Origin of the sequence: Micromonospora parva, from assembly GCF_000718515.1 — a bacterium.
Taxonomy (GTDB): Bacteria; Actinomycetota; Actinomycetes; order Mycobacteriales; family Micromonosporaceae; genus Micromonospora; species Micromonospora parva.
This window is the reverse complement of sequence record NZ_JNZS01000013.1, coordinates 115,344-171,656: the sequence shown is the minus strand read 5'-3', so window position 1 is coordinate 171,656 and position 56,313 is coordinate 115,344. Positions and strand designations below refer to the sequence as shown.

At 71.1% G+C, this 56,313-nt stretch carries 56 protein-coding genes and 1 tRNA gene (2 of these 57 running past the window's edge); 22 read left to right on the top strand and 35 right to left on the bottom strand.

The window, feature by feature from the left end; all coding sequences use genetic code 11:
• Positions 1–1,228, bottom strand: partial view of an MDR family MFS transporter gene (locus IF22_RS0120245; RefSeq protein ID WP_030334276.1) — the 5' portion only. The gene continues 449 nt to the left of window position 1, outside the view; only the first 1,228 of its 1,677 coding nucleotides appear in the window; it begins with the start codon at positions 1,226–1,228; its stop codon lies off the left edge, out of view.
• Positions 1,229–1,357: 129 nt separating this feature from the next.
• Positions 1,358–1,900, bottom strand: coding sequence for a type 1 glutamine amidotransferase domain-containing protein (locus IF22_RS0120240; RefSeq protein WP_030334275.1), 543 nt, complete (start codon positions 1,898–1,900; stop codon positions 1,358–1,360).
• A gap of 179 nt (positions 1,901–2,079) precedes the next feature.
• Here IF22_RS0120240 and rfaE2 point away from each other — a divergent pair, with 179 nt between their 5' ends.
• Both rfaE2 and IF22_RS0120230 read left to right on the top strand, forming a co-directional pair.
• The gene (rfaE2, locus tag IF22_RS0120235) at positions 2,080–3,915 is read left to right on the top strand and encodes a D-glycero-beta-D-manno-heptose 1-phosphate adenylyltransferase (RefSeq protein WP_030334273.1); all 1,836 of its coding nucleotides are present in this window, start codon (positions 2,080–2,082) and stop codon (positions 3,913–3,915) included.
• Positions 3,912–4,790, top strand: coding sequence for a glycosyltransferase family A protein (locus IF22_RS0120230; RefSeq protein ID WP_030334271.1), 879 nt, complete (start codon positions 3,912–3,914; stop codon positions 4,788–4,790). Before rfaE2 ends, IF22_RS0120230 begins: the two co-directional genes overlap by 4 nt.
• Before the next feature lies 1 nt (position 4,791).
• On the opposite strand, the gene IF22_RS0120225 is transcribed toward IF22_RS0120230, so the two are convergent.
• Genes IF22_RS0120225 through IF22_RS0120215 form a run of 3 tightly spaced genes read right to left on the bottom strand, consistent with a single transcriptional unit; the run spans position 4,792 to position 6,961 of the window.
• On the bottom strand, positions 4,792–5,898 hold the full coding sequence (locus IF22_RS0120225) for a glycosyltransferase family 9 protein (RefSeq protein ID WP_030334269.1): 1,107 nt from the start codon (positions 5,896–5,898) through the stop codon (positions 4,792–4,794).
• A gap of 8 nt (positions 5,899–5,906) precedes the next feature.
• Positions 5,907–6,458: an Hsp20/alpha crystallin family protein gene (locus IF22_RS0120220; protein WP_030334267.1), complete on the bottom strand. Its 552-nt coding sequence runs from the start codon at positions 6,456–6,458 to the stop codon at positions 5,907–5,909.
• Positions 6,458–6,961: a DUF2231 domain-containing protein gene (locus tag IF22_RS0120215; protein ID WP_030334266.1), complete on the bottom strand. Its 504-nt coding sequence runs from the start codon at positions 6,959–6,961 to the stop codon at positions 6,458–6,460. The genes IF22_RS0120220 and IF22_RS0120215 overlap by 1 nt, the downstream gene beginning before the upstream one ends.
• 154 nt (positions 6,962–7,115) lie before the next feature.
• Here IF22_RS0120215 and IF22_RS0120210 point away from each other — a divergent pair, with 154 nt between their 5' ends.
• Entirely contained in the window at positions 7,116–7,733 is a 618-nt protein-coding gene (locus IF22_RS0120210) for a pyridoxamine 5'-phosphate oxidase family protein (RefSeq protein WP_030334264.1), read from the top strand.
• Positions 7,734–7,746: 13 nt separating this feature from the next.
• Here the strand turns inward: IF22_RS0120210 and IF22_RS33860 are convergent, their stop codons facing one another.
• The 3 genes from IF22_RS33860 to IF22_RS0120195 form a co-directional block, all read right to left on the bottom strand.
• On the bottom strand, positions 7,747–8,358 hold the full coding sequence (locus IF22_RS33860) for a hypothetical protein (RefSeq protein WP_156057695.1): 612 nt from the start codon (positions 8,356–8,358) through the stop codon (positions 7,747–7,749).
• 97 nt (positions 8,359–8,455) lie between these two features.
• The gene (locus IF22_RS0120200) at positions 8,456–9,010 is read right to left on the bottom strand and encodes a DUF4240 domain-containing protein (RefSeq protein WP_030334261.1); all 555 of its coding nucleotides are present in this window, start codon (positions 9,008–9,010) and stop codon (positions 8,456–8,458) included.
• Between the two features lie 31 nt (positions 9,011–9,041).
• A complete protein-coding gene (locus tag IF22_RS0120195; protein ID WP_030334260.1) occupies positions 9,042–9,449 on the bottom strand; it encodes a VOC family protein in 408 nt (135 codons plus the stop codon).
• A 67-nt stretch (positions 9,450–9,516) separates the two neighbouring features.
• Here IF22_RS0120195 and IF22_RS0120190 point away from each other — a divergent pair, with 67 nt between their 5' ends.
• The 6 genes from IF22_RS0120190 to IF22_RS0120165 all read left to right on the top strand — a co-directional run bounded on the left by IF22_RS0120190 (position 9,517) and on the right by IF22_RS0120165 (position 15,246).
• Positions 9,517–10,161 carry a class I SAM-dependent DNA methyltransferase gene (locus tag IF22_RS0120190; protein WP_036411936.1) on the top strand — a complete coding sequence of 215 codons (645 nt, stop codon included), beginning with the start codon at positions 9,517–9,519 and terminating at the stop codon, positions 10,159–10,161.
• 87 nt (positions 10,162–10,248) lie between these two features.
• Entirely contained in the window at positions 10,249–11,124 is an 876-nt protein-coding gene (locus IF22_RS0120185) for a patatin-like phospholipase family protein (RefSeq protein WP_030334257.1), read from the top strand.
• 717 nt (positions 11,125–11,841) lie between these two features.
• Positions 11,842–13,053: a hypothetical protein gene (locus IF22_RS35975; protein ID WP_245233680.1), complete on the top strand. Its 1,212-nt coding sequence runs from the start codon at positions 11,842–11,844 to the stop codon at positions 13,051–13,053.
• The gene (locus tag IF22_RS35970) at positions 13,008–13,358 is read left to right on the top strand and encodes a hypothetical protein (protein WP_245233679.1); all 351 of its coding nucleotides are present in this window, start codon (positions 13,008–13,010) and stop codon (positions 13,356–13,358) included. Before IF22_RS35975 ends, IF22_RS35970 begins: the two co-directional genes overlap by 46 nt.
• 2 nt (positions 13,359–13,360) lie before the next feature.
• A complete protein-coding gene (locus IF22_RS0120170; protein WP_051708648.1) occupies positions 13,361–13,972 on the top strand; it encodes a tetratricopeptide repeat protein in 612 nt (203 codons plus the stop codon).
• Between the two features lie 8 nt (positions 13,973–13,980).
• Entirely contained in the window at positions 13,981–15,246 is a 1,266-nt protein-coding gene (locus IF22_RS0120165; protein ID WP_030334255.1) for a glycosyltransferase, read from the top strand.
• A gap of 152 nt (positions 15,247–15,398) precedes the next feature.
• Here IF22_RS0120165 and IF22_RS0120155 read toward each other — a convergent pair whose 3' ends face one another.
• Positions 15,399–15,833, bottom strand: a complete 435-nt coding sequence (locus tag IF22_RS0120155; RefSeq protein WP_051708647.1) for a DUF6228 family protein — start codon at positions 15,831–15,833, stop codon at positions 15,399–15,401.
• Positions 15,834–16,894: 1,061 nt separating this feature from the next.
• A tRNA-Thr gene (locus IF22_RS0120145) sits at positions 16,895–16,968 on the bottom strand.
• 114 nt (positions 16,969–17,082) lie between these two features.
• Here IF22_RS0120145 and IF22_RS0120140 point away from each other — a divergent pair.
• A complete protein-coding gene (locus IF22_RS0120140; RefSeq protein WP_051708659.1) occupies positions 17,083–18,855 on the top strand; it encodes a metallophosphoesterase family protein in 1,773 nt (590 codons plus the stop codon).
• 148 nt (positions 18,856–19,003) lie between these two features.
• On the opposite strand, the gene IF22_RS0120135 is transcribed toward IF22_RS0120140, so the two are convergent.
• From IF22_RS0120135 to tmk, 6 genes are all read right to left on the bottom strand, one after another.
• Complete coding sequence (locus tag IF22_RS0120135; protein ID WP_030334252.1) at positions 19,004–19,843, bottom strand: PSP1 domain-containing protein; 840 nt, start codon at positions 19,841–19,843, stop codon at positions 19,004–19,006.
• Positions 19,844–20,140: 297 nt separating this feature from the next.
• On the bottom strand, positions 20,141–20,821 hold the full coding sequence (locus tag IF22_RS0120130) for a hypothetical protein (protein WP_030334251.1): 681 nt from the start codon (positions 20,819–20,821) through the stop codon (positions 20,141–20,143).
• A complete protein-coding gene (locus IF22_RS0120125) occupies positions 20,821–21,126 on the bottom strand; it encodes a hypothetical protein (protein ID WP_030334249.1) in 306 nt (101 codons plus the stop codon). Before IF22_RS0120125 ends, IF22_RS0120130 begins: the two co-directional genes overlap by 1 nt.
• A 1-nt stretch (position 21,127) precedes the next feature.
• Entirely contained in the window at positions 21,128–21,457 is a 330-nt protein-coding gene (locus IF22_RS0120120) for a YbaB/EbfC family nucleoid-associated protein (RefSeq protein ID WP_007454690.1), read from the bottom strand.
• 121 nt (positions 21,458–21,578) lie between these two features.
• Positions 21,579–22,859 (bottom strand): DNA polymerase III subunit delta', encoded by a 1,281-nt coding sequence (locus IF22_RS0120115; protein WP_030334247.1) that lies wholly within the window; start codon positions 22,857–22,859, stop codon positions 21,579–21,581.
• On the bottom strand, positions 22,859–24,958 hold the full coding sequence (tmk, locus tag IF22_RS0120110; RefSeq protein WP_081883918.1) for a dTMP kinase: 2,100 nt from the start codon (positions 24,956–24,958) through the stop codon (positions 22,859–22,861). The genes IF22_RS0120115 and tmk overlap by 1 nt, the downstream gene beginning before the upstream one ends.
• 308 nt (positions 24,959–25,266) lie before the next feature.
• Between tmk and IF22_RS0120105 the strand changes: the two genes are divergently transcribed.
• Positions 25,267–26,475, top strand: coding sequence for an amino acid deaminase/aldolase (locus IF22_RS0120105; protein WP_030334243.1), 1,209 nt, complete (start codon positions 25,267–25,269; stop codon positions 26,473–26,475).
• Between the two features lie 50 nt (positions 26,476–26,525).
• On the opposite strand, the gene IF22_RS33210 is transcribed toward IF22_RS0120105, so the two are convergent.
• Entirely contained in the window at positions 26,526–27,131 is a 606-nt protein-coding gene (locus tag IF22_RS33210; RefSeq protein ID WP_051708646.1) for a TetR/AcrR family transcriptional regulator, read from the bottom strand.
• A 226-nt stretch (positions 27,132–27,357) separates the two neighbouring features.
• Between IF22_RS33210 and IF22_RS0120095 the strand changes: the two genes are divergently transcribed.
• Positions 27,358–28,674, top strand: a complete 1,317-nt coding sequence (locus IF22_RS0120095) for a D-arabinono-1,4-lactone oxidase (protein ID WP_030334238.1) — start codon at positions 27,358–27,360, stop codon at positions 28,672–28,674.
• Positions 28,675–28,793: 119 nt separating this feature from the next.
• Here the strand turns inward: IF22_RS0120095 and topA are convergent, their stop codons facing one another.
• The 6 genes from topA to IF22_RS0120065 all read right to left on the bottom strand — a co-directional run bounded on the left by topA (position 28,794) and on the right by IF22_RS0120065 (position 36,782).
• On the bottom strand, positions 28,794–31,631 hold the full coding sequence (topA, locus tag IF22_RS0120090; protein ID WP_030334236.1) for a type I DNA topoisomerase: 2,838 nt from the start codon (positions 31,629–31,631) through the stop codon (positions 28,794–28,796).
• Between the two features lie 349 nt (positions 31,632–31,980).
• Positions 31,981–32,733, bottom strand: coding sequence for a hypothetical protein (locus IF22_RS0120085; RefSeq protein WP_030334233.1), 753 nt, complete (start codon positions 32,731–32,733; stop codon positions 31,981–31,983).
• Positions 32,724–33,263: a nucleoside/nucleotide kinase family protein gene (locus IF22_RS0120080; RefSeq protein ID WP_030334232.1), complete on the bottom strand. Its 540-nt coding sequence runs from the start codon at positions 33,261–33,263 to the stop codon at positions 32,724–32,726. The genes IF22_RS0120085 and IF22_RS0120080 overlap by 10 nt, the downstream gene beginning before the upstream one ends.
• 51 nt (positions 33,264–33,314) lie before the next feature.
• On the bottom strand, positions 33,315–35,675 hold the full coding sequence (locus IF22_RS0120075; RefSeq protein WP_030334230.1) for a sodium-translocating pyrophosphatase: 2,361 nt from the start codon (positions 35,673–35,675) through the stop codon (positions 33,315–33,317).
• A 316-nt stretch (positions 35,676–35,991) separates the two neighbouring features.
• Positions 35,992–36,429 carry an ATP-binding protein gene (locus IF22_RS0120070; protein ID WP_030334228.1) on the bottom strand — a complete coding sequence of 146 codons (438 nt, stop codon included), beginning with the start codon at positions 36,427–36,429 and terminating at the stop codon, positions 35,992–35,994.
• Positions 36,426–36,782 (bottom strand): STAS domain-containing protein, encoded by a 357-nt coding sequence (locus tag IF22_RS0120065; protein ID WP_030334225.1) that lies wholly within the window; start codon positions 36,780–36,782, stop codon positions 36,426–36,428. The genes IF22_RS0120070 and IF22_RS0120065 overlap by 4 nt, the downstream gene beginning before the upstream one ends.
• Positions 36,783–36,970: 188 nt before the next feature.
• Between IF22_RS0120065 and IF22_RS0120055 the strand changes: the two genes are divergently transcribed.
• The 3 genes from IF22_RS0120055 to IF22_RS0120045 all read left to right on the top strand — a co-directional run bounded on the left by IF22_RS0120055 (position 36,971) and on the right by IF22_RS0120045 (position 40,458).
• Entirely contained in the window at positions 36,971–39,406 is a 2,436-nt protein-coding gene (locus IF22_RS0120055; protein ID WP_051708658.1) for a DEAD/DEAH box helicase, read from the top strand.
• Between the two features lie 99 nt (positions 39,407–39,505).
• Positions 39,506–39,715 (top strand): hypothetical protein, encoded by a 210-nt coding sequence (locus tag IF22_RS0120050; RefSeq protein WP_030334221.1) that lies wholly within the window; start codon positions 39,506–39,508, stop codon positions 39,713–39,715.
• A gap of 164 nt (positions 39,716–39,879) precedes the next feature.
• The gene (locus IF22_RS0120045) at positions 39,880–40,458 is read left to right on the top strand and encodes an LURP-one-related family protein (protein WP_030334219.1); all 579 of its coding nucleotides are present in this window, start codon (positions 39,880–39,882) and stop codon (positions 40,456–40,458) included.
• Between the two features lie 564 nt (positions 40,459–41,022).
• Here the strand turns inward: IF22_RS0120045 and IF22_RS0120040 are convergent.
• The 11 genes from IF22_RS0120040 to IF22_RS0119990 all read right to left on the bottom strand — a co-directional run bounded on the left by IF22_RS0120040 (position 41,023) and on the right by IF22_RS0119990 (position 50,165).
• On the bottom strand, positions 41,023–41,442 hold the full coding sequence (locus tag IF22_RS0120040; protein WP_280940607.1) for an Rv3654c family TadE-like protein: 420 nt from the start codon (positions 41,440–41,442) through the stop codon (positions 41,023–41,025).
• A complete protein-coding gene (locus IF22_RS0120035) occupies positions 41,442–41,837 on the bottom strand; it encodes a TadE family type IV pilus minor pilin (RefSeq protein WP_051708657.1) in 396 nt (131 codons plus the stop codon). The genes IF22_RS0120040 and IF22_RS0120035 overlap by 1 nt, the downstream gene beginning before the upstream one ends.
• Positions 41,838–41,884: 47 nt before the next feature.
• Positions 41,885–42,052, bottom strand: a complete 168-nt coding sequence (locus IF22_RS34525; protein WP_081883916.1) for a DUF4244 domain-containing protein — start codon at positions 42,050–42,052, stop codon at positions 41,885–41,887.
• A gap of 23 nt (positions 42,053–42,075) precedes the next feature.
• Positions 42,076–42,657: a type II secretion system F family protein gene (locus tag IF22_RS0120025; RefSeq protein WP_051708656.1), complete on the bottom strand. Its 582-nt coding sequence runs from the start codon at positions 42,655–42,657 to the stop codon at positions 42,076–42,078.
• 194 nt (positions 42,658–42,851) lie between these two features.
• Positions 42,852–44,147 carry a hypothetical protein gene (locus IF22_RS36325; RefSeq protein WP_036411923.1) on the bottom strand — a complete coding sequence of 432 codons (1,296 nt, stop codon included), beginning with the start codon at positions 44,145–44,147 and terminating at the stop codon, positions 42,852–42,854.
• A complete protein-coding gene (locus tag IF22_RS0120015) occupies positions 44,144–45,355 on the bottom strand; it encodes a TadA family conjugal transfer-associated ATPase (RefSeq protein ID WP_030334209.1) in 1,212 nt (403 codons plus the stop codon). Before IF22_RS0120015 ends, IF22_RS36325 begins: the two co-directional genes overlap by 4 nt.
• Entirely contained in the window at positions 45,352–46,455 is a 1,104-nt protein-coding gene (ssd, locus tag IF22_RS0120010; RefSeq protein ID WP_030334207.1) for a septum site-determining protein Ssd, read from the bottom strand. Before ssd ends, IF22_RS0120015 begins: the two co-directional genes overlap by 4 nt.
• A gap of 220 nt (positions 46,456–46,675) precedes the next feature.
• Positions 46,676–47,683 (bottom strand): CU044_5270 family protein, encoded by a 1,008-nt coding sequence (locus IF22_RS0120005; protein ID WP_030334205.1) that lies wholly within the window; start codon positions 47,681–47,683, stop codon positions 46,676–46,678.
• Entirely contained in the window at positions 47,683–48,237 is a 555-nt protein-coding gene (locus IF22_RS0120000) for an RNA polymerase sigma factor (protein WP_245233678.1), read from the bottom strand. Before IF22_RS0120000 ends, IF22_RS0120005 begins: the two co-directional genes overlap by 1 nt.
• Positions 48,238–48,345: 108 nt before the next feature.
• The gene (locus tag IF22_RS0119995) at positions 48,346–49,536 is read right to left on the bottom strand and encodes a serine hydrolase domain-containing protein (protein WP_030334201.1); all 1,191 of its coding nucleotides are present in this window, start codon (positions 49,534–49,536) and stop codon (positions 48,346–48,348) included.
• A gap of 158 nt (positions 49,537–49,694) precedes the next feature.
• Positions 49,695–50,165, bottom strand: a complete 471-nt coding sequence (locus tag IF22_RS0119990) for a hypothetical protein (RefSeq protein ID WP_030334199.1) — start codon at positions 50,163–50,165, stop codon at positions 49,695–49,697.
• Positions 50,166–50,501: 336 nt separating this feature from the next.
• On the opposite strand from IF22_RS0119990, the gene IF22_RS0119985 reads away from it, so the two are divergent.
• From IF22_RS0119985 to IF22_RS0119960, 6 genes are all read left to right on the top strand, one after another.
• On the top strand, positions 50,502–51,074 hold the full coding sequence (locus IF22_RS0119985; RefSeq protein WP_030334197.1) for a hypothetical protein: 573 nt from the start codon (positions 50,502–50,504) through the stop codon (positions 51,072–51,074).
• Positions 51,075–51,131: 57 nt separating this feature from the next.
• Positions 51,132–51,524, top strand: coding sequence for a hypothetical protein (locus tag IF22_RS0119980; RefSeq protein ID WP_156057692.1), 393 nt, complete (start codon positions 51,132–51,134; stop codon positions 51,522–51,524).
• A 217-nt stretch (positions 51,525–51,741) separates the two neighbouring features.
• Positions 51,742–52,044, top strand: a complete 303-nt coding sequence (locus IF22_RS0119975; RefSeq protein ID WP_030334194.1) for a hypothetical protein — start codon at positions 51,742–51,744, stop codon at positions 52,042–52,044.
• 430 nt (positions 52,045–52,474) lie between these two features.
• Positions 52,475–52,903 (top strand): DUF4304 domain-containing protein, encoded by a 429-nt coding sequence (locus IF22_RS0119970; protein WP_030334192.1) that lies wholly within the window; start codon positions 52,475–52,477, stop codon positions 52,901–52,903.
• Positions 52,821–53,948, top strand: coding sequence for a tyrosine-type recombinase/integrase (locus tag IF22_RS36180; protein WP_342446909.1), 1,128 nt, complete (start codon positions 52,821–52,823; stop codon positions 53,946–53,948). The genes IF22_RS0119970 and IF22_RS36180 overlap by 83 nt, the downstream gene beginning before the upstream one ends.
• Before the next feature lie 24 nt (positions 53,949–53,972).
• Positions 53,973–54,776, top strand: coding sequence for an HAD family hydrolase (locus IF22_RS0119960; protein WP_030334188.1), 804 nt, complete (start codon positions 53,973–53,975; stop codon positions 54,774–54,776).
• Positions 54,777–54,843: 67 nt separating this feature from the next.
• On the opposite strand, the gene IF22_RS0119955 is transcribed toward IF22_RS0119960, so the two are convergent.
• Positions 54,844–55,590: a Fic family protein gene (locus tag IF22_RS0119955; RefSeq protein WP_030334186.1), complete on the bottom strand. Its 747-nt coding sequence runs from the start codon at positions 55,588–55,590 to the stop codon at positions 54,844–54,846.
• 460 nt (positions 55,591–56,050) lie between these two features.
• Here IF22_RS0119955 and acs point away from each other — a divergent pair, with 460 nt between their 5' ends.
• Positions 56,051–56,313, top strand: the start of a protein-coding gene (gene acs, locus IF22_RS0119950; RefSeq protein WP_030334184.1) for an acetate--CoA ligase. 1,702 nt of this gene lie beyond the right edge of the window; the window shows 263 of its 1,965 coding nt (coding positions 1–263); its start codon is at positions 56,051–56,053; its stop codon lies off the right edge, out of view.

Genomic DNA, 56,313 nt, shown 5'->3' with positions numbered 1-56,313 from the left:
GCGACCGGAAGAACGTCGCCGAGGAGGTGCCCGCCCCCAGGTCGCGTACGGAGACCGCGTTCTGCACCGCCAGGATCAGCGACTGCATGCACAGACCCAACCCGATGCCGATCACCACCATGTACCCGAACGCGACCCAGAGCGAGGTGTTCACCGCCAGCTGGGTGAAGAGGAACATGCCGGCCAGGAGGGTCACCGAACCGGCCACCGGGAACCACTTGTACCGGCCGATCCGGGTCATCGCGCGACCGGTCAGGATCGAGGTGATGATGATGCCGGCCATCATCGGCAGCATCAGCAGACCGCTCTGGGTCGGCGACGCGCCCTTGACGATCTGCAGGTACAGCGGGATGAAGATGATCGAGCCGAACATCACCAGACCGATGATGAGCAGGGCCGAGTTGGCCAGCGCGAAGGTGGCGCTGCGGAACAGCCGCAGCGGCAGGATCGGCTCGGCCACCCGGGCCTCCTGGAGGACGAAGAGCACCCCCAGCACCGCACCGACAACGAAGAGACTGATGATCACGCCAGAGCCCCAGGGGTACTCGTTGCCACCCCAGCTCAGCGCCAGCAGCAGGGAACTCACCCCGGCCACCAGCAGACCGGCGCCGAGCCAGTCGATCGAGTGGTCCCGACGTTCGAACGGGATCAACCGCATCACGTGGTAGCAGACGACGATGGCCAGGATCGCCAACGGCACGTTGATGTAGAAGATCCATCGCCAGTCGGTCTCCGCGAAGTAACCACCCACCAGCGGCCCGGCGACCGACGAGATCCCGAAGACCGCGCCGAACAGACCCTGGTAGCGGCCACGCTCACGGGGTGACACCACATCCGAGATGATGGTGAAGGCCAGCGTCAGCAGACCACCCGCGCCGAGACCCTGGATCCCTCGGGTGACGATCAGCTGGGTCATGTTCTGCGACAGCCCGGCCAGCAACGACCCGACCAGGAACGTGCCGATCGAGAAGAGGAAGACCGGTCGACGCCCGTACAGGTCGGCCATCTTGCCGTACAGGGGCGTCGACGCGGTCGAGGCGAGCAGGTACGCGGTGACCACCCAGGAGTAGTGGTTGATCCCGCCCAACTCGCCCACGATGGTCGGCAGTGCCGTGCCGACGATGGTCTGGTCGAGTGCGGCCAGCAGCATGCCGGTCATCAGGCCGAGCATGAGCAGCCGGATCTGCTGACGGTTCAGCACCGGCGCGTCGGAGGCTTCCGTGGTCATGTGCCCTTCTATCCCGTCACCCGCAGAACATGCGCCGAACCCCCACCCCAGCAGGGTTGATCATGAAGTTATTGCCACGAGACCCGCGCAAGGCGGCAATAACTTCATGATCAACCGGGGAGGTCGGGGTCAGGGGCTGGTGAAGGATTTGGTGATCTCCGCGCAGAAGGCGGGGAGGTCGTCGGGTTTGCGGCTGCTGGTGAGGTTGCCGTCGGTGACGCACTCCTCGTCCACCCAGGTGGCTCCGGCGTTGGTCAGGTCGGTACGCAGGGTGGGCCAGGACGTGATCCGCCGACCGCGCACCACGTCCGCCTCGATCAGCGTCCACGGGCCGTGACAGATCACCCCGACCGGCTTGCCCGCGTCGAAGAACGCCTTCACGAACCGCACCGCGTCCGGGTCGCCGCGCAGGAAGTCCGGGTTCGCCACCCCGCCGGGCAGCACCAGCGCGTCGTACCCGGCGGCGTCGGCCTTGTCGACTGTCACGTCCACGTCGTAGGTCTTGGACTGGTCCAGGTGGTTGAAGGACTGGATGGAACCGGGCTTGAGCGAGACCAGCTCCGCCGTCGCGCCGGCGTTCTCCACCGCCTCGCGTGGCTGGACGTACTCGACCTCCTCGACGCCGTCGGCGGCCAGGAAGGCGATCCGCTTGCCCTGCAATGTCGCTGCCATCTCGTACATCTCCTCTCTGGGGGTACCCCAGTTCCCTTCCCGCCGCCGAACACCCGAAACAGGTCGGACAGGTAGGGACCGGTGCGGACCGGCCAGGCGCCACCGAAGGTGGCATGACCAGCGGCGGGACCGGCCGTCAGCCAGGTTTGTCGGCCAGGCCGCTGGGGACCCGGACGGGCATGGCAGGAGCAGCAGCGGAACAGCGCCGGCTCGCCACCGTCGTGGAGAGCTGGCTCGAACGCCCAGTCCTGATCGTCGGTGACGCCATGTTGGACGAATGGCGGTTCGCCGACTCCGACCGGCTCTGCCGGGAGGCGCCCGCCCCCGTCCTCACCCTGCGGCGGCGGATCTCCGCCGCCGGTGGGGCCGCGAACACCGCCGTCAACGTCGCCGCCCTCGGTGGCCGGGCGGTGCTGGTGGCACCGGTCGGTGCCGACGTCGCCGGGGACGAACTGCACGACTGCCTGGACCGGGCCGGCGTCTGGGACCGCACTGTCAACCAGCCCGGGCGGCCCACCCCGGTGAAGCGGCGGATGCTGGCCGGCAACCAGATCCTCCTGCGCGAGGACTCCGGCGACCCGGAGGACGCTCTGGACCACGACGGGGTGGCCCGACTGCTCACCGCCCTGAGTTGTGCCACCGAGGAGTTGCGCGCCGCCGCCGGTGGGGAAGCCCCGACCCTGGTGGTCTGCGACTACGGCCTGGGCGCGCTGCCCGCGCCGGTCCGCGCGTGGCTGGTCGACAACCGCGAGCGGTACGCCACCGTCGCGCTGGACGCCCACGACCTGGCCGACTGGCGGGGCCTCGCGCCGACAGTGGTCACCCCCAGCTTCGCCGAGGCGACCCGACTGTTGGCCCGTGCGGGCGGTACCACCCGACCGGCCGGCGGGACCGAACTGCACCTGGAGCACCCGGACAACGGCCTGGCCGACGGGCCGTCCGAGATGACAGCGGGCGCTGCCCCGGGCGCGGTACGCGCCGACGACGCCACGGCCGAGCCGGCGCGGGCCGGGCACCCGGGGCCGATCGGTGAACCCACCCCGGGCGAGGGACGGGTGGCCCTCACCGGCGACGGGCTCAGCGTCACCGGCACCGGCGTCACAGTGAACACCCGGGCCGGTGAGGGCGTCGACCGGGCTGTCCTGGCCGAATCGCGGCTGGCCGAACTGCGGGCGCACACCGGCGCCGACGTGGTCGCGGTGACCCTGGACACCGAGGGCGCGGTGGTCGGCGGCGCCGACGGGGAGCCACGACGCAGCCACAGCACCCCGGTGCCGGCCAGTCACGCCGTGGGTGCCGGCGACGCGTACCTGGCGGCGATGACGTTGGCCCTGGCCGCCGACGCGCCGCTGCCCACCGCCGCCCAACTCGCCCAGCTGGCGGCCACCATCACCGTCTCGGACACGGGCACCTGCGTGTGCCGACGCGACGACCTGCTCGCCGCGCTCGACCAGCCGACCGACACCACGGGCCACCCCGCGTTGGTCGGTGGGGACGAGTTGGACACGATCGTCGCCGAACACCGCGAGGCGGGACGGTCGATCGTCTTCACCAACGGCTGCTTCGACGTGCTGCACCGCGGGCACGTGCGCTACCTGGAGCAGGCCCGCGCGTTGGGTGACCTGCTCATCGTGGCGGTCAACTCCGACGGCAGCGTACGACGGCTGAAGGGCCCGGACCGGCCGGTCAACCCGGTCGAGGACCGGGGTGCCCTCCTCGCCGCGCTCGCCTGCGTGGACCACGTGGTGGTCTTCGAGGAGGACTCACCAGCCGCACTGATCGAGGCGGTCCGACCGGACGTGTACGTCAAGGGCGGCGACTATCCGCCGGAGCTGGTGCCGGAGGCACCGTTGGTGCGCCGGCTGGGCGGCCAGGTGCGCACCCTCGGGTACGTGCCGGACCGGTCCACCTCCGCGATCATCGAGCGGATCCGGTCGCACAGCCAGGACCTGTCGCCGCACGTCGACGACCGGGAGCCGGACCCATCGCTGCGCACCCACACCCAGGCGTCGTGAACCGCCCTCTCGACCTCGGCACCCCGGCGGCCTTCCGGGCGGACCGGCTGCTCGACGTGCTGATTCCGACCCGGAACCGGCCCACCGAGCTGGCCGTCACGCTGAGCGGGCTCGCCGCCCAGGACGGGCTGCCCGGCTTCGGCGTGGTCGTCAGCGATCAGTCCGACGGGGACCCGGCGTACGCGCACCCCGCCGCGGCCACCATGGTCCGGGCGCTGCGCCACCGGGGTCACCCGGTGCTGCTGACCCGCCGGCTGCCACGGCGGGGGTTGGCCGAACACCGGGCGTACCTGCTCGCCGCCTCGGCCGCCCGGTACGTCCTCAACCTCGACGACGACATCTGGTTGGCACCGGGTGCGCTGCACCGACTGGTCACCGCGATCGGCGAGCTGGGCTGCGGGTTCGTCGGCAACGGTGTGCACGGCCTGTCGTACACCGATGACGTGCGGCCGGAGACGCACGGCCTCTACGAGGAGTGGGCCGGCCCGCCCACACCGGAGCGGATCCGACCCGACACCCCGCAGTGGAACCGGGCCCGGATCCACTCCGCCGCGAACCTGCTGCACATCACCGAGCAGTTGGCGCTGCCGCCGGGGGCGTGGCGGGCCTACAAGGTCTCCTGGATCGGCGGGTGCGTGCTCTACGACCGGGCCAAGCTCGTCGACGCCGGCGGCTTCGACTTCTGGCGTCGGGTGCAGGAGAAGCACCAGGGCGAGGACGTGGCCGCGCAGCTCGCCGTGATGTCCCGCTACGGCGGCGCGGGCATCCTGCCCAGCGGCGCGTACCACCTGGAGTCCCCCACCACCGTCACCGACCGGGACGTGGAGGCGTGGGAGGTCGTCCTCGCCGACGAGGACACCCCGCAGTTGGCGTGACCTACCGGCCGAGCACCTCCCGGGCGGCCTCCAGCACCTCGATCACCGGGACGTCGGTCACGAACGAGTCCCGGTGCGGGCACTCACCGTCGCCCGGCCGGTGCGGGTAGATGCCCGGTGTGCAGTCGACCCCGCAGACCGGGCAGTGCACAGTCCACGAGCTGATCGGCCGGTGCCGGCCCCGCAGCGGGCTCGCCCCGTTGATCAGGTTGCCGACCCAGAAGATCCCCACCGTGGGAGCGCCCACCGCGGCGGCCAGGTGCAGCGGGCCGGTGTCGTTCGAGACGACCACCGCGCAGTCGGCGTAACAACCCACCAGCCCACCGAGGCTGAGCGTGCCCACCTGCGGGCGCACCGGCACCTGCGCCGCGGCGACGACCCGGTCCACCACCTCCTGCTCGGACGGGGTGCCGGTGACCAGCACCTCGTAGCCGTCCGCGTGCAGCGCACGGGCCACCTCGGCGAAGCGCTCGGCGGGCCAGCGGCGGCGGGTGTCGGTGGCACCCGGATGCAGCGCCACCCGCTGACGATCGGCCGGGCCCAGCACCCGGGCGGCCTCGGCCCGGTCGGCGTCGGTCACCACGAGCCTCGGCGTGACAGTCGTGGCCGGCGCTCCCGCCAGCGCCACCACCTCCAGGTAGCGGATCACCTCGTGCTGGTAGTAGACGTAGCGGAGCCACCGGTCCAGCGACGGCGCGTCCTCGGTGCGCAGGCCGACGGTCAACCGGGCACCGAGCCGACTGATCAGCGGGTTGGAGTTGGCGCCCCCGCCGTGGATCTGCACCGCCAGATCGAACTCCGCACCGGCGGCAGCGGCCAGGAAGTCGTCCATCGACGACTCCGGCTCGCCCGGCTCCGCCGTACGGATGCCGGGCGCCGCCGGCACCACCAGCACCCGGTCCACCGGGCCGGGCCGGTCGCGCCAGAGCTTCGCGTGCCACGGCGCGCCGAGCAACACGATCTCCGCCGAGGGGTACGCGGCGCGCAACGCGTCCAGCGCCGGCAGGGCAAAGATGAAGTCGCCGAGCGCGTTGGCGCGCAGCACGGCGATCCGCCGCACGTCGGGAAGGCGCTCGGCGGTCGGGCCGAGCACGGGAGGGCTGACCACGAGGCCCGCTACGGCCGGTCGATCTCGTCAGCGGTGTCCGGGCGGTGCAGCTCCCGGTCCGCGGCGGGGTCGGCCGGCATCGGCGTACCCGGCAGGAGGTCGCCGGATCGCGGCCCGGTGCGACCGACGGTGATGGTGCGCGGCGCGGGCCGGGTCGCCCGAGGCAGCCGGACCCGCAGCAGACCGTGGTCCATCACCGCGTCGATGGCATCCGGGTCGACCCGCGCCGGCAGGTTGACCCGGTACTCGAAGCCGCGCGTCTCAAAGCCGCCCGGGATGCCCTGGTCGGCGTTGACCTCCGCCTCCGAGCGGGCCCGTACGCACAACTCGCGGTCGTCCAACTCGACCGCCACCTCCTCCGGCGCCACCCCGGGCAGCCGGACGACGACCTCCCAGCCGTCCGAGGTCTCGGTCAACTCGACGTCGGACGCCCCGGCGCGACCACCGACCAGGCGGCTCAACTCGGCGCGCAGCGACTGCAGCTCCCCCATCGGGTCCCAGCCCTGCTGCCGTCCGCCCCGCCATCCCCGACCGAAGCCGCCGAACTGCTGTTCACTCATCACACCTCTCCGATCCGCTGGGTGGCCGCCGGCGGCCGCAGCGAGCTGGACGCGTCCAGGCCGGCGTCGCTGTCGACGCCAACACCGAGCCGGTCGACCAGCTCACCACCGAGCCACGCACTGATGCCGAGGATCGCCAGCGCGACCACCTCGACGACGAGCAACGCGCCGCCAGCGGCGCGGGAATCGGCGTTGAGCCGGACCACCCAGATCGCCGCGAAGAGCAGGATCACCGCGACGTTGGCGCCAGCGTGCAGCAGACCCACCCGCTTGGCGCGGGTGCCGGTCGGGATCGCCAGCAGGTCGAACGAGCCGGCCGCCGCGGCGAGCAGGCCGCCGATCAGACCGACGGTGATGTTCCAGTACGCGACCTCGCCGAGGAAGTCGGGACCACCGACGGTGTCCACCACATCGAAGAGCACCGCCGTGGCCAGCAGCGCGACCGGAAACATGACCAGCATCGGGTGGACCGGGTGGCCCAGCACCTTGAGTCGGCTCTCCATCTCCCGGCCTCCACTGATCGGCTGCACTGCGCGACGCTCTCGTACGGCGGGCCGTACCCAACGCTGTCCGGCGCAAACCTCGCGCTGGTCACGGCGGCCTAGGCTGACGAATGGTGGTACCCGCCACCGGCTCAACGGTCGAGGGAGGATCGACGTGACGGTGGAGATCACCACTCATGAGGAGTTGCGCGAGCTGCTCGGCGTGCCGCACCCACGGGCCGCCAGCAAGGACCGCCCCCGCCTGCACCAACGGGACCGCGAGTGGCTGGGCGCCTCGCCGTTCTGTCTGATGGCCACTGCCGGCGCGGACGGCACCTGCGACGTCTCACCCAAGGGCGACCCGGCCGGGTTCGCCCTGGTGCTGGACGACACGACCATCGCGCTGCCGGAGCGGCCCGGCAACCGGCGGGCCGACGGCTACCGCAACATCCTTGACAACCCGCACGTCGGGTTGCTCTTCCTGATCCCCGGCCGGACCGACACGCTGCGGATCAACGGGCGGGCCCGCCTGGTCAGCGACGCGCCCTGGTTCGACGACATGGTGGTCAAGGGGCACCGGCCGGTGCTCGCCGTGGTGGTGGAGATCGAGCAGATCTTCTACCACTGCGCGAAGGCGTTCCTGCGGTCCGAGCTGTGGCGGCCGGAGACCTGGCAGCCCGAGGTGTTGCCGTCCCGCGCCCGCCTGATCAAGGAGGTCGAGGCACCGGCGGAGACCCTGGAGGACCTGGAGCGGCACTACGGCCCGGAGTACGCCACGAAAATCTACGTCTGATCCCGCCGCCGACCTAGAGCTGCTGGGGAACACGCCCGCCGTCAGGCCGGGTGGACCCGGCCGGATACGGCGGATCCTGCACCCCGCCACGCCATCGGAAGAAGGCGTTGGCGGGTGGGAGTGCCAGCAGGACGAGGGCGATCAGGAGTGCGGGCGACGCCACGAACCCCGCCGCGGTGCTGAGCGGCTCGGCCCACCCGGGCATCAGTTGAGCGGCGACCTCCTCGACCCGACTCGCGTCAGGACTCTGCGGGATATCGTCGCCGCCCGGAACGGTGAAGATGAACAGCCAACCGGCCGACACCGCCACCGTCACGCCGCCGACAACCCAGGTGACGATCCGGGTCCAGTTCCGACCGGCCAGATTGGCCAGCGCCAGCGCCAGCACGACAAGGGCGGTCAACGCCACGACCAGGCCGACACCAATGAGGAACACCATCGGCGGGGCAGCGAAGCCACTCGGCGTGCCCACCTGCTCGTGTGCCCTCAGGTAGGTGTTCTCCCGAACGGCCTCGGCCGCCACCTGCGCGAGCCGGGCGAGACCACTCAGCCCCAGCAGCACGCTGGACGCGACGACGACGCGCCGCCCTGGTCGGACCGTCGTTGCTGAAACCCCCGTAGTCATGGACGGATGCTAACCGCGCCTCAGGGCCACCTGCCGTCTCGTGCCGGCGGATCTCCCACCGGTGTGGCCGGACCGGGGCCTATTCCGACGATGACGCTCAGGCCGACCAGCCGGCCCGGTTGCCGAACGACTCCCGGGAGATCCCGGAGCCGGTCTCCGGCCACGAACCGAACCGATCGTTGTGCAGGTGCGCGAACAGGTAGCACATCCCTTCGCAGTCGGCGTCCGGCAGCGCCATCGCGGGGTTGGCGCGGACCGCCTCGTAGTACGCCCGCCCCAGGGCGACGATGAACCCTCGCGCGTAGAGGAAACCGTCGTCGGAGCCGTCGGTCACCTCGTGGATGTCCTCCCGGTCGATGTCGTGCAGCTTGCGCTCCACCACCCGGTCGAGATCGGTCAGCTCCTGCCCGGTCAGCTCGGCGGTCAGGTGCCCGAGACGGTCCAGGAACGCGTCCAGCCAGGCGTCGATGGCGTAGGCCGGCCCGTCGCCGTCGCCGTCGTCGTCATCGGCGGGGTCGCGGTGGATGAGGGCCTGCCGCAGCGCCAGGGGCTCGGCGCCCAACTCGGCCCAGGCCGCCTCGATGAGTGCCCACAGTCGGGCCTCGTCGGCAGGGGTGGGCAGCGTCCCGGGGGCATCGGTGGTCACGGTCACCGTCGGACCGTAACCACCACCACCGACGGTTTCAGGACTCCGAGTCGGCGGTCACCATCCACAAGTGACCATCCGGGTCCGCGAAGACGCCCGCGTACGCCCAGGGATGCGCTGCCGTCTCGGTGATGATCTCGGCACCGGCGGTGCGCGCCCGCCCGACGAGCGCGTCCACGTCGGCCGGCGAGGCGACACCGAGGTTGAGCAGGCATTCGCTCTGACCCCTCGGGGCGACCTCGTGCCGGCCGATCACCCAGCCGAAGCCGCCGGTCGGGATGAGCATCAGCCGCAGCCCGTCGTTGACCACGAACTGCAACGGTTCGGGAATGCCGTCGTCGGCCAACTCGCCCACGGCGTCGAGGCCGAGTCCGTCGCGATAGAAGCGGTAGGAGGTAGCGCGGTCCGAGATGGGAAGACTCAGGATCACCGGTGCGGAAGTCATGGACGCCTCCAAACTGTCGGTCGGGCACGGCCAGCCATCAGTGTGTAGCTCAACTAGCGTTGGCGTGGTGACCGCAGACGACTGGCTGTCGGAGACCCGCACCTCCTACGACACGGTCGCGGTCAGCTACGCGCGTCTGGTACGCGACCTGCTGGCCCAGGCACCGCACGAACGAGCCGCGCTGACGTCGTTCGCCGATCTCGTGCGGGCTGCCGGCGGCGGGCCGGTCGCTGATGTGGGCTGCGGGACGGGTCGCATCACCGCCCACCTGCACACGCTCGGCGTCGACGCCTTCGGGATCGATCTCTCGCCCGGGATGATCGAGGTGGCCCGCCGTGATCACCCTGAGCTGAGGTTCGAGGTCGGCTCGATGACCGACCTCGACCTGGCCGATGACTCGGTCGTTGGCGTGGTCGCCTGGTACTCCCTCATCCACATCCCCGACGACCAGATCGACTCCGTGTTCGCGCATTTCCGGCGGGTGATCCGCCCCGGTGGCCCCCTGCTGCTCGGGTTCCACGTGGGCGACGAGACGACCCTCAAGACGGAGGGCTACGGCGGCCACCCGATGAACGTGCACGTCCATCGTCGGCAGCCAGCCCAGGTAGCGGCCTGGCTACGTCAGCACGGGTTCACCGTCGACTCGCAGACCACCGTCACCTCGGCGGAGAGCCGACTCGGCGGAACCATCGTCGGCCGACGGGAACCCTGAGCACCGCACCCGTTGTCGATCCACAGTCACCACTGTTAGCCTCAACTGCGTACAGCGTTAGCAGTATTCCACCGAATGAGGCGACTGATGACGGACGACGCGCGGCCTGTCTGGGTGCTCGGTGGCGGTGGAGTAGCTGGCATCGCCTGGGAGGTCGGCATCCTCGCCGGGCTTGCCGACGAGGGGGTGACCGTGACCCCGGAGGCAGTCCTCATCGGCACCAGCTCCGGTGCCGTCGTGGGTGCCCAGATCGCCAGCGGCACCCCCCTGGCGGAACTCTTCGAGCGACAGCGCGGCGGCGTCGCCCACGAGACCTCACCCGCCCTGCGCCTGCTCGACCTGCTTCGGCTCGCCCGGGCACAACTGTTCGCGCGCAGCCCCGAGCAGGCCGCTCGCCGCCTCGGCCGGCTCGCCCTCGCCGCACGCATCGACGACCCGTCCCGGCAGCGCCGGATAGCCGAGGCTCGACTGCCCGACCACGCCTGGCGGGACGACGCCGACCTTCGCATCGTGGCCGTCGACACCGGGACGGGCGCCAGCCGCACATTCACCAGGCACGACGGCGTACCCCTGGTGGACGCTGTCGCCGCGAGCTGCGCCATGCCGATCTCGGCCGCCCCGGTTGCCATCGGCGCCCACCGCTACATGGATGGCGGCATGCGGTCGACCCTCAACCTCGACCTCGCCCCCGGAAACGGCCCGGTCATCGCCCTCGCGCCGAGCACCGCCGCGATCGGGCCGTGGGCGCGCATCGAGAAGCAGCGAGCCGCGCTGGGCACGGGCCGCCGGGTGGAGTTGCTGCTTCGCGACCAAGCCTCCAGACGAGCGCAGGGGACCGGCGTGATGGACCGATCCGTCGTGCCCGCGCTCGTAGCCGCAGCCCGCGACCAGGGCCGACGCGAGGCGCTCCGGGTGGCCGCCGCACTCGCGGGGTCAACGCCGGGGCGAGAGACGCGAGGCTGACGCCGAGGCCTCCTCGCGACGTCGTTCGCACGGTGGCGCTTCCCCAGCAGGAGCGTGACGCCTACCGCGACCTGCGGGTGCGGCGGTGAGCCGCCCCCGACGTGACGAGTCCTTGGAATGGGCGGCCCGCAACGCGGTGGCCAGGGCCTATGCCCTGATCGTAAGTAAGTTCCGCATTCTTCTAAATGTATCTAGGTGCCACCAAAACCCCCCTCGACCGACCAATGGGTCGAATACGCTACAACTCGCCCGCCAATAGCGGCGAGTGACTAGTAGGTAGCTCTGGGTGTATCCGGGGTGGCTCTGGAGGGGTCATGAGCAACAACCGACGGCTGCGGCGGCGGCGGCTGAACCATGCCCGGGCGGCTTCAGGGCTGAGTTCCGCCCTACTGGTAGTCGGAATGACGGGTGGGCCCGCAGCCGCAGCGCAACCGGTGGAAGCGAAGCCGTCCGCACAGGACGTACACATCGGTACGCCCGGCCCGCATGGCCAACTCGGCGCGTGGCCCTCATCCTGGTCAACGGTCCGCCAAGACAGCGACGGGCCCGACGATTCGTGGGACCAGTACCCCGACGGGCAACCGGACTACGGTCCGCAGGGCTGGCAGAGCCCCTGGGGCGGTCACGACAAGGACAAGGACGACTACCCGCACGGCAAGCAAGGCCCCCAAGGCCCTCAGGGCGCTCAAGGCGACGCGGGCGCTCACGGTGCTCAGGGTGCCCAGGGCGACGCAGGCGCTCAAGGCGCACAGGGATTCCAAGGCGAAGCGGGCAGCCAGGGCGCTCAAGGCAACACAGGCGCCCAAGGCGCCCAGGGCAACACAGGCGCCCAAGGCGCTCAAGGCTTCCAAGGCGCTCAGGGCGCCACCGGCGTGCCGGGCGCTCAAGGCGCTCAGGGTGACGCAGGCGCTCAAGGCGCCACCGGGGCTCAAGGCCCGCAGGGTGACGCAGGCGCACAGGGCGCACAGGGCGACTCGGGCGCCCAAGGTACTCAGGGTTTCCAAGGCGCCACCGGTGCCCAAGGCGACGCAGGCGTTCAAGGCGCTCAGGGTGATGCGGGCGCCCAAGGTGCCACCGGCGCCCAAGGCTTCCAAGGCGCACAAGGCGACGCAGGCGCACAAGGCGCCACCGGCCCCCAAGGCGATGCAGGGGCTCAGGGCGCCACCGGCGCTCAGGGTTCACAGGGCGCCACCGGCGCTCAAGGTGACGCGGGCGCTCAAGGCGCCACCGGTCCCCAAGGCCCACAAGGCGACGCAGGTGCCCAAGGCGCCCAAGGCGATGCAGGCGCACAGGGGGCCACCGGCCCCCAAGGCCCACAGGGAGCTGCAGGCGCACAAGGCTTCCAAGGCGCGCAAGGCGATGCAGGCGCTCAAGGCGCGCAAGGCGATGCAGGCGCTCAAGGCGCCACCGGCGCTCAAGGCCCACAGGGCGATGCAGGCGCCCAAGGCGCCACCGGCCCCCAAGGCCCACAGGGAGCCGCAGGCGCACAAGGCTTCCAAGGCGCGCAAGGCGATGCAGGCGCTCAAGGCGCCACCGGCGCTCAAGGCCCACAGGGCGATGCAGGCGCTCAAGGCGCCACCGGCGCTCAAGGCGCGCAAGGCGATGCAGGCGCCCAAGGCGCCACCGGCCCCCAAGGCCCACAGGGCGATGCAGGCGCACAAGGCGCACAAGGCGGCCCACAAGGTGACACAGGCGCCCAAGGCGCCACCGGCCCCCAAGGCCCACAGGGCGACGCAGGGGCCCAAGGGGTCCAGGGCTTCCAAGGCGCCACCGGTGCCCAAGGCCCACAAGGTGACACAGGCGCCCAAGGCGCCACCGGCGCTCAAGGTTTCCAAGGCGCCCAAGGTGCGCAGGGCGCGCAGGGCGCCCAAGGCGCGCAGGGCGTGGCGGGCAACGGAATCCAGGCCGCCTACATCCAGGGTCCGCTGACCGTGATCGCAGACACCCCCGTCGATTTCGGCTGTGAGCCGGGAGATATCGCTGTCGGAACCGGATATCAGCTATCGGGTGCAGGAGTGAACCCCGTGCTCATCCAGCCACTCACGACCAGCGGCTACCAGTTCACCTTTACCGGCGGGGGCGCCGACATCTGGGTCTCCTGCATTTCACTCGCCACACCGCTGATGTTGGGGGCTCCGTCCGAGACGTCGGACCGCGCGACGTCCAACAGTAGCGAGGCCAACCGGACGAACAGCAGGCCGAACCGCCCCGTTGTCGTCGAGGAGGAGAAATGAACATGCGTCAGATACTCGGGTCGCTCGCCTGCGGTGCGGTCCTGCTGACCGGTGTCACGGCATGCAGCGACAAGCCTGCCGAGAAGCCACAGACGAACAACGCCGGCAACACCGACAAGACGAACGGTGGCACCGAAACGCCGGCTGATCTGCTGAAGCTCGGTCTCGAGCAGGGCCAGGCCGGCGACTTCGACGCGGCGAAGGCCACCTTCGAGAAGCTGCTGGACGCCGAGGCCGACAACAAGTTTGCCTGGTTCAACCTGGGCTACATCGCCCAGTCGCGCAATCAGGCCGACGAGGCGATCAGCAACTACGACAAGGCACTGGCGGCCGACGCCAACTACAAGCCGGCCCTCTACAACAAGGCCATCGCCCTGGAAGGTAAGGCACCGACGACGGCGATGGACATCTACCGCAAGATCGTGTCGATCGACAACAAGTCGTCGACCGCCTACCTACGACTGGGCATGCTGCTGTCCCAGTCCGGTGAGGACGCGGCGGCGCGGGACGCCTTCAAGACGGCGATCCGCCTGGACAAGGGGCTCAGCTCAGCCGTGCCTGCGAAGTACCGCACGCCCCCTACCACGCGGTCCTCGACGCCGGCAGGTAGGTGATTGGCTCCATGCGCACACCTCGCGTAACGGTCTTCACGGGGAGCAACCGCACTCGCTTCATCGACGAGTGTTTCGAATCGCTCGTCGCCCAGACTTTCACCGACTGGGAATGGGTGGTCATCCTCAATCAGGGGTCGCGTTGGCGGCCCGAGAGGCATGACGATCGCATTCGGCTCATCGTCCAGGACAACCTGAACGGCGTCGGCGCTGTGAAGGGGTACGCCTGCGCCGAGGCTGCCGGCGACATCCTGGTCGAGCTGGACGACGACGATCTGCTCAGTAGCGACTGTCTGCAAGAGATCGTCGATGCCTTCGACGCGAACCCGGAGGTGGGGTTCGTCTACAGCGACACCGCGCAGATCCAGGAGGACGGCGGCCGCTCCGAGGACCGTTTCGCGAGTTCGTTCGGCTGGCGGCACTACGACGAGAAGGTGGACGGCCGCGAGGTGCTGGTCTGCCGGGCGATGCCGCCGACCCCGCACAACGTGAGCTACATCTGGTACGCGCCCAACCACGTACGGGCGTTCCGCCGGGACATCTACGAGAAGGTCGGCGGGTACGACGAGTCGCTCGACGTCGCGGACGACGCCGACCTCATGGCTCGGATGTACCAGGTGAGCGAGTTCCATCACATTCAGAAATGCCTGTACCTCCAGCGCATGCACGCCAAGAACACGCAGCGCATTCCGGATGTCAACGCCCGCATCCAGCAGCGCACCGTGGAGATCTACGACCGGAACATTCAACACAATGTGCTGGCCTGGTCGCGGCGGCAGGGACTCCTGGCACTCGACCTGGGCGCCGCCCACAACAAGCCGGAAGGGTATCTCGGTCTGGATTACCACGCCGCTTCGGGTGTCGACATCGTCTGCGACATAACGAAGGGTGTCGACCTGCCGGACAACAGCGTCGGGGTCATTCGGGCGGTGGACTTCCTGGAACACATCCCGGACAAGGTCGCGCTGTTCAACGAGTTGTACCGATTGCTCGCACCGAACGGGATGCTGTTGTCGCTGACCCCTAGCACCGACGGTCGAGGTGCCTACCAGGATCCAACGCATGTGGCCTTCTACAACGAAAACTCCTTCTGGTACTTCACGGATGTCAAATATTCTCGGTTCGTACCTGAAATCACATGCCGATTTCAGGCGTCCCGGTTGGTCACGTACTTCCCGAGCGAATGGCACAAGACACACAACATCCCGTACGTCTCCGCGAATCTCATCGCTATCAAGGATGACGCCCAGCGCAACGGCGGCCTGCTGAACATATGACCATGCGGCAGTCCGTGGATGGCCGGGTCGAGCAGGTGGCGACTGTGACCGGCGTGCGGCGTTGCCATGTCGTGAGTTTTGGATGGCCGTTGCGTGTGGCTGTCGATCAGGAGACGGGCGACGCGGACATGCTGCGGTAAGAGCGACCGCTGCTATGCACGGAGGAAGTGTGTGAGGTCGCCGGCGAAGCGGGTCAGCTCCTCTCCCGCTTCGAGGACGAAGACCGCTCTGGCGGACCAGGCCGTGTCGTCCCAGTCGGGGCCGGGAGCCCGAAGAGTCACACCCAGCGACACGTGGCCTCGACCGTCGTGCCGAGCATCGATCACCAGCTCGCGTTCCATCGATGTCCAGGTACGGGTGCCGCTCCAACCCTCCCAATCGGCCGCGAGCCTCTCCACGAACCCGGGCAGCGTCGTGTCCGGGGAGGCGTAAAGTCCATCGATCTTGGCGACTGTCGACGCTGTCATGTTGAGTTCGTGCAACTCCGTCGCGATCGTGTAGACGTAGCCGTCGCCGTACGGATCGTGCGGCGGATGAACAAGCCACCGCTGGTCGCCAGACCTCTCAAGGACGAACGGTTCGCTCATAGACGGTCTCTGAGGAACCACGACACCCGGTGCGCCGAGGGCATCGGCAGTGGCTCGTCGTACGAGTGCACCTCAAGGTCCGCCAATTGGCCCTCCTGAACGAACAGCAAGATGCCGCCAACCGTCTTGCCTTGATCGTCGACCACGATGCCTTCGGCTGGTACCGGACGCGTCGCACCGGAGGCCGGTGGGTGTCGACCTTGCGGCCAAAGCCAGATAGTGCCGCAGCCACAGCCACAACCCGGCTGAGCCAGGACGTTCCGCGACTGCATCCGGAGTTCGCTCGCGCCGGGGAAGTCCTGCGACAGCAACGCATGCAGGACCGCGGCCTCCTCTGGTGACAGCGGACGGGGATCTGGTCGATCTGGACCCACGGGCGTAAGACTACGGCGGTATCGCTCACAAGCTCTGTGCCGAAAGCCGGTGTGCAACGATGATCGGCATGTCGACTCCACGAAAGGGCAATGCCGCGTAGGCGCCCCGCGCAACTGCGTGCCGACTTCATCTACCGGCGACCTCTTGACGGGTCAACCTCGGTGATCCCTGGACTCTCGGCCCAGGGCTTGAAGGTCATCGCCTCCCTCGAACGCACGCGACTCTGGAACCAGGCCGTGTCTGATGCACTACGCACCTGGTCATGGTTTGTGCGCCACCCATGGCATCGCTTGTGGGACGAGAGCGCCGGCTGCGGGGTGATGGAGTGCTGTCCGAACCCGCCCGAACTGCGCTGGGTCCTGGACGTCGCCGTTGCGGTCCTGCCGCCGACCGATGCCCGAAACCTCCGTAGGCAGATCGCAGCCCTCGATGAGCAGTGGTGACAGCCGTAAGGCATCGCCGCCAGGCCGGGTGCCTCCGACCCGTCGTTCATGGCCCCGACTGCGTCCGCGTCGTCACAGAGATCCTCGATCACTCTCAGATCAACGTCACTCTCGGTGGCCCCGAGGTTGATCGGGAAGCTGATGCCCGGCTGGAGGGAGGGGCGCTGTGGTCCGGTGAGCAGGTTGAGTGGTCGACCTTAGAAACGGCAGAAGCCCAGGCCGATGACCTGGGCTTCCGTACCGAGCCGCCTGACGGAATCGAACCGTCGACCTACGCATTACGAGTGCGTCGCTCTAGCCGACTGAGCTAAGGCGGCAACGATCAACAAGTGTACGGCACCGCTGCGGTACCGACCGAACGGGATACCCCCGTCGCGCCTGCCCGCACCAACCGGACATCGGCCGTCATCTGGACGCTTACCGGACAGCGGATGATCGGGCCCGGGACTACGCTGCGGCGGGTGAGCGACGAACGCGACGATTCCCCCCGCCCGGAGCGTCCCGACCGCCCGCCGGCCGGTGAACGCGCCGCCCACCGGCCGCGCAGCACCGACCCGCTGGAGTTGGGCTTCACACCCCGCAAGCCGGTGCCGTGGCTGGCACCGTTCCTGCTGATCAGCACCGGCATCCGGACGCTGCTGGCGGTGCTCTTCGGGGCGTACCTCGACAAGCGCGAGTTGCAGAACGCGTTCGGCGACGGCATCTTCCGCCAGGTCGGGCCGGACGGCGGGCTGTGGCTCGACTACGTGGCCGACCTGGGTGACGGCTTCAACGCCACCTACTCGGTGGCGTACCTGCTGGCGCAGCCCGAGCTGACCGTCGACGGGCACCGCCTGCCCCGGGCGCAGACCCTGGTGATGGGCGGTGACCAGGTGTACCCGTCGGCGGCCTACGCCGCGTACGAGGACCGGTGCAAGGGGCCGTACCAGGCCGCGCTGCCGGTGGCGCCGGCCGAGAAGCCCACCCTCTTCGCGGTTCCGGGCAACCACGACTGGTACGACGGTCTCACCGCTTTCCTGCGGCTGTTCGTCCGTTCCCGGGACCGCAACTTCGCGGGCTGGGGCACCGGGCAGTCCCGGTCGTACTTCGCCGTGGAGTTGCCGGCCGACTGGTGGTTGCTCGGCGTGGACGACCAGTCCGGCTCGTACCTCGACGACCCGCAGCTGGCCTACTTCGACGAGGTGGCCCGGCGGCTCGGCCCCGAGTCCAAGGTGATCATCGCGGCGCCGGCGCCGACCTGGGTCAAGGCCGTCGACAACCCCACGGCGTACGACTCGATCGACTACTTCATCCGTACGATCATCGACCCGACCGGGGCGCGGGTGCGGCTGCTGCTCTCCGGCGACCTGCACCACTACGCCCGCTACTCCGGGGCGGACCGACAGCTGATCACCTGCGGTGGGGGCGGCGCGTACCTCTATCCCACCCACAAGCTGCCCGAGCGCATCGAGGTGCCACCGCGGGACACGCCGACCCGCAAGGCCAGCTCCGCCCAGCCGTACGACCTGGTGGCCCGCTACCCGGACGCCGCGCGGTCCCGTCGCTACGGGTGGGGCATCTTCCCCCGGTTGCCGCTGCGCAATCCCGGCTTCACCACCCTGCTCGGCACCCTGCACACCCTGCTGATGCTGGCCATGGCGGGTGCGACGGCGAACTGGGCCGACAGCACCGACCAGCGGCTGTTCACCGTCCCGCTGGTGGCGATGGTGCTGGTGACGGTGGTGGCGGCGGCCCTGTTCGCCAAGCCGCCGAGCGCGAGCGGCAAGCGCCACGCGCGGCACTGGATCCTCGGCGTCGGCCACGGCGTCGCGCAGGTGGCCCTGGGGGCGGCCGGCACCTGGGTCTGGTTGGCGCTGCCGTTCTACGACTGGCCGTGGCCGCTTCCGGCAGTCGCCGCGGCGGTGCTCTACGGCCCGGTGATCGGTCTGGTCGCCAGCCAGCTGGTGGCCGCGTACCTGCTGGTGGCGAGCTCGTTCGGGGTGAACGTCAACGAACTCTTCGCCGGCCAGGGCATTGAGGACTCCAAGTCGTTCCTGCGGCTGCGCATCGACCCGGACGGCACGCTGACCATCTACCCGATCGGGGTGGATCGCGTCTCCCGCGACTGGCAGGTGAACCCCGACCAGTCCCCCACCAGAAGCTGGCTGACCCCGAAGTCCCCCCTAACCCCCCACCTAACCGAACCCCCCACCGTCCTCCCCTAACCCCACCCCCCTGCCCACCACCCACCCCCACACACAGCCGTGTTGATCAAGAGGTTTGCGTCAGAAACCGCGCCCGACATGACGCAAACTTCTTGATCAACGAGGACCGGCGGGAGTGGGGCCGGGGGTGGGTGGGCCGGGGGTGGGGTTAGGGGGTGTAGCGCTGGTCGTGGGCTTGACGGGAGCCGCAGACGTCGGCACGGGAGCACATGGAGCGCGAGCCGTCCGCGTCCAGGCGTACTGTCACCGCGTCTCTCGGGACGCTGTGGCCGACCACCCGGCCGTCACCCTCCGGCGTGGAGACCCGACTGCCGACCGCCGGGGCGGTCTCCTGGAAGCGCTGGTACAGCGGGTGCTCGTATTTGAGGCAGCACATCAGCCGGCCGCACGCGCCGGAGATGCGCAGCGGGTTGAGCGGCAGGTCCTGGTCCTTCGCCATCCGGATGGTCACCGGCTCGAAGTCGGTGAGGAAGGTGGCGCAGCACAGGTCCCGACCGCAGGAGCCGATGCCGCCCTGCACCCGCGCCGAGTCGCGGGCGGAGAGCTGACGCAGCTCCACCCGACAGTGCAGGGTCGCGCCCAGATCGCGGACCAGGGATCGGAAGTCCACCCGGTGCGGGGCGGTGAAGTAGACGGTGCTGCGCTCGCCGCCGCTCTCGGCGGAGCCGAGCACGTGGTCGACCGCCACCACCTTCATCGGCAGGCCGTGCGAGCGGATCAGCCGTTTCGCTGCCACCTTCGCCTCAGCCTTGCGCCGACGCAACACCTCGTCCCGGCGGAGGTCATCGTCGCCAGCGAGCCCCACCAGGCGGGGGAAGCCATCGGTGTCCTCGGTCACCCACTGCGCGGCCCACACGCACTCCGCCACCTCGGGCCCGTCATCGGTGGGCACCAGCACCCGGTCGCCCACCTGCGGACGCAGGTCACCCGGGTCGAGGTAGTAGAGCCGCCCGTACCGGTTGAAGCTGACCGCGCAGAGCATGCCCATCCCCCCACCCTACGACGGGTCGCGGCGCAGGGCGCACCGGCCGGCTACGCCCCGCTGCCATTCATCGCCGTCGACTCGACCCATTGCCGGGCGTCCCGTCGTGCCGTTGCTCCTCGCCCGGACGGTTGAATCCGGGGCCGGGCAGGAGACAAAACGTGCCGCGACGGCGTTGAGTGGAGACAGACCTGCGGGGGGTGCAGGGGGAAGACCACGGCGTCGCCGTGGGCACCGGCTCAGGTCAGGTGCCCGCGAGCGACGCCGTGGCCTGTCCGGGGCGGCGCGGGCCCGAGGTTCGGGTTACCAGCCGACCCGGGTGGGCTGGTCGTAGCGGGGTCGCCCGTCCGTCGGCGGACGCCACGCGGTCTCGGCCAGGCTCGGCGCCCACTGTCGCAGCAGCGTCTCCGCACCGTCGTACGCGACGCACAGCACCGCCAGCACCCGGGCGGCGATCTCGGCCGCGTCGGCGACGCCGGGCCCGACCGGCCCGGGGCGCATTGGCGCGCGGGTGGCGGTGGCGGCGACCACGGCGACCGCCTCGGCCGAGCGGAGCACGTCGGCCAGCGTGCGGGCCAGCGCGAGACGGCTGCCCTCCACCCAGTCGGCGAGGGCGTCGGCGTATCCGGCGGTGGAGTCGAGTCGCCCGACCAGGCTGTCCGGCCCCTCGTCGAGGTGACGCAGCAGCGCGGCCCGCTGCTGCCCGTACGCGGTGGCAGCCGGGCCGGACCAGAGCACCGAGTCGGTGAGCGCGGCGCAGACGTCGTCGTACCCCCGGACGAGCCGGCGCACCGCGTGCCCGGCGCTGGCGAGCGGCACCGGGTGCAGGTCGAGGAAGCTGCGGACGGCGTCGCCCGGCAGCACCTGCATGCGGCGCAGCAGCGGCCAGACCCGGTGCCCCTCGGGCACGCCGGCGGCGATCAGCGTGTCCACCCGGCGGAGCAGGTCGAGGCCGGGCTCGGCGAGCCGGTCCAGTGCGTCCATCACGGTTCCCCGGTGAGTCGGCGGCGGGCCGCCCGGTCGACCTCGGCGTAGCGGTCGGCGGCCTCCCGCACCGCCGCGGCGGCGGCGGCCAGTCGACCGGCGGCGGCGCGGGCCTCCCGGGCCCGGTCGTCGGTGGCGGTGGTCCACTGCCGGTGCAGCGCCCGACCGATCTCACCCGGCCGGCCCGGCGCGTCGGCGCCGAACGCGGCCTGGGCCGGATCGCTGGCGGTGACGGTGTGCGAGACCAGGGTGAGGGTGGCGCTCGCCTCGTCCAGTCGGGCGGAGAGCGCGCGCAGTGTGTCCATCTCAGGCCCCCGCGAGCGGTCGGTAGGCGGCGAACGTCTCGTTGTGCAGCTTTTCCCGGGCCCATTCGGCGGCGTCGGCCGCCGCGGTGACCGCGGCCTGCACGGAACCGGCCACGTCGCGCGGACTGCGGGTGTGCAGCGGCCCGAGGAACCGGACGTCGGTGATCCGCCCACCGGCGGTGACCACCACCTCGACCAGACCGTCCGGCGACCGGACGGTCACCTCGACGGTCGACACCGCCTGGTCGAACTCGGCCTGGAGGGACTCGATCCGGCGGTAGCGTCGCACCGCCTCCTCGATCCAGGCTTCGTCGATCTCCCCCCGCGGCATCGGCCGACTCCTCCCGGGCGATCCATCACTCAGTGTGCTGCCACCGTCACCACGGCACACGGACCGTACCGCACAACAATCGAACCTGTCGATGCCTGTGGACAACGCCGGGACGTGCGGGTCAGCCCTTCCAGAGGGCGAGCATCATCGCCTCGACAGCGATCCGCGGCTTGACGTTCGCCTCGATCGCCGCGCGGCAGGCGAGCACTGCCTCCAGCCGGCGCAGCGCCCCCTCGGCGTCCCACTTCTGGGCGCCGGCACCGGCCAGCGCCGCCGTGTCGGTGTGCACCGGGGCGACGGGTGCGCGCAGCGCCATGGTGAGCGCGTCCCGGTAGAAGCCCGCCAGGTCGACGAGCGCCCGATCCAGGGCGTCGCGCTGGGCCCGGGTGGCCCGGGACTTCTGCCGCTTCTCCAGCTCCTTGAGTTGCCCAGCGGCGCCCCGCATCGCGCCGGCCGCGCCCCGGCCGGTGCCGCCCGCGCCGAGCGCGGTCTCCAGAGCCGCCCGTTCGGCCGTGTCGGCCTCGGTGACCGACGCCGCGGCCTCCGCCTCGGCCGCCTCGATCAGCGCGGACGCCGCGTCGAACGCCGCGCCGACACCTGTCAACCGGCGGGGTACCGCGAGCACCGCCTCACGCCGTTTGCGGGCCTCCGGGTCGCGCGCCAACCGGCGGGCCCGACCCACGTGGCCCTGCGCGGCCGCCGCCGCCCACTGGGCCACGTCGGGTGCGATGCCGTCCCGACGAACCAGCACCTCGGCCACCGCGGCGGCCGGCGGCTGCCGCAGGGGTACGACCCGGCAGCGCGACCGGATGGTCACCGAGATGTCGTCCGGGTGGGTGGACGGCGCGCAGAGGAGGAAGACAGTCCGCGGTGGGGGCTCCTCGATCGCCTTGAGCAGCGCGTTGCCGGCGGCCTCGGTGAGCCGGTCGGCGTCCTCGATGATCACCACCTGCCAGCGCCCGCCGGATGGGGTACTGGCCGCGCGGAGCACCAGCGCGCGCATCTCGCCGACGCCGATGGAGAGCCCTTCCGGCACTACCATCCGCACGTCGGCGTGGGTGCCGCCCATCGTGGTGTGGCAGCCGGGGCACTCACCGCAGCCGGTGCCGTGCCGGCACTGCAGTGCGGCGGCGAACGCCCGTGCGGCAACCGAGCGACCGGAGCCGGGCGGCCCGGTGAAGATCCACGCGTGGGTCATCCCGGTCGACGGGTCCACGGCACCGGGCGCGGCGTCGCCGGCCGCGAGCGCGGACTCGTCGCCGCTGGCCGGGTCGGCGGCGACCAACGCGGGTGCCCGGTCGGCCACGCCAGCCCGCAGCACGGCTGCCGCCGCGGCGGCGGCCCGGCGCAGCTCCGCCACCGCCTCGTCCTGACCGACCAGGTCGGCGAAGACGTCCGGCATCAGGTCTTGTGCTCCATCGTCACCAGCTCCGCATCGGATAACTCCGGCTGCACCGAGGTGTCCGGGCCCTGCGCCGGGCGCGGGTGCACGATGCCGCCCGGCTTACCGAGCATCTCCTCGACCCGCCGGACCACCAGCTTGCTGATCTCGTCGACCGGCCGGGACGCGTCGAGCACCAGGTAGCGCTTCGGGTCGGCGGCGGCGAGGTCGAGGAACGCGTACCTGACGCGCTCGTGGAAGGCGATCGACTCGGCCTCCAGCCGGTCGGTGCCGGTGTTGCGCGAGGCCACCCGGGACAGGCCGGTGTGCGGCTCGACGTCGAGCAGCACCACGAGGTCGGGCTTGAGCCCACCGGTGGCCCAGGAGGAGAGCCAGGAAACCTCGTCGACGGGCAGCGTACGGCCGGCGCCCTGGTACGCCAGGGACGAGTCGACGTACCGGTCACTGATCACCACACCGCCCCGGACCAGCGCGGGCCGGACGACGGTGGCCACGTGGTGCGCCCGGTCGGCGGCGTAGAGCAGCGCCTCGGCCCGGGGGGAGGGCGCGTCGTCGCCGGAGGTGTCCAGCACCAGCGACCGGATCCGCCGGCCGACGCCGGTGGCCCCCGGCTCGCGGGTGACCACGACGTCGCAGCCCTGACCGCGCAGCCGCTCGGCGAGTGCGGTGAGCTGGGTCGACTTCCCCGCGCCCTCGCCGCCCTCGAAGACCACGAAGAGCCCGGCGGAGACGAACGGCTCGGCCGGCATCAGCGGACGACCCCGGATGGAGCCCCACAGGTCGGCGAGGACGGGGACGCCCTTCTTGTCGTCCATCTGGCCGAACGCGCTGATCCCGGCGAAGATGCCGGCGGCACCGGCGGCGAGCAGCAGCAGCCGAGTCGACGAGATGGACAGGCCCAGGTCAGCGATCTCCAGCTTGCGCGAACCGCCGACGCCGACCAACACGCTGCTCAGCCCGATGGCCAGGATCAGCACCAGCCGGGTGCCGATCTGCACCACGGCGAAGACTCGGCCGCGCACCTCGTCGGCAACCTCGCCGCCGAGCAGGGTGGTGCCGGCCAGGAAGGCCATCCCGGCGCCCGCGCCGACCAGCACCGCGCCGACGATCGCCATCGACAGGTGGATGGCGAAGGCGAGGGTCATCACGGCGGCGCTGGCCAGCACGATGCTCATGCCGAACCAGCGACGCCTGGACATCTCCTTGACGACCATCGGGCCGAGCCCGATGCCGAGCGCCAGACCGACGAAGATCGCGCCGAAGAGCAGTGAGAACGCGGCGTCACCGGCGCCCAGCGAGTTGGCGAAGAACTTGGCCGTGCCGACCACGATGCCGCCGCCGGCGAACGCGCCGAAAATGCCCAGCACCAGGCCCCGGACGAGCGGGGTCTGGCCGATGTACTTCCAACCCTCGGAGAACTGCCGGAACATGCTCTGCTCGGCGCGTTCCGCCTCGCCGCGCTGCGCCTCGCTGATCTCCTTGATCCCGAACGCCACCACCAACGCGGTGGCGAGCCGGGAGAAGGAGTTGAACCAGAGGGCGAGCTGGGCCGGCTCGGCCCAGGAGGGCAGGTCGCCGCCCACGGCGCCACGGACGCCACGGTCGAGCACCGCAAGGCCGATGGCCGCGGCGACCGGGGTGAGGCCGTAGGTGGTGATCAGGGTGAGCTGGTTGGCCGCCTCCAGCCGGGCCCGGGGGATCAGGTTCGGGACCGCGGCCTCCTTGGCCGGAATCCACAGCAGGGTGAGCGACTCGATCAGGAAGGTGGCGATCAGCGCCCAGCCGACCACCAGGCCGCCGGCGGCGCCGCTGAGGGCGTAGAGCGGAATGGAGGCGAAGAGCACGAAGCGCAGCAGGTCACAGATGACCATCGTCCAGCGCCTGTCGAACCGGTCGGCGAAGACGCCGGCCACCGGGCCGAGCACCAGCGCGGGCAGCAGCCGGATCGCGGTGACCCCGCCGAACGCGGCGCCCTGGGCGGTACTGCCCTGCACCTGCGAGGCGGCGAAGAGGGCGGTGGCCAGCAGGCCGAGCCAGTCGCCGAAGGAGGCCGCGCCGAGCACGATCCAGAGCCGCCGGAACGGCTGGATGCGCAGCACGGACCGGATGGCGGCATAACCGGACGGATCTACCTGACCACCGCTGGACGGGTTGGCGGCGTTGCCCGACTGGTCGCTCGATCGCGACACGCCGGGCGACTCGCCGCTGTTCTGGCTTTCGATGGCCGTACCTCCACGTGCCGGCCCATCGCTGGGCACCTCCGGTGCAACACTCTAGACCCGGGTGGGGGCCACCCTCCGGGCGACATTCTCCTGCTCGCTGAGCCTAGGCCGCCGGAGGTACCGGCCGCAGCCCGGACGTACGCGAGGGTATTTCGCATTCTCCGTCAGACAGTTAGCGTGCACACGTGGCCATCGAAAGCGACAAACTTCGCGAGCGCCTGGACCGGGCGACTGCCCATCTCGACCCCCCGTACGCGGTGGTCGACCTCAGCGCCTTCGACGCCAATTCGGCCGCCCTGGCCGATCGCGCCGCCGGAAAGCCGGTCCGCCTCGCCAGCAAGTCGGTCCGCAGCCGGGAGTTGATCAGCCGAGCTCTCGGGCGGCCCGGCTGGCAGGGCATCATGGCGTTCACAGTGCCCGAGGCGATCTGGCTGGTCCGCGCCGGCGTCAGCGACGACGTGCTGGTCGCGTACCCGAGCGGGGACCGGGCCGCCCTCGCCGAGCTGGGCGCCGACCCGACGCTCGCCGCCGCGATCACCCTGATGATCGACGGCACCGGCCAACTCGACCTCATCGACGCCGTCGCGGCACCGGGGCAGCGCGCCGAGCTACGGCTGTGCCTGGATCTGGACGCCTCCTGGCGACCGCTGCGCGGCCGGGTGCACGTCGGCGTCCGCCGCTCACCGGTGCACAGCGCGCGGGCCGCCGGAGCGCTCGCCGCGGCCGTCGCCGGTCGGCCCGGCTTCCGGCTGGTCGGGCTCATGTCGTACGAGGCGCAGATCGCCGGCCTGGGCGACGCGCCGCCGGGGCAGACGCTGCTGGCCGGCGCGATCAGGCTGGCCCAGCGCGGGTCGTACCGCGAGCTGCTGGCCCGTCGTGGTGCGGCGGTCGCCGCGGTACGCGAGCACGCCGACCTGGAGTTCGTCAACGGCGGCGGCACCGGCAGCGTGGCCGCGACCAGCGCCGATCCCGCGGTCACCGAGGTCACCGCGGGATCGGGCCTGTACGGGCCGACGCTGTTCGACGCGTACCGCGCCTGGCGGCCCACCCCGGCGGCCTTCTTCGCCTGCACCGTGGTCCGCCGGCCGACGCCGGAGTTGGCCACGGTGCTCGGCGGCGGCTGGATCGCCTCCGGACCGGCCGCCGACAGCCGGCTGCCCCGGCCCTGGTTACCGGCGGGGCTGAAGCTGGTCGGCACCGAGGGTGCCGGCGAGGTGCAGACGCCGCTGTCCGGAGCGGCGGCGGCTGACCTACGCGTCGGCGACCGGGTGTGGTTCCGCCACGCCAAGGCAGGTGAGCTGTGTGAACGGGTCAACGAGCTGCACCTGATCGAGGGGGACGCGGTGGTGGCGACGGTCCCCACCTACCGGGGTGAGGGGCGGGCCTTCCTCTGACGCCGGAGGGCCGACCCACCGCCGGCCGGAGGGCCGCGCCCCGCGCCGACTCAGACGGGCTGGGCCGCCTCGGCCTGTTTCCCGGCGGCGGACCGGCCATTGTCCGGGCCGTCGACCTGGCGGTGCAGGTACTCCCGGATCAGCGCCTTCGCCTCCAGCAGCACCCGTTCGTCGCCGTCGGACTTCCGGCGGAACGCGAGCTTGATCAGCGCGTCCGCCGCCTCGACCGCGATCTCCAGCACGAAGCGCAGCTGGGGCACGTCGGTGAGCCCGAAACGTTCGGTGAGCACCCGGGCCAACTGGTCGGCGATCACGCCGTTGTTGTCCCGCTGCTCGTCGAGCAGGTGCAGGTCGACCACGTCGCCGAAGTGCAGGGTACGGAAGCCGGGGACGGTGCGGTGCATCGTGATGTACTCGTCGATGCCCGCGTCGACGCCGTCCCACCAGTGGGTCATCTCGTCGGAGGCGAACCGCTCGTCGAGGCGCTGGAGGTAGGACTCCATGGTCCGCAGGGTCAACGCCTGCACGATCGCCCGCTTGTCCGGAAAGAACTGGTAGACCGACCCGATCGCCACCTCGGCCCGCTCGGCGAGCAGGGTGGTGGTCAGCCCCTCGTACCCCACCTCGTCGACGAGTTCGGCGCAGGCATCCAACATGCGCTGTACCCGCGCGACACTTCGACCTTGCACCGGTACGCGGCGCAGCGGCCCGGTCGTGGCGGCTGGTGTGGACACTCTGCGCCACCCCCCTTCGACGGATGAACATATCTCCACGTCACGAGTCCGTGACTACCGGTACAACGAGCGGATCGCAATTGCGGTATTTACCAGCTACAACGTTCCTGATATGAAGTCAGTTCATATTCATGAATGAGGAGTGCGCATGGTTCGCATCGCACCGCCCCGGGCTGGCTGGTCCAACTGGGCCGGGAACCAGCGTGGCAGCGCCAGCACGATCCTGCGCCCCGGCTCGCCGACCGACGTCGCAGAAGCCGTCCGATCCGCAGTGGCCGACGGCGCTCGAATCCGGGTGACCGGCAGCGGCCACTCGTTCACCGCCGTCGCGCTCGCCGACGACCGGCGGATGGACCTGTCCGAGCTGGACACCCTGGTCAGCGTGGACGTCGCCCACCGACTTGTCACAGTTCCGGCCGGAATGACCCTGCACGCGCTCAACGGCCTGCTCGCCCGGCACGGCCTCGCGCTGCCCAACCTCGGCGACATCGACGCGCAGACCGTCGCCGGGGCGATCTCCACCGGTACCCACGGCACCGGCGCCGGTTACGGGTGCCTCTCCACCTTCGTCGAGGCGATCACACTGGTCACCGGTGCCGGCGAGGTGCTGCGCTGCTCCGTCGACGAGAATCCCGACGTCCTCGCCGCCGCCCGGGTGTCACTCGGCGCGCTCGGTGTCCTGGTCGAGGTGACCCTGCGCTGCGTCGACGCCTTCGTCCTGCGCGCCCACGAACGCCCGGCCGAACTGGCCGACGTGCTCGGGGAACTGCCCGAGCTGATCGGCCGGCACGACCACGTCGAGTTCTACTGGTTCCCGTACACGTCCCGGGTCCAGGTCAAGGCCAACGACCGGGTACCCGCCAACGACCGGCCGCTGTCGCGCTGGCGCGGTTGGATGGACGACGACTTCCTGTCCAACCGGGTCTTCGCCGGGGCCTGCCGGCTCGGCCGGGCCGTGCCCGCGCTGGCCCCCGGGATCAGCGCGGTCTCCGCCCGCGCCCTCACCGAACGGCAGTACACCGGCCGCTCCGACCGGGTCTTCTGCACCCCGCGCCGGGTCCGCTTCGTGGAGATGGAGTACGGCCTGCCCCGCGAGGCGCTGCCGGAGGCGCTCGCCGCGCTCCAGCGCATCGTGGACGGCCTGCCGTTCAAGGTGCTCTTCCCGGTGGAGGTGCGGTTCACCGCCGCCGACGACATCTGGCTGTCGCACGGCTACGGCCGGGACAACGCCTACATCGCCGTGCACCAGTACGTCGGCATGCCGTACGAGCCGTACTTCCGGGCCTTCGAGAAGGTGGCCGCCGGGCTGGGCGGTCGCCCGCACTGGGGCAAGCTGCACTACCGCGACGCCGCCTCGCTGGCCACCGCGTACCCCCGCTTCCCGGACTTCCAGGCCGTCCGCGACCGCCTCGACCCGGACCGCGTCTTCGCCAGCCCCCACCTGAACCACGTCCTCGGCGCCTGACGGCACGCCCAGGCGGAGCCACGTAGGACTTGGACAGTCTCCGCTCTGTCGGAACGGAAACTGTCCAAGGTCTGGGAGTCGGACCGGCGCGGGCACCGATCGGTTGGCTCGCGCCGGGGTTACTCGCTGCTGGTGGCGGCCTTGCGCGGGGCGGCCTTCTTCGCCGGGGCCTTCTTCGCCGCCGTCGTCGCCTTGGCCGTCGTCGTCTTCTTCGCAGCCGTGGACTTGCTCGCCGCGGCCGTCTTCTTGGTGGCCGTGGCCTTCTTCGCGGGCGCCTTCTTCGCCGCCGCCTTCTTCCGCGGCGCCGGACCCTTCGCCCGCTTCTCGGCGAGCATCTCGGAGGCTTCCTCCAGGGTCAGCGCCTCCGGGGTCTGCCCGCGCCGCAGCGACGCGTTGAACTCCCCGTCGGTCACGTACGGGCCGAACCGGCCGTCCTTGATCACCAGCGGCTTCTCGGTCGCCGGGTCCACGCCCATCTCGCGCAGCGGCGGTGCCGCGGCTCGCCGTCCACGGGCCTTCGGGGCGGCCAGCAGAGCCAGCGCCTCGTCGAGGCCGACAGTGAACATCTGGTCCTCGGACTCCAGCGAACGGAACTCCTCGCCCCGCTTGACGTACGGGCCGTACCGGCCGTTGTTCGCGAAGACCTCGACGCCGTCCGGCGCGACACCGATCAGCCGGGGAAGGCTGAGCAGCTTGAGCGCCTCCTCCAGGGTCAACGAGTCCGGTGTCTGCGTACGCAGCAGCGACGACTTCCGCTCACCACTGGAGACGTACGGGCCGAACCGGCCGGACTTGAGCACGATCGGCTCGCCGGTGGCGGGGTCGTCGCCGAGCTTGCGCTCGCCGCTGCCGCCGAGGAACAGCTCGTGCACCTTCTCCGGGGTCAGCTCGTCCGGGGCCAGGCCCTCAGGGATCGGCGCCCGGTCACCCTGGCTGCCGCCCTCCTCGCCCTCACCCGCTGCCGGTGCCGGCTGCTCACCGCCGGGCAGCTCCCGTTGCAGGTACGGCCCGTAGCGGCCGACCCGCACCACCACCTCGCGACCGTCGTCGTCGGTGAAGAGCGGGATGGAGTTGACGCTGCGGGCGTCGATGTCGCTGAGGTTCTCGGTGACCAGCTTCTTGAGCCCGCCGGAACGGGCGATGTCCTGGTCACCGGCACCGTTGGAGCTGCCGAAGTAGAACGCGGTCAGGAAGTCGACGGCGGCGTGGTCTCCGCCGGCGATCTCGTCCAGCTCGTTCTCCATGGTGGCGGTGAAGTCGTAGTCGATCAGGCGGGGGTAGTGCCGCTCCATCAGCCCGATCACCGCGAAGGCCAGGAAGGTCGGGATCATCGCCTGGCCGCGCTTGGTGACGTATCCCCGGTCCTGGATCGTCTGCATGATCGACGCGTAGGTGGACGGGCGGCCGATGCCCAGCTCTTCCAGGGCCTTGACCAGCGACGCTTCGGTGTAGCGCGACGGCGGCTGGGTGTGGTGGCCCTGCGCGGCCAGCTCGTCGGCGGTCAGCGGCTGGTCCTTGGCCAGGGTGGGCAGCCGGCGCTCGGCGTCCTCGGCCTCGGCGTTCTCGTCGTCGCTGGACTCGACGTACGCACGCAGGAAGCCCGGGTCGGTGATGGTCTTGCCGGTCGCGCCGAAGTCGGCTTCCTCCTGCGCGGTGGAGACCGCCCGGATCCGCACCGACACGCTGGAGCCGACCGCGTCGGTCATCTGCGAGGCGATGGTGCGCCGCCAGATCAGCTCGTAGAGCTTGAACTCCTCAGCGGACAGCTCCTTGGCCACCTCGCCCGGGGTGCGGAAGTTGTCCCCCGCCGGACGGATCGCCTCGTGCGCCTCCTGCGCGTTCTTCACCTTGCCGGTGTAGCGGCGCGGCTCCGGCGGAACGCTGCGCTCGCCGTACAGCTCGACGATCTGTCGACGGGCCGCCGAGATGGCGGTCTCCGACAGGTTGACCGAGTCGGTACGCATATAGGTGATGTAGCCGTTCTCGTACAGGCGCTGCGCGGTGCGCATCGTCTGCTGCGAGGACAGGCGCAGCTTGCGGGCCGCCTCCTGCTGGAGGGTCGAGGTGATGAACGGCGCGTACGGGCGACGACGGTAGGGCTTCTCCTCGACCCGGGTGACGGTGAACGGCCGCCCGTCGAGGCGGGCCGCGAGACCCCGGGCACCACTCTCGTCGAGGTGCACGACCCCGGCGCCGGCCCGGACGCGACCGGTGGTCGGCTCGAAGTCCTTACCGGTGGCGATCCGGTCGCCGTTCAGGGCGATCAGGGTGGCATTGAAGCTGCGCGGACCCTCGCCGGCGTTGGCCACCGCCAGGGTGGCCAGGATGTCCCAGTATTCGGCGGTGCGGAAGGCCATCCGCTGGCGTTCCCGCTCGACCACGATGCGGGTCGCCACCGACTGCACCCGGCCCGCCGAGAGCCGCGGCATGACCTTCTTCCACAGCACCGGGGAGACCTCGTAGCCGTACAGGCGGTCGAGGATCCGGCGCGCCTCCTGGGCGTCCACCAGATCGCGGTCGATCTCCCGGGGGTTGGCCACCGCCGCCTGGATCGCCGGCTTGGTGATCTCGTGGAAGACCATCCGCTTGACCGGCACCTTGGGCTTGAGCGTCTCCACCAGGTGCCAGGCGATCGCCTCGCCCTCGCGGTCCTCATCCGTGGCCAGGAGGATCTCGTCGACCTCCTTGGCCAGCTTCACCAGCTTGCTGATCTGCTGCTTGCGGTCGGCGGAGACGACGTAGAGCGCGTGGAAGCCGTTGTCGACGTCCACCCCGAGCCGGGCCCAGGGCTCCTTCTTGTATTTGGCCGGCACGTCGGCGGCGTTGCGCGGCAGGTCGCGGACGTGACCGAAGCTGGCCTCCACGACGTACCCCGGGCCGAGGTAGCCCGAGATCGTCTTGGCCTTCGCCGGTGACTCGACGATGACCAGACGGGTGGTTCCAGCGTTGCTCGGCACGTCTCTCCCCGACCTCACTCCTGCTCGTGGCCTGCCGGCGCCCGGACAGCGACCGCTTTCGACCCCGCCGTAGCACCGGCGGTCCGGATGTCCAACGTAACGCGTTGCCCGCGATTCGGGTTTCGCGGGCCGCAAACCGCTTCGACGCGGCGGTCGACACCGCCCCGCCGCGCTCGGCACTGCCGGACGGCGCCACCGTACACCGTGAGTAGGGCTCGAAGCGGGTCACTGTGACGATGGCGGACTCACGACCGAGGTCCGACCCGCCCGTTTTCCGCCTGGATCGACCCGCCGGCTGTCCGGCACCGGACACCCGGACGCCGCCGCCGACCTGGGCGAAATGACCGGTTCACTGCCGAGCGGGCCAGGCGTCGACCGGTGCCGCAGGCGGCGGTCCGCCGACCAGCTCGGCGAGTCGGGCCAACCGGCGGCGTCCGGCGATCCGGTACGCCGGGCCACCCTCCGCCGGGCCGACCAGCGTCCCGGCCAGCCCGGCCGCCGCGAGCGCGACGCCGATCGACTCCCAACACTCCTGGTCGTCGGGGCCCAGCCGCAACAGGTAACAGTCGGGAGGCTCCGGCGTCCCGGCGGCGGCGAGCCACAGCCGCAACCGCCGGCCGGTCAGGTGGAAGGCCGCCGGCGGGCGTTTCGTCGAACCGTTCAGCCAGGCGGCCGCGAGCGGCTTCAAGACCCGGGTGTACGACGTACGCACGGCGTGTCGCTCGCCCTCGATCGGCTCCCAGCTGGCGGCCAGCCCGCGCGACGCCAGTTCGGCGACGAGCACGTGCACCCGCCACGCGGCGTCCACCCGCACCGAGAGCCGGGCGGTGCCGCCCATCCGGACCACCTCAGCCGGCCCGGCGAGCAACCCGGCGAGGTCGGCGACGGCCGGTTCGGCAGCGTCCGCGCCGAAGAACACAAGTTGCCGGCCCGCGTCGTCACCCGGGGCCGGGCCGTTCACTGGGGAGCCGTGTTGCGACGGGCCGTTCCGCGGCGCGCCGCCACGGCGTCGCCCGGGAGTGGGCGTGTCGGACTCGGGCGCGGGGAACAGCGCCGGGGGCGGCTGCGCCTTCCCGGTGTCACCGAGCCCGCTCAGCGACACTCCGGCACCTCGTCGAATGCCTGTTTCAACTCCTCGGAGTTGAGTTTGCTGGTGTCCAGCGCGCTGGCGTCGTACTCCTTGTTGAGCGTCTCCACCGCGGCCCGCACGCCGTCGTAGAAGACGGTCGGCTCGCCGGTGCCCAGGCCGTCGATGGTGTCCCGGGCACGGCCGTACGCGTCCCGCATCTTCCCCAGCGAGCTGCGGAAACCCACGGAGATGGCCTCGCCGTTGTCGGTCTCCGGGATGCCCGCCTTCTCCACCTTGCGGCGCGCGGCCTCGCTGGCCTGCTCCGCCCCGTCGAAGAGCCGCACCAGGTTCTCCTTGGCCTGCGCCGGCGTGGTCTGCGCGGTCATCTGCTCATCAGTGCTGCTGGTCAGCTTGTTGATCTCCAAGCGCCACGGGGTGAGCGCGCCGCAGACCGAGGCCGCCCAGGCCCGTGGGCTGGGGCCGCCGCCGCAGCCGGCCAGGACGACGATCGTGGCCAGGACCACCGTGAGCTTTCCGGCGGCAGACGCCCGGCACGTACGCATGCGTTGCAGCGTACGGCCTTTGGCCAGGTGTGGCACCGGGCCGTTCCTGGGTCAGGCGTTCACCGTCTCCGGACGGTGATCGGTGCTGCCCGCGCCGGTGTTGCCATCGGCGTCCGAGTCGGACATCGCGATGCCCTTGCGCTTGCTGAACACCACCGACGCCACGATGATCAGCGTCGCCACCAGCGCGATGCTGACGCGCAGGCCGACGTTGCGGTCGTCGCCGACGCTCCAGGCCACCACGGCGGGCGCGATCAGCAGCGAGACCAGGTTCATCACCTTGATCAGCGGGTTGATCGCCGGGCCGGCGGTGTCCTTGAACGGGTCACCGACGGTGTCGCCGATGACAGTGGCGGCGTGCGCCTCGGAGCCCTTGCCGCCGTACGCGCCGTCCTCGACCAACTTCTTGGCGTTGTCCCAGGCCCCACCGGAGTTGGACAGGAACACCGCCATCAGGGTGCCGGCACCGATCGCACCGGCCAGGTACGCGGCGAGCGCACCGGGCCCGAGGCCGAACCCGACAGCGATCGGCGCCAGGATGGCGAGCAGACCGGGGGTCATCAGCTCGCGCTGCGCGTCCCGGGTGCAGATGTCGACGACCTTGCCGTACTCCGGGCGCTGGGTGCCGTCCATGATGCCGGGCAGCTCACGGAACTGCCGGCGGACCTCCATCACCACGGCACCGGCCGAGCGGGACACCGCGTTGATGGCCAACCCGGAGAAGAGGAACACCACCGCCGCGCCGATGATCAGGCCGACCAGGTTGCGCGGGTTCGCCACGTTCAGCGAGTTGAGGATCTCCGTCCCGACGTCGCCCACGCCAGCCGTCGCGTACGCGCTGCGGAGCGAGTCGGTGTACGAACCGAACAGCGCGGTCGCGGCGAGCACCGCAGTGGCGATCGCGATGCCCTTGGTGATCGCCTTGGTGGTGTTGCCGACCGCGTCCAGCTCAGTGAGCGTGCGAGCGCCGTGCTCGTCGAGGTCACCGGACATCTCGGCGATGCCCTGGGCGTTGTCGGAGATCGGCCCGAAGGTGTCCATCGCGACGATCACGCCGACGGTGGTGAGCAGGCCGGTGCCGGCCAGCGCCACCGCGAACAGCGACAGCGTGATGGAGCTGCCGCCGAGGAGGAACGCCCCGAAGACGCCGGCGCCGATCAGCAGAGCCGAGTAGACAGCCGACTCCAGGCCGATGCTGATGCCGGCCAGGATCACCGTCGCCGCACCGGTCTGCGAGCTCTTGCCGATGTCCTGCACCGGGCGCCGGTTGGTCTCGGTGAAGTAGCCGGTCAGCGCCTGGATCGCGGCGGCCAGCACGATGCCGATGACCACCGCGCCGATGGCGACCAGCCGGGGGTTGCCGGGCGCGTCGGTGAGCCCGCTGTCGAACTCGCCGAAGGTCGCCGGGAGGTACGCGTAGGCGGCGATCGCCACCAGCACCGCGGAGAGCACCGCCGACAGGTAGAAGGCCCGGTTGATCGCGGTCAGGGCGTTGCGGTCGGTCGCGCGCAGCCGGGTGATGAAGACACCGACGATCGCGATCAGCACGCCGATGGTGGAGATGATCAGCGGGAAGACCAGGCCCTCCTCGCCGAACGCGGCACGGCCGAGGATCAGCGCGGCGACAAGCGTCACCGCGTACGACTCGAACAGGTCGGCGGCCATGCCGGCGCAGTCACCGACGTTGTCGCCCACGTTGTCGGCGATGGTGGCGGCGTTGCGTGGGTCATCCTCGGGGATGCCCTGCTCGACCTTGCCGACCAGGTCGGCGCCGACGTCGGCGGCCTTGGTGAAGATGCCGCCGCCGACCCGCATGAACATCGCGAGCAGCGCGGCGCCGAAGCCGAAGCCCTCCAGCACGGTCGGCGCGTCACCCCGGTAGAGCAGGACGACCAGCGCGGCACCGAAGAGGCCGAGTCCGACGGTGAAGAAGCCGACGACACCACCGGTGCGGAAAGCGATCTTCATGGCCGCCTCGCGGCCACCTGCTCGCTCTCTCGCGGCGGCGGCCACGCGCAGGTTGGCACGGGTGGCCAACCACATGCCGGCACCGCCGATGAACGCGCTGAACAGGGCGCCCACCACGAAGAAGAGTGAGCGGCCGATCTTCACGGCGAGCTCACTGCCGTCGGTGTCGTGCACCGGAAGCAGGAAGAGCAGCACGACGGCGATGACGACGAAGATCGCCAGGGTGCGGAATTGACGGAGCAGGTAGGCCGAGGCGCCCTCCTGGACCGCCCCCGAGATCTCCTGCATTTTCTCGGTGCCCTTACCAGCGGCCAGCACCGTTTTCGTCAGGGCGGCAGCGAAACCGAGCGCCACCAGCGCGACGACCGCGGCGATGACGACGTAGGTGACATTGCTTCCGGTAAGGGAAAGCCCGCCGCCGTCGGCGGCCAAGGTCTCGGACATCTGTGTCCTCCTGTTACCGAACAATCGCGCCGGTGAGTGGAGACGCACTGACCGACGCCTGGATGCGGACTCGCAAGCGCGCGCCAACCCACCAGCGGACCAGCGATGACCACCCATACCCGCTGGCTGCGGGATGGGTCACTTGCTGACAACCCGGGTACTGTAGCCCTCCTCAGTGTTGGAGGTCACACCCAGGTGGCACCGTGTCGCGATGATCTTCGTCGCTGTGTTATGAAACGAAATCTGATATAGGGCCCGGTCCATGCAAAGAAGGCCGCATCCCCAGCTGGGGACGCGACCTACGCAGCGGAACCGTTCAGCGGCCGACCGGCCACACCATCCGTACCTCGGTGCCGATGCCCTCGTCGACCGGGCGCACCTGCAGGTCCTCGACGAAACCGGCGAGCAGCGCGAAGCCCACGCCGGTGGTCAGCGCCTCGTCGGTCAGCGACTCGTTGGCCAGCTCGTCCGGCGGCAGCGCGGTCAGACCGATGCCCGCCTCGATCGGCGCCCGGTCCACCACCCGCACGGCGTACGAGCCACCGTCGGACATCTCCACCAGCACCGGGTCGGCCAGGCCGTACTGCCGGTGCAGGGCGACCGCGCGGGTGCACGCCTCACCGATGGCCAGGCGCACCTCGTCCAGCAGGTCCTCGCGGACCCCGGCCCGTCGGGCGACGGCGACGCCGACCAGACGGGCGGTACGCACGTGCACCGGCGCGGGCGAGAACGAGAGCTTGACTGTCGCCATCACGCGCCGGCGCCCGCCGAGTCGGCGCTGACCGCCGCGTCGACAGTCGGGTGCAGCGGAAACACCTGGTCCAGTGCGGTGATCCGGAAGATCTTGAGCAGGGGCTCCTTGTCGCAGACCAACGCGAACGAACCGCCGGCGGAACGGAGCCGCTTGAGCGCGCCGACCAGCACACCCAGCCCGGTGGAGTCGAGGAAGTCCACCCGACCGAGGTCGACCACCACGTGACGCGCCCCACCGTCGATCAGCTCGAGGAGCCGTTCACGGAGCCGGGGTGCGGTGTAGACGTCCACCTCACCACCGACCTCGAGCACCGTGTGCTCGCCCACGGTGCGGGTCGCCAGTGACAGCTCCATCGGTCCTCCTCGCCAGAGCCGTAAACTCTCGTGGGCATCTAACCACTACCGCCGGGGCGGCCTGCGGACGCCAGCGGAGGCTTCCCCTTACCCCGGCGTCCGACTTTTCATCTCCGAACACCAGTGCGAGAGTGCAGGGCGTGACCTCCAACGACTTCAGCTCCGCGCGCCACGCACCGCGCGACGACCTGGAGTCGTCGTCCGCGGCCACCGTATCCGCTGGTCCCGGCCCCGGGCCAGCGCCGGTCGACCTGCTGCGCCGGCTGCGCGCCCGGGGCGCCGCCGACCCGGTCACCCACGTCGAGCGGGTGCCGGCCCGCACCGGAGTGCCCGCACCCTGGCCGTCGTGGGCACCGGCGCAACTGCGCACGGCGTTCACCGGGCGCGGCGTGGTCGCGCCCTGGCAGCACCAGGCCGAGGCGGCCACCCTGGCGTACGAGGGCCAGCACGTGGTCGTCGCCACCGGCACCGCGTCCGGCAAGTCCCTGGCGTACCAGCTGCCGGCCCTGGCCACGCTGCTGGCCGACCCCCGGGCCACAGTGCTCTACCTGGCGCCGACCAAGGCGCTCGCCGCGGATCAGTTGCGCGCCGTCGCCGCGCTGGAACTGGAAGGGGTACGCCCCGCCTGCTACGACGGCGACACTCCACGCACCGAGCGGGAGTGGATCCGCCGGCACTCCCGGTTCGTGCTGACCAACCCCGACATGCTGCACCACGGCATCCTGCCCGGGCACGCCCAGTGGTCCGGCTTCCTGCGCCGCCTCGCGTACGTGGTGATCGACGAGTGCCACACCTACCGGGGCGTGTTCGGCTCGCACGTCGCGCACGTGCTGCGTCGGCTACGCCGGCAGTGCGCCCGGTTCGGGGCCACCCCGGTGTTCGTGCTCGCCTCGGCGACGTCCGGCGACCCGGCCACCGCGGCCGGGCGGTTGACCGGCCTGCCGGTGACGGCGGTCACCGAGGACGCCTCCCCCCGGGGCGGGGTGACCTTCGCGCTCTGGGAGCCGCCGCTGCTGCCACCCGACGCGGGCTCGTCCCCGCCGGTGCCACCAGCCTCGTCGTCCCCGGTGCCGCCGCAGGCGACCGGCGACGACCCCTCCCGGTCGGTGCCGCCGCAGGGCGGCGGTGACCACGACGACCTCCGGCAGGTCCGCCGGTCGGCGCTGCGCGAGACTGCGGACCTGCTCGCCGACACCGTCGCCGAAGGGGTACGCACCCTCGCGTTCGTCCGGTCCCGCAAGGGCGCCGAGGTGGTGGCCGCCAACGCGCGTCGGGCGCTGGACGACGCGGTGCCGGGGCTCGGCGACCGGGTGGCCGCCTACCGGGGCGGCTACCTGCGGGAGGAGCGGCGCGAGCTGGAACGCGCGCTGCTGCACGGCGACCTGCTCGGCCTGGCCTCGACCAACGCGCTGGAGCTGGGCGTGGACCTGGTCGGGCTCGACGCGGTGCTGATCTGCGGCTACCCGGGCACCCGGGCGTCACTGTGGCAGCAGGCGGGCCGGGCCGGGCGTTCCGGGCAGGAGGCCCTGGCGGTGCTGGTGGCGCGGGACGACCCGCTGGACACCTACCTGGTGCACCACCCGGAGGCGATCTTCGGGGCACCGGTGGAGGCCACGGTGCTCGACCCTGCCAACCCGTACGTGCTGGCCCCGCAGCTCGCCTGCGCGGCGGCGGAGGCACCGCTCACCCCGACCGACCTGGCGCTCTTCGGCGACGGGGCGAAGGAGGCGGTCGACGAGCTGGTCGCGGCGGGGGCACTGCGGCAACGGCCCACCGGTTGGTACTGGCGGCACCGGGAGCGACCCGAGGTGGACCTGCGCGGCGAGGGCGGCGCCCCGGTCGCCGTGGTGGAGTCGTCGACCGGCCGGCTGCTCGGCACCGTCGACGGCGGCTCCTCGCACTTCCTGCTGCACCCCGGCGCGGTCTACCTGCACCAGGGCGTCTCGTACGTGGTCGACCAGCTCGACCTCGTCGACGGGTGCGCGCTGGTGCACGCCGAGGAGCCGGACTGGTCCACCCACGCCCGCGACGTCACCGACCTGTCGGTGGTGTCGGTGCGTTCCTACGTGGACGCCGGGCCGGTCGGCATGTTCCTCGGCGAGGTGGATGTGACCAGCCAGGTGGTGTCGTACCAGCGGCGGCGCATCGCCACCGGCGAGGTGATCGACACCCGGCCGCTCGACCTGCCGACCCGGGAGCTGCGTACCGTGGCGGTCTGGTTCACCCTGTCGCCGCAGTCGTTGACCCTCGCCGGGGTCCAGCCGGCCGAGGTGCCGGGTGCGTTGCACGCCGCCGAACACGCCGCGATCGGCCTGCTGCCGCTGATGGCCACCTGCGACCGCTGGGACATCGGCGGGCTCTCCACCGCACTGCACCCGGACACCGAAGCGCCGACCGTCTTCGTCTACGACGGGCACCCGGGTGGCGCCGGGTTCGCCGAGCGGGCGTACGGGACGGCGGCGGCGTGGCTGCGGGCCACCCGGGACGCGATCGCTGAGTGCGGCTGCGAGACCGGATGCCCATCCTGCGTGCAGTCACCGAAATGCGGCAATGGCAACAACCCCCTCTCCAAACCGGCCGCGATCCGGGTGCTCGACGTGGTGCTGGCCAACCTGCCGCGCTGAGCAGCTTGCATGAACCGGCATGGCACGGGGCACAATGATGTGGGAGCGCTTCCATCGATGCCTTTGTTGCTGATCGCCCCCCGTGCCCGAGGAGAAGCTGTGGCCGACACCATCGCCGAGACCGTCGACCTGCTCTACACCATCGACCAGGACAATCTCACCCTCGACCAGCAGATCGCGCTGGGGTCGGCACTGGCCGCCCTGGCCCAGGCGGAACGGCTGGAACAGATCAACGAGCGGCTGCGCGGCATCCACCAGGTGCTCAACACCTGGGCGCTGCGGGCCGCGACCTCCGTCGACAGTCGCTGAGGTCTGCCGGGGTGATCCTGCAAGGGCACCAGTGATCACTCCGGGCTGGGTAGTCGTCCGACGGGCCCGACGACTACCCAGCAGCAACTGATCATGGACCGCAGGGGGCACGACGGTTGTCGGGCTGTGCGAGACTCCGGCGCACCAACCCCAGAGGAGTTCAGATGCAGCTCGACAATTTGCAGGGCCAGCACCAGTTCCACATCCGCCAGCGCCTGCGCATGATGGTCAACCAGTACGAGGTCCGGGCGGTCTCCCCGGACGGCAGCGAGGGTGAGCTGTTGGCGTTCGCGCAGCAGAAGCGGCTCGCCTTCAAGGAGCAGGTGACCATCTACACGGATGACTCCAAGCAGCAGCCACTGCTCGGTTTCAAGGCCCGCCAGCGCATCGACCTCGGCGCCACGTACGACGTCACCGACGCGGCCGGCAACCCGATCGGCCTGTTCCGTAAGGACTTCGCCCAGTCGCTGCTGCGCTCCACCTGGCACGTCGAGCAGGACGGTCTGCCGCAGGTGACCGGCCAGGAGCGGAGCATGCCGGTGGCGCTGCTGCGTCGATTCGTCGACTCGCTGTCCTGGCTGCCATACCACTTCGACTTCACCGCGGGCGGCCAGCCGGTCTTCTCCGTGATCAAGAAGTGGGGCCTGCGCGACAAGTACGTCGTCGAGGTGCAGCACCCGCAGATCGACCGTCGCCTGGTCATCGCGATGGCCGTCGCCCTCGACGCGCTCCAGTCCCGCTGACGCACCCGGCCCGGACGAGGGCGGTGCGATGACCCTCAGCGGTCGCCGTCGTGGCCACCCATCCTCGGCTGCCGGCCGGGACCTGGACCTCGACCAGTCCCGGCCGGCCCGCACTCCCGGGACGGCAGTCCGTTGGACCGCACTGCCCCGGCCGGCAGGCCATCGGACCACACTGCCCCCAGCCGGCAGAGCGTTGAACCGCACTGCCGCCGGCCGGCAGGCCATCGGACCGCGCTGCCCCAGACGGCCCGCCGCTGGTGACTCGACCCCCTGACTGGTCTGGTCGCCCCTTTGGAGCTGATGCCGTAAACGCATCGCCCTTGATGTCGTATACGATTCAGCTCCAAAGCACCCACCAATCCGACCAGGACCCTTGGTTCCTTCGACCACGCGTCAGCCCGGACTTCCGCTCGGAACGTGGCGGTCTTGCCGACGTAGTGCACCGGCGGCGGCCCTTTGACGCCGCGATGCGGACCAAACCCCTCCCTCCACAGGCCGCGCCCGCCCTCCACAGACCGCGCCCTGCGCTGGCCGCGGTGGTTAGTAGAGACGCCACCGCGAGGGTCAGCCCCGCACCGGGCCGGCACGGGCGCTCGCCGCAGCCACCCGGGTCAGGCCGGGTAGCGGCGTGAACGCCACCTCGACTGTCACCAGCACGTCCAGCCCGTCGAGGTGACAGCTGACCAGGCGGCCGTCGTTGCGACCGGCGAGGTCGGACGCGGACGCGCAGGCCACCGCGTCGCCGTCGAGCGCCCGGGCGGCCCCGGCCAGCGCGCCGAGGTCGGCTGCCACAGCCGCCCGCTGACTCGCCATGCCGGCGGCGACGATGGCCGCGCCGAACGTCCCGAACAGCACGAAGACGAGCCCCATCGCCAGCAGCAGGATTGTCGCGCCACCGCGTTGCCGGTCCGGCCGGCGAGCAACAAGGCCTCCGGCAGCCGGTGGGTCACTGGCGTGCCGTGGCGGATCCTCAGTTCGCGGCACTACCAACTCCCCTCGTCTGCACCCGGTTCGACGGCGGCGACGGCGGTGGCGACCACGGTGATGCGGGGTAGCCGCCCGCCCAACGTCCGGACGGGTGCCCTTACCGTCGCGTGCGCCCGGTCGCCTTCGACTGACACCGACACCGCCGCCCCCGGCGGCGCCGCACTGCCACCCTCCGCGTCGCCGTCCGCGCCCCGGGCGGCGGCGAGCGCCGCCTCCCGGGCCGCGTGCAGGCAGCCCGCCTGCGCGCTGACGGCGTTGACCGCGGTCAGGCCGGCAAGCAGGAGCAGAAGCAGCGCCGGCAGGCCGGCCGCCAGTTCGGCGGTGAAGGACCCCCGGTCCCCACCAGCGGCCCGGACGAGGAGGCGCCATCTGCGCCCGCCGCCTGCCGCCAGCCCGGGAACGCTCGATCCTGACCGACGGCCAGCCCGCCGGCGCCTGATCACTTCAGTGCCCGGTCGATGACAGCGGTCAGCGCCGACTGGACGTTGCCGGAGGTCAGCACCTTCAGCAGGATCCCGGCGAAGGCGACCGCGGCGAGGGTGCCCACGGCGTACTCGGCCGTGTTCATTCCGGCATCGCCGCGCAGGCGAGCGATGAGTTTGCGCATGACTGTTTTCCCTTCTCGATGGGTCAGAGCACGTCGCCGAGAACGGCGACGATCACCGGCACGAGTCCGGCGAGAATGAACGCCGGCAGGAAGCACAGCCCCAGCGGCAGGACGATGAGCACACCCGCCCGGCGGGCCGACGCCTCGGCGGCGGTGGCCCGGTCGGCGCGCAGGTCGTCGGCGAGCCGGGTCAGTGCGCCGGCCAGGGCGGCACCACTGTTGGCTGAGCGCAACGCCGCCGAGGTCAGCCGATCCGCGCCGGGCACTCCGTCCAGGGCGGACCACGCCTCCGCCGGACCACCACCGAGCAGCAGCGTGCGGCCCACCCGGGCCAACCGGCCGGCGAGCGGCCCGTCCAACGCCTCGGCGACGGCCAGCACCGAGCGGTCCACCGGGGCGCCCGCCCGCATCGCCGCGGCCAGGAGGTCGGCGGCGAGCGGCAGGTCGGCGGCCTCCTGCTGCCGCCGCCTGCGCGCAGCGGGCGACTCGATCCGCCGCAGCAGGACATCGAGCAGGAACGCGGCCGGGACGGCACCGAGCAGCCCGAACCAGCCCCCGACGACGATGGCCACGGCGAGCCCACCCAGCACCGCCACGAGCCGGATCGCGTCCGGCCGCCGCCGACGGGCTGAGCTGGGCTGGCCCGCTCCACTGGGCTGGCCCGCTGCATCAGGCTGACCCGTTGTGCTGGGCCGGCCCGCTGCACTGGGCTGGACCGCTGAGACCTGCTGGCCCTTTGAGACCTGCTGGCCCCTGCGTTGGTTTGCTGGGCCGGCCTGGCCGGCAGGGCGCCGGGCCGTCATCCGGCCCGCCCCGGGGTCGCGCCCAGCCGTTCCGCCCAGAGGAGACCCACCGCCTGAAGAGCGACCGCGGCAACGGCGCAGGCACCTCCGACTGTGCTGTGCAGGAGCACCGCCATGGGGTCGACACCGATGCCGTAGCCCAGGCCGATCCCGCCGATCGGCAGCGCCGCCAGTAGCCAGGCGGTAGCCCGCGCACCGGCCGCCTGGGCTGCCGCTGCGGCCAGGCCCCGATCGGTCGCCCGGGCGTCCGCCTCGATCCGTTCGACGAGCTCCGCCAGCGGCGCGCCGGTCCGGTCGGCCAACCGCACCGCCGCCGACGTCAGCTGGCGGAGCCGGCCGGCCCCGTCACGCTCCACGGTCGCGACGTCGAGCGCACGTGCGACGGGCAGCCCGGCCCGCAGGTCCGCCGCGAGGCCGCAGAGCTGGTCCAGTCCACGCCGTCGGGTCCGCTCGGCGCTCCGGTTCAGTCGCCAACGCAGCACGGCGCGCACTGCCAGCGTGCCGTACCCGGCCATCGCCACCGCCGCCACCGGACCACCGACCACGGCGCCCACAGCGCCGCCGAAGAGGCCGACCAGTGGCAGCACCCGGGTCGCCGATCGGGAGATGCGCACCGACGGTGGCGTACCCGGCGTTCTGCCGGTCGGGCCGACGCGCAGGTCGTCGTGGCGATTGGCGATCGCCCATCCGCCGGCCGCCGCCGCACCGGACACGTCGCCCCGACAACCCGCATCCAGGTCGCCGTGCCCGTCGGCGGTTGCCGGGCCGGGGACGCCGGGCGGACCGTCCCCGTCCCCGTCGCTGACACCGATCGTGACCGTGGCCGCCGACGCAGGCCGTTGTTCCACGTCGAGCATGGTGGTGGCCTCCTCCGGCCGGGCGCTGCCGATCGGACGTCGGGGATCTCGACGGGCCGGCGGACGCGTCGGGCCCTCCGGACGGGTGAAGCCGCCTTTCGCGCCCGGCCACCTCGGGCTGCGGATGACGTCCCGGTCGGGCCAGCCGAGCGCCGTCCGCCTTCCGTTGACACCGGCAGCGGTACCCGGCTCATCGGTGATCCGGACCGGATGACCCGAGGTCGGGGCAGCGCCGGTGCCGTCAACCAGCAAGTCCGGAGTGCTGCCCAGTTCCCTGATCCACTGCACCAGGGCGTCATCCGGATCGAGACCGCCGGCCCTCCGCCCCGGCGTCAGCACGCGACGTCGACGGGCCCGCACGCTCCGTACGGGCCATGCCACCAGGGCAGCGGCAACCAGGAGCAGCGCCGCCACCAGGATCGTCCGGGCGGTCATGCCGGACCCGCCGATCCGGGCCACGGCTCGCTGAGGATGGGCGGCACCGCCACCCCACGCTCCCGCAGCAGCGCCCCGAGGGCACGGGCGGCGAGCCCGAGCCCACCGCCGCGCACCCAGGCGGGCACCACTGTCACCATCCGTTCGGGCCCCTCGGGCAGCAGCAGGCAGACCGACTCCAGGACCCGGCCCTGATCGCCGCGTCGCACCTGGAACAGCACCTGCAACGCGGCCGCCACCTGGGCGTGCAGCGCGGCGCGGGGCAACCCACCCAACATGCCCAGGGCCTCCAACCGGGCCGGCACGTCGGACGGTGTGTTGGCGTGCAGCGTGCCGGCACCCCCGTCGTGACCGGTGTTGAGCGCGGCCAGCAGGTCGACCACCTCACCGCCCCGGCACTCCCCGACCACCAGCCGGTCCGGGCGCATCCGCAACGCCTGCCGCACCAGGTCCGCGAGACTGACCACGCCCGTGCCCTCCACATTGGCGGTACGCGCTTGCAACCCCACCACGTGCGGATGCCCCGGACGCAGCTCGGCGGCGTCCTCCACCAGCACGATCCGTTCGGTGGCCGGCACCATCCCCAGCAGCGTGTTGAGCAACGTCGTCTTGCCCGAGCCCGTGCCACCGGTCACCAGGTACGCCAGCCGGGCCGCGACGACGGCGGCGAGCAGTGGTGCCAGCGGTCGCGGCACCGTCCCCTGGCGCACCAACTCGTCGAGGGTGAACGGCCGATGCCGGAAGGTACGGAGGGAGAGGTACGGACCTTCGGTGGCCACCGGCGGCAGCACGGCGTGCAGTCGGGTGCCGTCGGGAAGGCGCGCGTCCGCGTACGGGGAGCCGTCGTCGAGTCGCCGCCCGGCGCTGGCGATCAGCCGCTGCGCCAGCCGGCGGACGTCGTCCACCGAGCCCAACGGAACGGCGACCTGATGCAGCCCCGAACCCCGGTCGACCCAGACCCGAGCGCCGTTGACGAGGACGTCGGTGACCTCCGGGTCGGCGAGCAGCGGCGCCAGCGGCCCAGCGCCGACGAGGTCGTCGCGTACCCGGTCGGCGATGCGCAGCATGGCCGTGTCACCGAGCACCGCGGCGGTTGGCTCGGCCCGTACCGCGGAGACGATCGCCGCCGCGGTGACCGGGGTGGTGGCGGCGGCGATCCGCTGCCGCACCCGGGCGGCGAGCGTGCCGTCCTCCGGCCGGCCGGTCATGCCGCACCAGTGGCCGGCACGCCGGTCAGGTCGGTGACGATCCGTTGGCAGAGTGCTGCCAGTGGGCCCTTTCCCCCGGCGGCCGGCGCCTCACCCCGCTCCAGCCCACGGCAGAGCCCCGGCTCGGGGCGCAGCGTGCCGGCCAGCGGAAGGCCCAACGCGCGTGCCACCTCCGCCGCCCGCAGCCGCCCCGGGGCGGGCCCACGCACCACCACCGAGAGCGCAGCGCAGTGCGGGGCGGCTGCGGCCACCACCCGAGTGGCCGCCGCAGTGGCGCGCAACTCGGCCGGCACGACGACGAACGCCTGGTCGGCGGCCTGCAACGCCACCACCGCCGCGTCGTCGAGCTGTCGGGGCAGGTCGATCACCACGAAGTCCCGCCCACGCCGGGCGGCGTCGACAGTCGCCGCCATCGCGGTCGCCGGCAATGCCAGCATCTCGCCGCGATCCCAGGAGAGCACCACGAGATCACCCCGACTGGGCAGGGCCCGCACCAACGCCGGCGCGTCCACCCGTCCGTCGGCGGAGGTCAGCGACGGCCAGCGCAGGCCTTCCAACTGCTCCCAGCCGAGCACGAGGTCGAGGCCACCACCGAGCGGATCGGCGTCGACGAGGAGGGTGCGCAGCCGGGCCCGGGCGGCGGTCACCGCGAGGCCACCGGCGAGCACGCTCGCGCCCGCACCGCCCCGACCACCGAGAACCGCGACGACCCGAGCGCCGACGCCGGCCGGACGGTCCGGATCATGTTCGGCGAACCGATCCACCAGCCACGGCTCCGCGGCCGGCAGCACGGCGACGTGCTCGGCCCCGATCAGCTCCGCCACCTGCCAGCCGGGGTCGAGCTGACCGGCCCGGCCGACCAGCACCAACCGGGGCCGCTGCGGCAACCGAGCCCGCAGACACGCCTGCGCCTGGTCGGCGCCGAGCAGCACCAGAGGTGCGGGAAGCCAACGGGTACGGGCAGCCGCCGCGTCGCGGGCGAACTCCACCTCCGTCCCGCCGACGGCGGCGAGCCGGAGCACATCATCGAGCAGATCGTCGTCGCCGGTGACGACCAGCGGAAGCCGGCGGATCGGCGGAACCGTGGTACGGGGTGGCATCGCGGCCTCCAGCGGTCGGGCTCTGGTATGCCGCCGACCCTGCTCGGAATCCGCCCCACGAGCCGCCCCGATGCCGTCGCCTGTGGACAACCTGGTGGCCTGTGGAAAACCTCCGCTGAGACAGTTGATCTGCTACGAGCGCGGGCAGCTGCGCAGCTACCGCCGCTGCGGTGAAGACAGCGGGGCCGCTCCCGAGCGGAGCGGCCCCGCGAGTCGGTGGTCAGCCGGGCTGATTTGTCCAGGCGGCATCGAGGATCACCTCGTACGAGCTGATCCGCATGGGCGACAGCGTCAACAGCTCATGGGCGAGCAATTCGCCCGTCCTCGGATCGAAGATCAGAAGAGATTGCTGGTCGTGTTCGCGGTCGTCGAAGGTGACGGCGACTCCATTGCGGCCGGCGCGGTCCGTGACCTGCCCTCGCCAGCGGAAGCCGGGCACGTCGGCGAGAACCCGCAGGACCGCCGCTCGGGTCGCACGCGGCACGACGTACTGCCCATAGAGCGTGCCGACCCACTTGCTCGCCGACCCCGCGCCGTACTCGACCTTCAGCCGCTCCCGCAGCTCGGACGGGTCGGCCGACGGCTGCCTGAGCTCCTCCGGCGGCAGCGGCATGACGCTCGGTGCGGGGGTGCCGGTGGCTGCTGGTCGCCCAAGGCTCTCGCGCTGCCAGTAGTCCCGAGACTCCTGGTCGGGGTACTGCGGCTCCAGTTGGGTCCTGACTTGGTTACCGGTCCCGTCGACGGCCTGCCAGAGCTTCGTCTCGCTGGCGAAGGCCACGTGGTGGCGGCCGTCGGCTGAGGTCATCACAGGATCGCCCCACACCTTCGTGTGGTGGTACATGTAGCGCCCGCTCTGGTGGTCGTACGCCGCGTCTTTGATCTTGTCGGCCAGCATGCGCAGCTGCGGGCCGGCGGCCGGCGGATCCGCGTCGAACTGGTACGCGACCGGCACGAGCACCAACCCCGCTGCCGCCGGTTCGCCCGGAGTGTCCGGTGCGCCCTCGCCGAGCGGCTGGAGCACCGCCACGGCACCGGCCGCGACAGCCAGCGTCCCGGCCGTCAGGACCAGCCGGCGGGTCGGGCGTACGCGACGATGCCCGGCGGCCGTGTCGGTAGCGCCGGCGCGGTCGATCAGCTCGCGCGCCGAGACCAGCGGTGGTTCGACGGCGGCGGTTCGGGCCGGGTCGGCCGGGCCGAGAAGAGTACGGGTGCGCTCTGCTCCGAACATCACAGATCCTCTCGAATGGTCACCAACACCGGGCTACGACGGGTCTGCGCGGGCCGGTCCGCCATTGCGTCGGCCAGACGACGCCGGGCGCGATGGAGCCGCACGGCCGCGGTTGGTCCGGTGCAGCCGAGCACCTTCGCCGCCTCGGAGACCGTCAACTCCTCCCAGCCGACCAGCCGAAGAATTTCCTGATCAAGCTCGTTGAGGGTGGCCAACGCGGTCCGGACGTCCGCGACCCCGACGGTCGTGTCCGCACCCGGCGATCCGGCCAACCGCGCAAGGTCGACATTGGTGATCGGGAGAAGATCCGGGGCGGCACGCCGCGACCGCCACTGGTTCGCCAGGAGACGACGAGCCACCCCGTACAGCCAGGGAAGACTGCGGTCAGGCACCTCTACGCGGCGACGCCAGGCGACGACGAAGACGTCCTGCGCCAGCTCCGCCGCGGCATCCCCGTCGATGAGCCGACGCAGGCCGTATCGAACGATGTGCGCGTACTCGGTGGCGTAGAGACTGGTGAACCAGTCCTCGTCCCGCTTCTTCGGTGGACCCACCCGAACCCCCATTGCCTCGGTGACTCTCACCCTGGCTTGTGTCGCTGAGGGCCTCGGGATTACCGCGCGGCCAGGGGCGGGTGCCCGACCGGGAAACGAACGCTGCGGTCAGTCGTCGATCGCCTGGTAGACGGTGGTCCAGAAGTCGTGCCACATCGGCAGCCGCTGGTCGCCCGCGTGCGCCCGCTGCATGAACACCATCGCCGTCAGGTCCTCGGCGGGATCGTTGTACCAGGCGGTGCCATAGAAGCCGGGCCAGCCGTAGCTGCCGACCGAGGGCCCGAGGTGCGTACGGCGGGTGCGGACCGACAATCCGAGACCCCAGCTGATGGCGTCGAAGTACCCCGGCCAGAACCCGGAGTTGGCCTTCTGCTCCGAGGTCAGGTGGTCGCTCGTCATCAGCGTCACCGCCGGCCGGGACAGCACCCGCTCACCGCGATGGGTGCCGCCCGCGAGCAGAGCCGACGCGAAGGCGAGGTAGTCCTGGGCGGTGGACACGAGCCCGCCGCCCCCGGACTCGAACAACCGCGGTCGGCTGAACCGTCCGTCGGGAGCGTCTTCGACAACCGGTGCGCCGTCGGCGGCGTTGTCGCGCTCGTACGCGGTCGCGAACCGGCCGATGCTCTCGCTACCCACGTGGAAGACGGTGTCGGTCATGCCCAGTGGCTTGCAGACCCGCTCCCGGATGGCATCCCCGAAGGACATGCCGGTGGCCCGGGCGATGAGCACACCGGCCACGTTGGCGGCGGTGTCGTACATCCAACGCTCACCCGGCTGGTGGACGAGGGGAAGAGCGCCGAGCTGGCGGATCCACTCGTCCATCGACGGATAAACGAGAGCGTCCAGCGCGTCGGCGATGGGTACCGTTCCCGGCTCGGCGGGGACCATCCCCGTGCCGAGGGTGCCGTCCAGGACGTCCCGCAGCGTTATCGGCCGTGCCGCCGGGACGGTGTCGTCCAGTGGGCCGTGCGGATCGGCGAGCACTGTCATGTCCGCCAGCTCCGGCAGGAGATCGTCGACCGGGTCGTCGAGGCGGAGGGTGCAGTCCTCGACGAGGGTCATCGCGCACACGGCGACGATGGGCTTCGTCATCGAGCCCAGGCGACAGATCGTGTCGGCCGCCATCGGCGTCTGCGACCCCGCCCCCTCGAAGGCGAGGCGACCCGTTGCCTCGATGTGCACCTCACCGTGCCGGGCGAGGACGACCACCGCGCCCGGGACGAAGCCGGACTCGACGTGATGCTCAAGCAACCCCCGAACCCGAGCCAGCCGTTTCGACGAGAAGCCACCAGCAGCCACCCGTTACCTCCTCAGCTCGTCCCGTTCGGCAAATTACCCGCCACGCGGCGATCGCACTGTCCGCCACGAGGTCGGGCGGGAGGGCTGAATCCGACCCGCTCAGTTCAAGGACCTCATCGCCAAGGCCGCGAGGGCCGGACGGCTGAAACTGCGTACGCCTAGAGCGGATCCAGGCGCAGCGTGCCGTTTGCGGAGTAGAAGTACCGGCGTACGTGCGTGGCCCAGTCTTCGATCGTGGGGTCCGCCCCCTGCGACAGCCACTCAGACAGATGCGCGTGCTCGTCGGTGTAGCCGTTGTCCAGGAGCCACTGGAGCGTTTCGCCGGTGCCCGCTCCGAAGATCGCCTGCGCATCGAAGCCGATGCCCAGGTCCATGTCGCCGGTGCGGAACTTCGCCCCGTACAGGCGGGGCGAGTCCGCCGGATCGCCGATCAGGAACAGCAGGAACGCTGCCAGGTAAATCTGCTCGTACTCGTCGTTCTCGCCCGGGTCCGGACCTTCGCGCCACGCTCGTTCGAGGTCGAAGATCTCACGGAGCATCGCGTGCTGGGGAACCGGATCGTCCACGTCAACCATCCGGAGCGCTTCCCGACGCGCGACCGGACTGGAGAGGTCCAACGGCGTGGCCATGGGGGCAGGCTAGTCGGCGTGCGGCTCATCAGTGTGAGCTGCGGTGGCGCGCTCCCAGGAGAAAGGGACGACCCCCGTCGGGGGGAAAGTGACCTGACGTAGCAGCGAGTGTGATCAAGCGCCGTGCCGCGTGGTCAGATGTACCGGCCGTGTTGTCGAGCATGGTCGAGAGTCGCCGCGCGGTACGGCGTTCGCTGACGATCCGCTGACTTCCGGATGACGCGCTGCGGGCTCCCGAGGACGGCCGGAGGCCGCCCGCAGGGCAGTTCGCAGCGCGAACGCGGGAACTTGAACCCCTAAGCCCTCGTTCTTGGCCCCGGCTGCAAAAATCGGCGGGTGCCCGCAAACGACTCGTCTAGCTCGCGCTCGTGGTGGGAGTCGGCGCCGATCCGAGCGCTGGAGGCAGTTGGCATCCTCGCCGCGATTGCCACCGGCGTCGGCAGCCTCGCTCTGTCTGTCGCGACGTTCCGGGACCAGCAACAGCGCGAGCAGGACCAGCAACAGCGCGAGCGGTCAGAGATTGCAAGCTCAGTCGTCCTGGTGCCGGGTGACGACAAGGTGCTGCTTCAGAACTACGGCAGGCTCCCGGTCTTCAACGTAGGCATCAAGGTTGGCGAGGAAAAAGGGGTCATGCTAGGTGTCCTGCCACCTTGCTACGCCTTCGACGTGACGCCATACGGAGAGTTCCGGGAGATCAAGGACCGGGACGGTGACGGCGTCGGAGAGAGCGATATCGCGACAATTATCGAATTCTCTGACCCATCTGGAAGCCGGTGGCACCGCACCGGAGTCTTCGGCAAGTCACAGAACTTCAACCAGTCTCTATCTAAGCCAACGCCGGCCGACTCGTATCTCCCCGTCTCGCTGCCAAGCCCCAACGCTGTACCACGGAGGGCAGATCCGTGCTGACCAGCGTGACGATGCCACCATTGGCCAGGCATGATGTCGGGCCTGGACAGTGACCTGATGGCGGACGACAACCGCGTTGTGATGGCGATCGGCAAGCACGAGCTGCGGCTGGGCGTTGATCCTGGAGGGCACTGGATTGTCTTCTCGACCAACGACGGCCGCCACTGGACCCCAGCGGAGAACATCCGGTCGCTGCTACCACTCTTGGAGCGGCGCCACGAGGACGTCACAACCCTCAGCATCGACCAGGCCTCCGATCCGCCTCCTTGGGATGACCTTGTCCGTTACGCCCTGTCCTGCTGGTCCGACTATTGGGTGGGTCGCGCGCTCGGCTGGCTTGAGGACGGCTACCCAGCCGCCTCGTTCCGGGACACGTTGCAGTCCCTCAAAGAAGCGCCTAAACGTACCGAGGTCATCCGGCTCCGGGCGCTGCGGCTCTGGTGCGGGTAGGCCAAGCCCTGAGCGGGATCGTTGCTGTACCGGTCGCACCGCCAGTTTGAAGTGGCGTCTACTGGGCGAGTTTGAGACAATGACCGAAGATTTACGAGATCAAGTTGCCCACCTGGGTCTACCTGGCTGCGTCCTGCCCGACCTGCGGATTCGACCCCTCGGCACTTCTCACTGTCGATGGTCAAGGGCCGACCTCTTGAGGACTAAATGAGGACTGGTGAACGTCGCCGAGGTTGGTACGGTCGCGCTCGTGCACGCCGTGAATGTGGTCAGCAAGTTCGGTGATGACGGCTACCTTAAGCGGTCGTGGGTCCTGCCGCTGGAAGCGATCGAACCGTTGAGATCCCACGTCCGGATGACCAGCGAGGGCTGGATCGTTGACGAGTGGACGGTCACCGGCGAGATAGCCGCCATCGTTCAGCCGTACGTAGATCAGGTGATCGATGTTGCATCCGACGCATGGTCGGTTGGATCGGAGCAAGCCAACCCGTCGCACATCTGGGCCATCTCTGTCCGCTGATCTCCGCGCCGCGCATGGTCGACAGTTGGCCTTGGGATTAGAAGAAGATCGCGGAAGCCTGGTCGAGTCGCTGCTCCCTGGTCAATCCGCCCGCCGTTGTCGGGTGGCGTCGGCGCTCGCGGGTGGTCTTGGCTGTACGGATGGCTGTACAGCCCACGCGCGTCGGCTGAAGGGATCTCCTCGGTCGGGCAGGCTTGCCCCTGCCCGAGGTTCCCCGGCTGGGTCAAGGCTCGCCGGAGGCGACCGCGAAGCGGCTTGGCCTTGGCGCGGCCGGGGGTTCTCGGGCAGCCGTCTCGGTGCACGGGCGAGGAGATCCCGCCCCCGCTCCCCGCCCCCTGATCTCTGAGGGAGGGCCGGGGTCCGGGGCAGCGCCCCGGGTCGTTCATGCTTGCCGCTAGGTTCTGGTTCTCAGAGCAGAGCGGGTGATGACGTGGGCGACCTGCAAGCCGTCTATCGTGCGATGCTGCGCGACGATATTGCCCCCGCTCTACGCGCCCTCGGCTTCAAGGGATCGGGCTCGCGGTACAGCCTGCCGGACCCGGGGTCCTGGGCGCTGCTCGGGTTCCAGTCCTCGCGGTTCAACACCAGCGAGTCGCTGACATTCACGGTCAACCTCTGCGCCGTGTCACGGCTTGTTTGGGAGTCGCGCAGGCGTGAGCAGAGCCAACTACCGGAAAAGCCTTCGCCGGGCACCTTCTACGGTCATTTCGTCTGGTCCTGCCGCCTGGGCCACCTGATGCCTGAGAACAGGGACGTCTGGTGGGAGCTGGATCAGGATGCTGAGGCCAAGGATGTTGCGAGCGAGGTGGTCGCCGCCATCAGCGCGCATGGCCTTCCAGCACTCCGCGAACGACTTTGATCCGACGGCCTTCAACACGGCCGGCCGGCCCGGCCGATGCCGGCCGGAGGTCGCCAGCAGGCCGGGGCCGGGCCGGCGCGGCCCGCTTGCGGGCCGCCTTGATCGAGGGCTGTTGCACGTCGCCCAGGTGGCCGTGGAGACCCACGGCGGGATCGTGCTGCGGTCGTACCCGAAGAGTCGGGCTGGCGTGCAAGCGGTACCGATTCCGCCGTTCCTTGTCGACGAGCTGCGGCAGCGACGCGGCGCCGCTACACCGGATGGCCGGGCGTTGGTCTTCGCGGACCGGGACGGCGGGCCGCAGCGACGGTCGAACTTCCGTCGGAGGGTGTGGCTGCCGTCGTTGGTGCGGGCCGGGTTGCTCGGCCGGGTAACCGAGGTAGCGCCGGGCCGGTGGCTGGCGGCGTGGCCGGACCGGGACGGCCGGGAGCAGCGGGCGGAGTTTCTGACGGAAGCGGCGGCGGTGGCGCACGCGGCGGCCTCGGCGGTCGGCGGGCTGCGGTTCCACGACCTTCGGCACTCGTACATCACGTGGCTGGTGACGGACGGGGTGCCGGTCAACGTGGTGCAGCGGGTGGTCGGGCACGAGAAGGCGTCGACGACGCTGGACCGGTACACGCACACGCCCGAGGACTACGCCGACCGGGTCCGGCTGACGTTCGCTGACGATTCGCTGACTTTCCGCCCGTCGCCTCGACCGGCCGACCCGGGAGGTGTGCCTTTACCTGGCCGGAAGCGCTCCCGGGAAAGGGACGACCCCCGTCGGGGGGAGACGGGGGTCGTCGGAGGTTCGGCTCCGGGGGGGTCGAGCCGAACCACTCAGCGGTCACGGGGGGTGCAACCGCTGAGGGTCTGCCTGTTTCGAGGATGTGAAAGCTCGTCGTACGGACAAGTCTGCCTGAGCGGGCCCGTCACGTCGAGTGGTGCCGACTCCACTCAGTGCGAAAATCTCCTCGCAGAGTGTGAGCGTGATCACGCGGAGCGGAGATGGTGCTGCCAGCCCGCAGGTCTGAGGGGTGGCATGACCCCGGGCACCCGCCGACGATAGACCATCCGGCTAGACTTTCGCGCCGTGGGCCGAAGTGCCGCTTTCTTCGATCTGGACAAGACCGTCATCGCCAAGTCGAGCGCCCTGGCGTTCGGTCGGCCGTTCTACCGGGACGGGCTGATCACTCGGCGTGACGTGGTCAAGTCGGCGTACGCGCAGCTGATGTTCCGGCTGGGCGGCACCGACGAGCAGACCATGGCCCGAACACGGGACTACCTGGCTGCGCTCTGCAAGGGCTGGCAGGTGGAGCAGGTCCGCCAGATCGTCGCGGAGACGCTGCACGAGCTGATCAACCCTTATGTGTACGCCGAAGCCGCCGCTCTGATCGAGGAGCACCAGGCGGCGGGGCGGGACGTGGTGCTGGTGTCGGCCTCCGGCGAGGAGATGGTCCGGCCGATCGGCGAGCTGCTCGGAGTGACCGACGTGATCGCCACCCGGATGACGGTGCGCGACGGCCGGTACAGCGGCGAGGTCGAGTTCTACGCGGCGGGCCCGAGCAAGGTGGAGGCGGTCAGCGAGTTGGCCGCCGTCCGGGGTTACGACCTGGCTGATTCGTACGCCTATTCCGACTCGTACAGCGATCGTCCGCTCCTGGAGTGCGTGGGCCACCCGAGCGTGGTCAACCCGGACCGGCAGCTGCGCAAGTTGGCGTCGGAGAACGCGTGGCCGGTGCTGGAGTTCCGGCACCCGATCCCGCTGGGCCGGCGCTGGCGGGAACGGCCTGCGGTTCCGGTGGCCGCGGCGGCCCTGGGGGTCGGGGTGGGTGTGGCCATCGGCATCGCCTGGTACGGGCGGCACCGTCGCACCCGGGCCGCCACCACCGCCTGACCGTTCCTCGCCCACCTGCCCAGGCCTTCAGGTCGCGGGACGGGCCGTTCGGGGGCGCCGGGACTGATCAGGCGGCGGCGAGGATCTCGTCTCCGATGGTGGTGAGCTGGTCGGCGCCGACCTCGACGGCCGCCATGTAGTGGCGTAGCCAGGAGCGCAGCCCGTCGGGGGTGCCGGTGGCGAAGGCACCGGCCGCGCCGACGTACTCCGGTTCCCGCTCGCGGTGCCCGACGTCGACGGCGAGCAGGCCACGCGGGTCGAGGCCGGTGGCGAGCAGCACCAGCCGGGCGGCTCCGCGCGCCACGACGCCGGACGGCCCGGCGAACGGGCGCAGGTTCAGCAGCTCCCCGTGGACGACGGCGGCGAGCACCAACGGGGAGACCTTCGTGCCACCGGCGATGAGGCCGGCGAGCCCGTCCAGCCGGGTGGCGACGACGGGGTCGGCCACCGGGCGGCCCAGTTCGGCTTCCGGCACCAGGTCCCGGGCGGCGAGCACGTGCAGCTTCGCGAGTGCCTGGCGGGGCGCCTTCGGCCACAGCTCGCTCAGGCCCGGCAACGCCCCGGCGACGCGCAGCGCCCCTTGCAGCACCGGGTCGGTGACGGTGCCGGCCCGGACGGCTTCGCGCTCGTGTCCGGCCCCCTCCAGGGCGGCGCTGGCCACCGCGGAGCGCAGGCTGACCTCGGCGGCGACCTGTCCGCCGTGCCGGCGCAGCGCCCGGTGCCCGAGCGCCTGGTCGAACCGTTCGCGGGCCTGCTCGACGGCGGCGGCGACGTCGGCGAGCGCGAGCAACGGGGCGAGCGGGTCGGTGGTCACCCCGCCACGCTAACGACCCGACCCGACCCGGCGGGCCGCACCCACCCGCAACGCGACCCGGACCACCCGAGCCGCCCCGACCCGACCCGATCCGGCACGCCGCGGTCACGGCCCGGCGCGGTCACGGCCCGGCGCGGCACGGGCCGGCGCGGCACGAACCGGCGCGGCACGGCCCCGACGCACGGCCCGGCGCGGGCACGGCAAGGCGCGGCGCAAGGTCAACACGGGTTTCTTGAAGTCGGGGCGTCCACCTCAGCAGAACACCGCAACTTCAAGGAACCCGTGTCGATCAAGGCGCCCCGCGCAGACGACCCGGGCGGGGACCGGCCAGCACGGGCCGTCGGGCGCGCGGCGGGGGCCACTCGGCGCGACGGAGTGGGCAGCCGTGGCCGGCCGAGGGCCCCGCGACTACCCTCGTGCCATCGAGACCCAGGTCACCCCGAGGATGAGGAGTCACGGCATGAGCGAGGCATTGGCCAATCTGCTGAACGAGACGCGCCAGTTCCCCCCGCCGGCCGAACTCGCCGCGCACGCCAACGTCACCGTCGACGCGTATGCCGAGGCCGAGGCCGACCGGCTGGCCTTCTGGGCGAAGCAGGCCGACCGGCTGGCCTGGTCGAAGAAGTGGGATGAGGTGCTCGACTGGTCGAATCCGCCGTTCGCGAAGTGGTTCGTGGGTGGGCAGCTCAACGTCGCGTACAACTGCCTGGACCGGCACGTCGA

What these genes read in the sequence shown, in the direction of transcription:
- IF22_RS0120240 (WP_030334275.1), bottom strand. Translation starts at nt 1,900, where the DNA reads ATGGCAGCGACATTGCAGGGCAAGCGGATCGCCTTCCTGGCCGCCGAC.
- rfaE2 (WP_030334273.1), top strand. Translation starts at nt 2,080, where the DNA reads ATGGCAGGAGCAGCAGCGGAACAGCGCCGGCTCGCCACCGTCGTGGAG.
- IF22_RS0120220 (WP_030334267.1), bottom strand. Translation starts at nt 6,458, where the DNA reads ATGAGTGAACAGCAGTTCGGCGGCTTCGGTCGGGGATGGCGGGGCGGA.
- IF22_RS0120215 (WP_030334266.1), bottom strand. Translation starts at nt 6,961, where the DNA reads ATGGAGAGCCGACTCAAGGTGCTGGGCCACCCGGTCCACCCGATGCTG.
- IF22_RS33860 (WP_156057695.1), bottom strand. Translation starts at nt 8,358, where the DNA reads ATGACTACGGGGGTTTCAGCAACGACGGTCCGACCAGGGCGGCGCGTC.
- IF22_RS0120195 (WP_030334260.1), bottom strand. Translation starts at nt 9,449, where the DNA reads ATGACTTCCGCACCGGTGATCCTGAGTCTTCCCATCTCGGACCGCGCT.
- IF22_RS0120185 (WP_030334257.1), top strand. Translation starts at nt 10,249, where the DNA reads ATGACGGACGACGCGCGGCCTGTCTGGGTGCTCGGTGGCGGTGGAGTA.
- IF22_RS0120170 (WP_051708648.1), top strand. Translation starts at nt 13,361, where the DNA reads ATGCGTCAGATACTCGGGTCGCTCGCCTGCGGTGCGGTCCTGCTGACC.
- IF22_RS0120165 (WP_030334255.1), top strand. Translation starts at nt 13,981, where the DNA reads ATGCGCACACCTCGCGTAACGGTCTTCACGGGGAGCAACCGCACTCGC.
- IF22_RS0120155 (WP_051708647.1), bottom strand. Translation starts at nt 15,833, where the DNA reads ATGAGCGAACCGTTCGTCCTTGAGAGGTCTGGCGACCAGCGGTGGCTT.
- IF22_RS0120140 (WP_051708659.1), top strand. Translation starts at nt 17,083, where the DNA reads ATGATCGGGCCCGGGACTACGCTGCGGCGGGTGAGCGACGAACGCGAC.
- IF22_RS0120135 (WP_030334252.1), bottom strand. Translation starts at nt 19,843, where the DNA reads ATGGGCATGCTCTGCGCGGTCAGCTTCAACCGGTACGGGCGGCTCTAC.
- IF22_RS0120130 (WP_030334251.1), bottom strand. Translation starts at nt 20,821, where the DNA reads ATGGACGCACTGGACCGGCTCGCCGAGCCCGGCCTCGACCTGCTCCGC.
- IF22_RS0120125 (WP_030334249.1), bottom strand. Translation starts at nt 21,126, where the DNA reads ATGGACACACTGCGCGCGCTCTCCGCCCGACTGGACGAGGCGAGCGCC.
- IF22_RS0120120 (WP_007454690.1), bottom strand. Translation starts at nt 21,457, where the DNA reads ATGCCGCGGGGGGAGATCGACGAAGCCTGGATCGAGGAGGCGGTGCGA.
- IF22_RS0120115 (WP_030334247.1), bottom strand. Translation starts at nt 22,859, where the DNA reads ATGCCGGACGTCTTCGCCGACCTGGTCGGTCAGGACGAGGCGGTGGCG.
- IF22_RS33210 (WP_051708646.1), bottom strand. Translation starts at nt 27,131, where the DNA reads ATGTTGGATGCCTGCGCCGAACTCGTCGACGAGGTGGGGTACGAGGGG.
- IF22_RS0120095 (WP_030334238.1), top strand. Translation starts at nt 27,358, where the DNA reads ATGGTTCGCATCGCACCGCCCCGGGCTGGCTGGTCCAACTGGGCCGGG.
- IF22_RS0120080 (WP_030334232.1), bottom strand. Translation starts at nt 33,263, where the DNA reads ATGCGTACGTGCCGGGCGTCTGCCGCCGGAAAGCTCACGGTGGTCCTG.
- IF22_RS0120075 (WP_030334230.1), bottom strand. Translation starts at nt 35,675, where the DNA reads ATGTCCGAGACCTTGGCCGCCGACGGCGGCGGGCTTTCCCTTACCGGA.
- IF22_RS0120065 (WP_030334225.1), bottom strand. Translation starts at nt 36,782, where the DNA reads ATGGAGCTGTCACTGGCGACCCGCACCGTGGGCGAGCACACGGTGCTC.
- IF22_RS0120045 (WP_030334219.1), top strand. Translation starts at nt 39,880, where the DNA reads ATGCAGCTCGACAATTTGCAGGGCCAGCACCAGTTCCACATCCGCCAG.
- IF22_RS34525 (WP_081883916.1), bottom strand. Translation starts at nt 42,052, where the DNA reads ATGCGCAAACTCATCGCTCGCCTGCGCGGCGATGCCGGAATGAACACG.
- IF22_RS36325 (WP_036411923.1), bottom strand. Translation starts at nt 44,147, where the DNA reads ATGACCGCCCGGACGATCCTGGTGGCGGCGCTGCTCCTGGTTGCCGCT.
- IF22_RS0120015 (WP_030334209.1), bottom strand. Translation starts at nt 45,355, where the DNA reads ATGACCGGCCGGCCGGAGGACGGCACGCTCGCCGCCCGGGTGCGGCAG.
- ssd (WP_030334207.1), bottom strand. Translation starts at nt 46,455, where the DNA reads ATGCCACCCCGTACCACGGTTCCGCCGATCCGCCGGCTTCCGCTGGTC.
- IF22_RS0120005 (WP_030334205.1), bottom strand. Translation starts at nt 47,683, where the DNA reads ATGTTCGGAGCAGAGCGCACCCGTACTCTTCTCGGCCCGGCCGACCCG.
- IF22_RS0119990 (WP_030334199.1), bottom strand. Translation starts at nt 50,165, where the DNA reads ATGGCCACGCCGTTGGACCTCTCCAGTCCGGTCGCGCGTCGGGAAGCG.
- IF22_RS0119980 (WP_156057692.1), top strand. Translation starts at nt 51,132, where the DNA reads ATGGCGGACGACAACCGCGTTGTGATGGCGATCGGCAAGCACGAGCTG.
- IF22_RS36180 (WP_342446909.1), top strand. Translation starts at nt 52,821, where the DNA reads ATGCTGAGGCCAAGGATGTTGCGAGCGAGGTGGTCGCCGCCATCAGCG.